This is a genomic window from Pannonibacter carbonis (assembly GCF_003012935.1).
Classification (GTDB): domain Bacteria; phylum Pseudomonadota; class Alphaproteobacteria; order Rhizobiales; family Stappiaceae; genus Pannonibacter; species Pannonibacter carbonis.
Genome location: NZ_PUDR01000022.1, coordinates 1 through 51,561, shown reverse-complemented (window position 1 = coordinate 51,561; position 51,561 = coordinate 1). Strand labels below are relative to the sequence as shown.

Annotated in this window: 50 protein-coding genes and 3 riboswitches; of the genes, 30 read left to right on the top strand and 20 right to left on the bottom strand. The window is 63.4% G+C overall.

All coding sequences use genetic code 11. From position 1 onward, the window contains the following. Positions 1-221: 221 nt before the first annotated feature. A complete protein-coding gene (locus tag C8348_RS20900; RefSeq protein ID WP_106755248.1) occupies positions 222-1,898 on the bottom strand; it encodes an electron transfer flavoprotein-ubiquinone oxidoreductase in 1,677 nt (558 codons plus the stop codon). Between the two features lie 448 nt (positions 1,899-2,346). Here C8348_RS20900 and C8348_RS20895 point away from each other — a divergent pair, with 448 nt between their 5' ends. From C8348_RS20895 to C8348_RS20880, 4 genes are all read left to right on the top strand, one after another. Further along, positions 2,347-3,255 (top strand): uracil-DNA glycosylase, encoded by a 909-nt coding sequence (locus tag C8348_RS20895; protein ID WP_106755247.1) that lies wholly within the window; start codon positions 2,347-2,349, stop codon positions 3,253-3,255. Between the two features lie 100 nt (positions 3,256-3,355). After that, positions 3,356-3,955: a PilZ domain-containing protein gene (locus tag C8348_RS20890; protein ID WP_106755246.1), complete on the top strand. Its 600-nt coding sequence runs from the start codon at positions 3,356-3,358 to the stop codon at positions 3,953-3,955. An 84-nt stretch (positions 3,956-4,039) separates the two neighbouring features. Further along, positions 4,040-4,891 carry a S49 family peptidase gene (locus tag C8348_RS20885; RefSeq protein WP_106755245.1) on the top strand — a complete coding sequence of 284 codons (852 nt, stop codon included), beginning with the start codon at positions 4,040-4,042 and terminating at the stop codon, positions 4,889-4,891. Between the two features lie 21 nt (positions 4,892-4,912). After that, the gene (locus C8348_RS20880; protein ID WP_106755244.1) at positions 4,913-5,098 is read left to right on the top strand and encodes a hypothetical protein; all 186 of its coding nucleotides are present in this window, start codon (positions 4,913-4,915) and stop codon (positions 5,096-5,098) included. Between the two features lie 108 nt (positions 5,099-5,206). Here C8348_RS20880 and thiE read toward each other — a convergent pair whose 3' ends face one another. From thiE to C8348_RS20865, 3 genes are all read right to left on the bottom strand, one after another. Then, complete coding sequence (thiE, locus tag C8348_RS20875; protein WP_106755243.1) at positions 5,207-5,848, bottom strand: thiamine phosphate synthase; 642 nt, start codon at positions 5,846-5,848, stop codon at positions 5,207-5,209. Beyond that, positions 5,835-6,638: a hydroxyethylthiazole kinase gene (thiM, locus tag C8348_RS20870; protein WP_106755242.1), complete on the bottom strand. Its 804-nt coding sequence runs from the start codon at positions 6,636-6,638 to the stop codon at positions 5,835-5,837. The genes thiE and thiM overlap by 14 nt, the downstream gene beginning before the upstream one ends. Before the next feature lie 173 nt (positions 6,639-6,811). Then, positions 6,812-6,907: riboswitch (TPP riboswitch) on the bottom strand. A 68-nt stretch (positions 6,908-6,975) separates the two neighbouring features. Further along, entirely contained in the window at positions 6,976-7,365 is a 390-nt protein-coding gene (locus C8348_RS20865) for a hypothetical protein (protein WP_106755241.1), read from the bottom strand. 299 nt (positions 7,366-7,664) lie between these two features. Here C8348_RS20865 and C8348_RS20860 point away from each other — a divergent pair, with 299 nt between their 5' ends. Then, a complete protein-coding gene (locus C8348_RS20860; protein ID WP_198647173.1) occupies positions 7,665-8,594 on the top strand; it encodes a glycine--tRNA ligase subunit alpha in 930 nt (309 codons plus the stop codon). Between the two features lie 136 nt (positions 8,595-8,730). Here C8348_RS20860 and moaB read toward each other — a convergent pair whose 3' ends face one another. Beyond that, positions 8,731-9,288, bottom strand: a complete 558-nt coding sequence (gene moaB, locus C8348_RS20855) for a molybdenum cofactor biosynthesis protein B (protein ID WP_106755239.1) — start codon at positions 9,286-9,288, stop codon at positions 8,731-8,733. A gap of 258 nt (positions 9,289-9,546) precedes the next feature. Between moaB and C8348_RS20850 the strand changes: the two genes are divergently transcribed. The 7 genes from C8348_RS20850 (at position 9,547) to C8348_RS20820 (ending at position 17,849) form a co-directional block, all read left to right on the top strand. Further along, positions 9,547-10,770: an aminotransferase-like domain-containing protein gene (locus tag C8348_RS20850; protein ID WP_106755238.1), complete on the top strand. Its 1,224-nt coding sequence runs from the start codon at positions 9,547-9,549 to the stop codon at positions 10,768-10,770. A 127-nt stretch (positions 10,771-10,897) separates the two neighbouring features. Next, positions 10,898-11,761 (top strand): hypothetical protein, encoded by an 864-nt coding sequence (locus C8348_RS20845; RefSeq protein ID WP_157950495.1) that lies wholly within the window; start codon positions 10,898-10,900, stop codon positions 11,759-11,761. 12 nt (positions 11,762-11,773) lie between these two features. After that, a complete protein-coding gene (locus C8348_RS20840; RefSeq protein ID WP_106755236.1) occupies positions 11,774-12,034 on the top strand; it encodes a hypothetical protein in 261 nt (86 codons plus the stop codon). Between the two features lie 180 nt (positions 12,035-12,214). Then, entirely contained in the window at positions 12,215-13,606 is a 1,392-nt protein-coding gene (locus C8348_RS20835) for a hypothetical protein (RefSeq protein ID WP_106755235.1), read from the top strand. Between the two features lie 63 nt (positions 13,607-13,669). Continuing rightward, positions 13,670-14,350 carry a ceramidase domain-containing protein gene (locus C8348_RS20830; RefSeq protein WP_106755234.1) on the top strand — a complete coding sequence of 227 codons (681 nt, stop codon included), beginning with the start codon at positions 13,670-13,672 and terminating at the stop codon, positions 14,348-14,350. A 143-nt stretch (positions 14,351-14,493) separates the two neighbouring features. Next, positions 14,494-16,797 (top strand): NADP-dependent malic enzyme, encoded by a 2,304-nt coding sequence (locus C8348_RS20825; protein ID WP_106755233.1) that lies wholly within the window; start codon positions 14,494-14,496, stop codon positions 16,795-16,797. Positions 16,798-17,195: 398 nt separating this feature from the next. Then, complete coding sequence (locus C8348_RS20820; protein WP_106755232.1) at positions 17,196-17,849, top strand: ribonuclease HII; 654 nt, start codon at positions 17,196-17,198, stop codon at positions 17,847-17,849. Positions 17,850-17,936: 87 nt separating this feature from the next. Here the strand turns inward: C8348_RS20820 and C8348_RS20815 are convergent, their stop codons facing one another. The 8 genes from C8348_RS20815 to C8348_RS20780 all read right to left on the bottom strand — a co-directional run bounded on the left by C8348_RS20815 (position 17,937) and on the right by C8348_RS20780 (position 25,665). Next, positions 17,937-18,416, bottom strand: coding sequence for a F0F1 ATP synthase subunit B family protein (locus tag C8348_RS20815; protein WP_106755252.1), 480 nt, complete (start codon positions 18,414-18,416; stop codon positions 17,937-17,939). Positions 18,417-18,432: 16 nt separating this feature from the next. After that, on the bottom strand, positions 18,433-18,990 hold the full coding sequence (locus C8348_RS20810; RefSeq protein WP_106755231.1) for a F0F1 ATP synthase subunit B: 558 nt from the start codon (positions 18,988-18,990) through the stop codon (positions 18,433-18,435). Between the two features lie 80 nt (positions 18,991-19,070). Then, positions 19,071-19,298 (bottom strand): F0F1 ATP synthase subunit C, encoded by a 228-nt coding sequence (locus C8348_RS20805; RefSeq protein WP_106755230.1) that lies wholly within the window; start codon positions 19,296-19,298, stop codon positions 19,071-19,073. 66 nt (positions 19,299-19,364) lie between these two features. Further along, the gene (locus C8348_RS20800) at positions 19,365-20,114 is read right to left on the bottom strand and encodes a F0F1 ATP synthase subunit A (RefSeq protein WP_106755229.1); all 750 of its coding nucleotides are present in this window, start codon (positions 20,112-20,114) and stop codon (positions 19,365-19,367) included. A gap of 77 nt (positions 20,115-20,191) precedes the next feature. Then, complete coding sequence (locus tag C8348_RS20795; protein WP_106755228.1) at positions 20,192-20,614, bottom strand: AtpZ/AtpI family protein; 423 nt, start codon at positions 20,612-20,614, stop codon at positions 20,192-20,194. Between the two features lie 205 nt (positions 20,615-20,819). Beyond that, positions 20,820-24,275 carry a chromosome segregation protein SMC gene (gene smc, locus C8348_RS20790; protein ID WP_106755227.1) on the bottom strand — a complete coding sequence of 1,152 codons (3,456 nt, stop codon included), beginning with the start codon at positions 24,273-24,275 and terminating at the stop codon, positions 20,820-20,822. A gap of 66 nt (positions 24,276-24,341) precedes the next feature. Next, a complete protein-coding gene (locus tag C8348_RS20785; RefSeq protein ID WP_106755226.1) occupies positions 24,342-24,983 on the bottom strand; it encodes a DsbA family protein in 642 nt (213 codons plus the stop codon). Positions 24,984-25,140: 157 nt separating this feature from the next. Continuing rightward, positions 25,141-25,665, bottom strand: coding sequence for a DUF721 domain-containing protein (locus C8348_RS20780; RefSeq protein ID WP_208983842.1), 525 nt, complete (start codon positions 25,663-25,665; stop codon positions 25,141-25,143). A 209-nt stretch (positions 25,666-25,874) separates the two neighbouring features. Here C8348_RS20780 and mutY point away from each other — a divergent pair, with 209 nt between their 5' ends. After that, a complete protein-coding gene (gene mutY / locus C8348_RS20775; protein ID WP_106755224.1) occupies positions 25,875-26,975 on the top strand; it encodes an A/G-specific adenine glycosylase in 1,101 nt (366 codons plus the stop codon). A gap of 12 nt (positions 26,976-26,987) precedes the next feature. On the opposite strand, the gene C8348_RS20770 is transcribed toward mutY, so the two are convergent. After that, entirely contained in the window at positions 26,988-27,419 is a 432-nt protein-coding gene (locus C8348_RS20770; protein WP_106755223.1) for an Lrp/AsnC family transcriptional regulator, read from the bottom strand. 135 nt (positions 27,420-27,554) lie between these two features. Between C8348_RS20770 and C8348_RS20765 the strand changes: the two genes are divergently transcribed. Both C8348_RS20765 and C8348_RS20760 read left to right on the top strand, forming a co-directional pair. Next, the gene (locus C8348_RS20765) at positions 27,555-28,448 is read left to right on the top strand and encodes a DMT family transporter (RefSeq protein ID WP_106755222.1); all 894 of its coding nucleotides are present in this window, start codon (positions 27,555-27,557) and stop codon (positions 28,446-28,448) included. A gap of 68 nt (positions 28,449-28,516) precedes the next feature. After that, positions 28,517-29,065 carry a prolyl hydroxylase family protein gene (locus C8348_RS20760; protein ID WP_106755251.1) on the top strand — a complete coding sequence of 183 codons (549 nt, stop codon included), beginning with the start codon at positions 28,517-28,519 and terminating at the stop codon, positions 29,063-29,065. Positions 29,066-29,350: 285 nt separating this feature from the next. On the opposite strand, the gene C8348_RS20755 is transcribed toward C8348_RS20760, so the two are convergent. Continuing rightward, positions 29,351-30,565, bottom strand: a complete 1,215-nt coding sequence (locus C8348_RS20755) for a TsoY family (seleno)protein (RefSeq protein WP_106755221.1) — start codon at positions 30,563-30,565, stop codon at positions 29,351-29,353. Positions 30,566-30,745: 180 nt separating this feature from the next. Between C8348_RS20755 and bfr the strand changes: the two genes are divergently transcribed. Next, entirely contained in the window at positions 30,746-31,234 is a 489-nt protein-coding gene (bfr, locus tag C8348_RS20750; protein ID WP_106755220.1) for a bacterioferritin, read from the top strand. A 687-nt stretch (positions 31,235-31,921) separates the two neighbouring features. Here bfr and C8348_RS20745 read toward each other — a convergent pair. After that, positions 31,922-33,349 carry an AMP nucleosidase gene (locus tag C8348_RS20745; protein WP_106755250.1) on the bottom strand — a complete coding sequence of 476 codons (1,428 nt, stop codon included), beginning with the start codon at positions 33,347-33,349 and terminating at the stop codon, positions 31,922-31,924. A gap of 443 nt (positions 33,350-33,792) precedes the next feature. Between C8348_RS20745 and C8348_RS20740 the strand changes: the two genes are divergently transcribed. From C8348_RS20740 to C8348_RS20730, 3 genes are all read left to right on the top strand, one after another. Continuing rightward, the gene (locus C8348_RS20740; RefSeq protein ID WP_106755219.1) at positions 33,793-34,983 is read left to right on the top strand and encodes a site-specific DNA-methyltransferase; all 1,191 of its coding nucleotides are present in this window, start codon (positions 33,793-33,795) and stop codon (positions 34,981-34,983) included. Positions 34,984-35,234: 251 nt separating this feature from the next. Then, the gene (locus C8348_RS20735) at positions 35,235-35,639 is read left to right on the top strand and encodes a VOC family protein (protein ID WP_106755218.1); all 405 of its coding nucleotides are present in this window, start codon (positions 35,235-35,237) and stop codon (positions 35,637-35,639) included. An 88-nt stretch (positions 35,640-35,727) separates the two neighbouring features. After that, complete coding sequence (locus C8348_RS20730) at positions 35,728-36,516, top strand: hypothetical protein (protein ID WP_106755217.1); 789 nt, start codon at positions 35,728-35,730, stop codon at positions 36,514-36,516. Between the two features lie 439 nt (positions 36,517-36,955). Here the strand turns inward: C8348_RS20730 and tyrS are convergent, their stop codons facing one another. From tyrS to C8348_RS20715, 3 genes are all read right to left on the bottom strand, one after another. Next, positions 36,956-38,233, bottom strand: coding sequence for a tyrosine--tRNA ligase (tyrS, locus tag C8348_RS20725; RefSeq protein WP_106755216.1), 1,278 nt, complete (start codon positions 38,231-38,233; stop codon positions 36,956-36,958). Positions 38,234-38,433: 200 nt separating this feature from the next. Then, entirely contained in the window at positions 38,434-39,102 is a 669-nt protein-coding gene (locus C8348_RS20720) for a cysteine hydrolase family protein (protein ID WP_157950494.1), read from the bottom strand. 60 nt (positions 39,103-39,162) lie between these two features. Continuing rightward, on the bottom strand, positions 39,163-39,558 hold the full coding sequence (locus C8348_RS20715) for a MarR family winged helix-turn-helix transcriptional regulator (protein WP_208983841.1): 396 nt from the start codon (positions 39,556-39,558) through the stop codon (positions 39,163-39,165). A gap of 261 nt (positions 39,559-39,819) precedes the next feature. Here C8348_RS20715 and C8348_RS20710 point away from each other — a divergent pair, with 261 nt between their 5' ends. From C8348_RS20710 to gcvPB, 7 genes are all read left to right on the top strand, one after another. Further along, positions 39,820-40,341 carry an anthrone oxygenase family protein gene (locus tag C8348_RS20710; protein WP_106755213.1) on the top strand — a complete coding sequence of 174 codons (522 nt, stop codon included), beginning with the start codon at positions 39,820-39,822 and terminating at the stop codon, positions 40,339-40,341. 113 nt (positions 40,342-40,454) lie between these two features. Continuing rightward, a complete protein-coding gene (locus tag C8348_RS20705) occupies positions 40,455-41,363 on the top strand; it encodes a glycoside hydrolase family 18 protein (RefSeq protein ID WP_106755212.1) in 909 nt (302 codons plus the stop codon). 197 nt (positions 41,364-41,560) lie between these two features. Then, positions 41,561-41,682: riboswitch (glycine riboswitch) on the top strand. Positions 41,683-41,685: 3 nt separating this feature from the next. Further along, positions 41,686-41,800, top strand: a riboswitch (glycine riboswitch). Between the two features lie 58 nt (positions 41,801-41,858). After that, positions 41,859-43,022: a glycine cleavage system aminomethyltransferase GcvT gene (gcvT, locus tag C8348_RS20700; protein WP_106755211.1), complete on the top strand. Its 1,164-nt coding sequence runs from the start codon at positions 41,859-41,861 to the stop codon at positions 43,020-43,022. 42 nt (positions 43,023-43,064) lie between these two features. Beyond that, entirely contained in the window at positions 43,065-43,436 is a 372-nt protein-coding gene (gene gcvH / locus C8348_RS20695; protein WP_106755210.1) for a glycine cleavage system protein GcvH, read from the top strand. Between the two features lie 4 nt (positions 43,437-43,440). Then, positions 43,441-43,926, top strand: coding sequence for an OsmC family protein (locus C8348_RS20690; RefSeq protein ID WP_106755209.1), 486 nt, complete (start codon positions 43,441-43,443; stop codon positions 43,924-43,926). Positions 43,927-43,981: 55 nt separating this feature from the next. Then, positions 43,982-45,328 carry an aminomethyl-transferring glycine dehydrogenase subunit GcvPA gene (gene gcvPA / locus C8348_RS20685; protein ID WP_106755208.1) on the top strand — a complete coding sequence of 449 codons (1,347 nt, stop codon included), beginning with the start codon at positions 43,982-43,984 and terminating at the stop codon, positions 45,326-45,328. Then, positions 45,325-46,917 (top strand): aminomethyl-transferring glycine dehydrogenase subunit GcvPB, encoded by a 1,593-nt coding sequence (gcvPB, locus tag C8348_RS20680; protein WP_106755207.1) that lies wholly within the window; start codon positions 45,325-45,327, stop codon positions 46,915-46,917. Before gcvPA ends, gcvPB begins: the two co-directional genes overlap by 4 nt. 87 nt (positions 46,918-47,004) lie before the next feature. Here gcvPB and C8348_RS20675 read toward each other — a convergent pair whose 3' ends face one another. Then, positions 47,005-47,637 (bottom strand): hypothetical protein, encoded by a 633-nt coding sequence (locus C8348_RS20675; RefSeq protein ID WP_106755206.1) that lies wholly within the window; start codon positions 47,635-47,637, stop codon positions 47,005-47,007. A 177-nt stretch (positions 47,638-47,814) separates the two neighbouring features. Between C8348_RS20675 and ispH the strand changes: the two genes are divergently transcribed. The 4 genes from ispH to C8348_RS20655 are packed head-to-tail and all read left to right on the top strand — an operon-like array spanning position 47,815 to position 51,208. Beyond that, positions 47,815-48,816 carry a 4-hydroxy-3-methylbut-2-enyl diphosphate reductase gene (ispH, locus tag C8348_RS20670; RefSeq protein ID WP_106755205.1) on the top strand — a complete coding sequence of 334 codons (1,002 nt, stop codon included), beginning with the start codon at positions 47,815-47,817 and terminating at the stop codon, positions 48,814-48,816. A gap of 6 nt (positions 48,817-48,822) precedes the next feature. Continuing rightward, positions 48,823-49,788: a homoserine kinase gene (locus tag C8348_RS20665; RefSeq protein WP_106755204.1), complete on the top strand. Its 966-nt coding sequence runs from the start codon at positions 48,823-48,825 to the stop codon at positions 49,786-49,788. Continuing rightward, positions 49,785-50,267: a ribonuclease HI gene (gene rnhA / locus C8348_RS20660; protein WP_106755203.1), complete on the top strand. Its 483-nt coding sequence runs from the start codon at positions 49,785-49,787 to the stop codon at positions 50,265-50,267. Before C8348_RS20665 ends, rnhA begins: the two co-directional genes overlap by 4 nt. Further along, entirely contained in the window at positions 50,264-51,208 is a 945-nt protein-coding gene (locus C8348_RS20655) for a diacylglycerol/lipid kinase family protein (protein WP_208983840.1), read from the top strand. Before rnhA ends, C8348_RS20655 begins: the two co-directional genes overlap by 4 nt. Positions 51,209-51,561: the final 353 nt, after the last annotated feature.

Here is a 51,561-nt window from a genome sequence, read left to right as displayed (position 1 = left end):
TACATCCTGCTGCGCATCGTCCATGCCACCCAGCGCGCAATCCCTCAGCCCCGCGCCTTTGCCCGCCTCCTGCGCCTCAACATCATGCACAAACGGCCAATCGACCACCTCAGCAAAGCCCCGCCAACCCCGCCAAATGACACAAGGCAGATGCAACTCCCAGGCCTACAAACTTAAACCGGACAGCAGTGCACGGGGGCGGGGATGACCGAGCGCAAGCCTCACATGTTCGGATAGTTCGGCCCGCCCGAGCCTTCCGGCACGGTCCAGGTGATGTTGCCGTTCGGGTCCTTGATGTCGCAGGTCTTGCAGTGGACGCAGTTCTGCGAATTGATCTGGAACCGCGGTGCGCCTTCGCCTTCCTCGATCCACTCGTACACGCCGGCCGGGCAGTACCTGTTGGACGGGCCGGCAAAGACGTCATGCTCCGACGCTTTCTGCAGCGCCAGGTCGCCCACCTTGAGGTGGATCGGCTGGTCTTCCTCGTGGTTGGTGTTCGACAGGAACACCGAGGACAGCTTGTCGAAGGAGATGACGCCATCCGGCTTCGGATAGTCGATCTTCTTGCAATCCTTGGCCGGCTTCAGGCTCTGCGCATCGGTCTTGCCGTGCTTCAGCGTGCCGAAGAAGGAGAAGCCGAACAGCTCGTTGGTCCACATGTCGAGCCCGCCGAGGCCGACGCCGAGGATGGTGCCGAAGCGCGACCACAGCGGCTTGACGTTGCGCACCTTCTTCAGGTCCGCGCCGATCTCGCTCTCGCGCCAGGCGGTGTCGAAATGCGTCAGCTCGCTGTTGGCCTCGCCACATCCGAGTGCAGCCATCACCTCCTCGGCGGCCAGCATGCCGGACAGCATGGCGTTGTGCGAGCCCTTGATGCGCGGCACGTTGACGAAACCGGCCGAGCAGCCGATCAGGAGGCCGCCGGGGAACGACAGCTTCGGCACCGACTGGTAGCCGCCTTCCGTGATGGCGCGGGCACCATAGGCGAGCCGCTTGCCGCCCTCGAAGGTCTCGCGGATCGCCGGATGCGTCTTGAAGCGCTGGAATTCCTCGAAGGGCGAGATGTAGGGGTTCTGGTAGTTGAGGTGCAGCACGAAGCCGACGGCCACCTGGTTGTCTTCCAGATGATACAGGAACGAGCCACCGCCGGTCTTCATGTCCAGCGGCCAGCCGAAGGAGTGCTGCACCAGGCCCAGCTTGTGCTTGGCCGGGTCGATCTGCCACAGTTCCTTGATGCCGATGCCGAATTTCGGCACGTCGCTGTCCCGGTCGAGGGCAAACTTCGAGATCAGCTGCTTGGCCAGCGAGCCGCGCACGCCTTCGCCGATCAGCACATATTTGCCGCGCAGCTCCATGCCGCGGGTGAAGTTGTGGTTCGGCTCGCCGTTGCGGCTGATGCCCATGTCGCCGGTGGCGACACCCACCACCTTGCCCTCGTCGTCATAGAGCACTTCGGCGGCGGCAAAGCCCGGGTAGATTTCCACGCCCAGCTCTTCCGCCTTGCCGGCGAGCCAGCGGCACACATTGCCCAGCGAGACAATGTAGTTGCCGTGGTTGTTCATCAGCTTCGGCATCAGGAAGTTCGGCAGGCGGATGCCGCCGGCAGGGCCGAGCAGGAGGAAATGGTCATCGGTGACGGCCGTCTTGATCGGCGTATCCTCGCTGCGCCAGTCCGGCAGCAGCTTGTCGAGCCCGATCGGGTCGATCACGGCGCCGGACAGGATATGCGCGCCGACTTCCGAGCCTTTTTCCAGCACGACAACGGACAGCTCTTCCCCCTTCTCTAGGGCGATCTGCTTCAGACGGATGGCGGCGGCAAGACCGGCGGGGCCGGCACCGACGATCACCACGTCGAAATCCATGCTTTCGCGCTCGGGCAGCTCCAGCATATCCGTCATTCGTGTTCTCCCTCCAGAGCAATTCCAGCAAAGGTGGCAACCGGCTTTGCGTCCGGAATTGCGATCAACAATCAGATTGGGCATTTCCGGCGGCTTCAACGTCGCCGGGAATGCCCTAGCGGTTGGCCCCTCGCGCAAGGGCCGCAGCGGACGGCGCCTCTTGTCCCGTCGTCCGCCGATATTCCACTCGTGTCTGACCTGTATTAGAGCAGGGGCTATCGCCTCGCAATTGCTCCTTTCAGGCAGCGTCGTGACCTAACGTTTACGTAAGCGTAAATCATATTTCCGGTTTGGTCGCAAGCATCGCATTGTCGCAGGCATCGGTCGAACGCAGCCATCCGCTGCCGAAAACCAGCCTGTCGGTGGACAATGGTGAAGACCGGGCTGGCCTGCGCGCAAACAGATCTCCAGCGGTTGTCTTTGGCTGGCGAGTGTCTAGATTGCCGGCATGATCGCATCCGACCCGACCGTCCTGACCGTACGCCACGTCGAAGCCTTGCTGGAGTTCCTGCAAGCCTCGGGCGTGGACGGCTTTGTGGATCTTGATCCGATCGATCGCTTTGCCCAGTCGGAACTGGAGGCCCGGCGGCCACCGGAGCCCCGGCCGCAGATGGCGACCATGTCCCCGGCTGTGCCGATGCAGCGCGGACCTGGGAATGCCCCGCCGTCGCCGCCGATGGTGCTTCCATCCTTGTCGAAGCCGCCGCAAACAGCTGCGCCAGTTCCAGCGGCAGCCGCTGTCATTCCGGGCGAGGATGCGGTGCGGGCGGCGCGGGAGACGGCGCGCGCCGCCGCGACCCTCGAGGATCTGCGGACAAGGCTTGCCGGTTTCCACGGCTGCAATCTGCATCTGACCGCCAAGACGCTGGTCTTTGCCGATGGCAATCCGGCGGCCCGCATCATGCTGGTCGGCGAGGCACCGGGCGCAGAGGAAGATGCGGCTGGCCTGCCCTTTGTCGGGCGCTCGGGCAAGTTGCTCGACCGCATGCTCGCAGCCATCGGACTGGACCGCTCGTCAGTTTATGTCACCAATGTCGTGCCCTGGCGCCCGCCTGGCAACCGGACACCAACGCCGCAGGAAATCGAGATTTGCCGTCCCTTCATCCTGCGACAGATCGAACTGGTGGATCCGGATGTGCTGGTATTGCTCGGCGGCGCTTCGGCCAAGGCTCTCACCGGGGCGAGTGAGCCAATCCGGAAGATGCGGGGCCGCTGGATGGACCATGACACGGGCCGCCGCAAGATCCGTGCGCTTACCACGTTTGATCCGGATTATCTTCTGCGCAGCCCCCTGGAAAAGCGCCTCGCCTGGCACGATTTCCTTGCTCTTCGTCAGGCGTTGACCGCCGGCACCTGATCCGGTTAAGCCGGTTGAGGCGTTGTGGCTTATCAACCTATACGGTTTGTTAAGCTAGGCTCTGGTACCCAAAGCACTGTCATTATTCAGGATTAGGCCGATGGGGTCGGGTGCTTTCTCGATTAATCGCAACGCTGCAACGTCAACTGCCGTGAAGCCGGCGGAACAGCCGGCGCCCGAAAAAGTCCTCGTCTTCGACGTCGACCGGCTGACCTGTATCGAGGCGGAGATGAGCAACGTCAGCCAGTGGGGCTGCCGCTTGACCTCTGCCAATATCACCCTGCTCGGCAAGTCGATTGGCATCCGGATTGGCAGTGATCCGCATTTGCGGGCGGCCACCGTGACATCAATCACCGGCCAGAATGCTGCCATTGTCTTCTCATTGCAGCAGGACACCGGCATCAGCCGCCGCGAGGAACCACGCCGCGCGGTCTCTCTGCCGATTGTCATCACCGATCGCGAAGGCAAGCTGCGCATCACGGGACGGATCATCGATGCCTCCAAGTCCGGTTGCCGCGTTTCGGCCGAAGGGCTGAACCGGCTGCCGGACGAGGTCATCATTCGCGTTCTGGGCATGCCGCGTGCCCTTGTCGGCCAGATCATGCGCCGCGAAGGCGATGAGGCCGGGGTGCGGCTGAACTGGGAAGCTGTCCGTGATCTTGCCATGCGCACCCAGAAGATGGCGCGCTCGGCCACCTGACGGGGATGACCGCCCGACCTTGTCTTGCGCTCCACAAGGCACCAGTTAGACACTCAGACAGACGTTTTTGTGGAGCCTTGCCTGATGTTTCAAATGCTTGCCGACAAGACCCGGGCGCTGCTCGGCCGCTCCGCGCCGGTCATCCCGGTTGTCCGCCTGCAAGGCGTCATCGACAATGGCGGGATTGCCCGGCCTGGCCTCAATCTGGCCAATGTCGCCCAGCCGCTCGAGCGGGCGTTCCGGATGAAGCAGGCCCCGGCGGTTGCGCTGGTGATCAACTCTCCGGGCGGTTCCCCGGTCCAGTCCCGTTTGATTGCAAAGCGCATCCGCGATCTGGCCGGGCTTCATGACAAGAAGGTCCTTGTCTTCGTCGAGGATGTGGCCGCATCCGGCGGCTACATGATCGCGGTGGCTGGCGACGAGATCATCGTCGATCCCTCGTCCATCGTCGGCTCGATTGGCGTGATCTTTGCGGGCTTCGGCATGACCGGTCTGATCGAGAAACTGGGCGTCGAGCGCCGCGTCTATACCGCTGGCAGCAACAAGTCGCAGCTCGATCCCTTCCGGCCGGAAAACGCAGAAGACATCGCCCATATCAAGACCCTGCAAGCCGAGATCCATGACGTGTTCATCGCTCTGGTGAAGGAGCGGCGTGGTGCCCGGCTCACGGATCATCCCGACCTGTTCACCGGTCAGTTCTGGACCGGCCGTTCGGCGGTCGCCCTGGGTCTTGCCGACCGGGAAGGAGACTTGCGCTCGGTACTGAAGGAAAAGTTCGGCGACAAGGCCGAGCCGCGCCTGATCAATCCGCCGCGCGGGTTCCTGGGGCGCCGCTCTGGTGGCGGCATTGCCGCTTCCCTCTTGCCGGCGACCTATGCCGATGATCTGATGGCCTCGGTCGAGGCGCGGGCCTTGTGGGCCCGTTACGGTCTGTGAGCCGGACAGGAGACAACTGACATGCCACCGCTGTGGGGATTGGCCCTCCTGGGCGCTGCCGGCTTTGCCGCGATGAAACTGGTGCGGCGCGAAATGAACCGCATCGAGGCGCGCCTGTCGGAAGCTGCCCTGCGATCAGAGGACGCGCCCGTCCGGCTCGAACGCGACCCCGCCACCGGCCGCTACCGCCCGCAAGGCGACGTGTAAACGGGCAGCGGAGCGAATTTGGCCGCTGATAAACCAGGATGCTCCGAGCCGTCCCGGCCTCGTGCCGTGACCTGATTCCAGAGCAAGCCCCCTTTTCCGGACCTTGATCTACTCGGCCGCCAGCACAGCCGTTTCGTCCCACGCGAGGCGCAACCGGCGTGCGGCCTCTTCCGGGTCGCCATCCGAAAGGATGGCGGACACCACAGCCATGCCGGATGCACCAGCCTTGCGCACGCCGGCCGCATCGCTGGCGGTCAACCCGCCAATCGCGACGGCGGGCAGTGGGATGGCGGCGCACAGCTGCGCCAGCCCCTCATATCCGATCGGGGCCGCGTGGTCCGGCTTCGTCCGGGTCGGATGCACGGGGCCGACGCCGACATAATCCACATCCGCCGGATCGAACCGGCCAAGGTGACCAGGCTCGGACACAGAGACGCCAATGATGGCGTTCGGTCCGAGCATCTGCCGCGCCTCGGCCGGGGTCATGTCGCGGGTGCCGATGTGCACGCCGGCCGCACCGATCATCCGGGCCACTTCCACCCGGTCATTCAGCAGCAACGGGACACGCAGCGGATCAAGCCGCGCCTTCAGCCTGCGGGCGAAGTCTGCCACCACCGCATGCGGGGCGGTCTTGTCGCGCAGCTGCACCAGGCTCACCCCGCCGTGCACGGCGGCGATCACATCGTCTTCCAGGCCAGGACGCCGGACTTCGTCGGTCACGAGATACAGGGACAGGTCAAAGCGGCGCATTGGCAAACTCCACATGAGCAAGGTCATCCAGCTGGGACGGCGTCAGCTCGTTGAGGGCATTCAGGAAACCGGTGGCGAAGCTTCCCGGCAGGGGATAGGCCTCGCCAGCCTTCTGCCCGGCGACTGCGTAATAGGCGAGGGCTGCGACTGTTGCGTGAAAGCGATCCTCGGCGGTTCCTGCAAAGGCCGCCACAACACCGGTGAGCGCACAGCCGAGTGCAGTGACCTGCGTCATCAGCGCTGTACCGTTGTTGACCCGGGCCAGCCGCCGCCCATCCGTCACCAGATCGACAGGTCCGGTCATGGCAACGATCCCCTTTGTCGCCCTCGCCAGTGCGATGGCTGCCGGCTCGGCGATGGCAACATCATCGCCGCTGTCCGGTCCCCGGGATGCGCTCTCCCGGCCTGCCAGCGCGAGGATTTCCGAGGCATTGCCCTTGATCAGAACGCCCGGCACCAGACGCGCGAGCCGTGTGTTGATCTCGCGGCGATAGGTGGTTGCACCGGCTGCCACCGGATCAAGCACAAGTGGAATGCCGCGCTGCCCGGCAACCAGCGCAGCGGCCTCCATGGCCGCCACCCAGTCGGGTTCTGGTGTGCCGGTGTTCAGTGTCAGGGCCTGCGCAAGGCCAGCAAACTCTGCGGCCTCTTCCCGGGCATGCACCATGGCTGGCACAGCCCCGGCCGCAAGCAACACATTGGCCATGGTCTGCATGGCCACAAAATTGGTGATGTTCTGCACCAGCGGACGCCGCGCCCGCATGGCGGCAAGGTGATAGCCGCACGTCATTCCTCGTCCTCACGGCAAGCGGGTCTCTTGACGGCGGAAAGGCGCGTGCAGCATGCCATGTGTCCCGACCTGACAGCGAACGCCAGTCCGCTCACCGAAAGAACACGGTCGGCACCCGTTCGGTCTGAACGTGTTCTGTGTGCCCGTGTACAGTTTGCACGTGTTCTGTTTGCAAGGTGCTGCAAACGACTTCCTCCGCCGGCATGACCCGGTTCAGGTTCAAAGGGTTCATCTCAGCCCCCGGTTGTGGGGCGCCCCTGTCGCAAGCAGAATTATAGGCGGGGATCAGCAGCAGCGCAAGGGGCTTGTCCTTGCGCTGCTGCTGGGGTCGTTCGATTCAGTGGATGAATTCCAGCGGGCGGAAACATTCCCGCTCGTTGACGATGAGGCCATTCGGCCACTGGATCCAGCGATCCTGGCAACGTTCGCTTTCGCGGATCGGGATCGGCTTGCGCGGTTTGCGGGGTTCGCGGTTCGGCACATGCGTCACCACGTGGGTGCGCGGGCCGGATGTCGCTGCCTGCCGGTCCATGCAGCTGCGCGACGCGCAGATGATCGGCGCGCTGTCCGGGTTGCCGCTGTCATTGGTGCCGGACGAACTCGATCCGGAAAACGATGACGTGTTGCCGTTCGGATTGTTGCTGCTTTGGCTTTGCGCGGCGGCGAGGCCGGCACTTGCGATCAGGGTGGCGGTTGCAATGACTGTCAAAATGGATGTGCGGATCATGGTCTTCTCCTCTGGGTGCGGGTTCCTCACCCGCCGGTCCGGCCAATTGAAAAGCGCCGGTAATGTGAGGGTGACGTAACGTCGCCTCATGCGATAGAGGGGGCAGGGCCTGAAGCCGACAAGGTGTGATCCGCACCACGTTTGTTCGGCCGTTTTCGTCAAAAAACGTGGCTCTCACCGCCGCCCTTGACCTCGCCAGCCGCCCGTGGCACCTGTCCGGCCAAATATCTGCGGCTTTGGCCGCCCCTCCTTTCGCAATCGGGAACCGCCCCATGTCGAACGAAGCCATCCCGGCCCACATGCGCCCTGAGAACTCCTTCCAGGGTCTGATCCTGACCCTGCAGCGTTACTGGGCGGATCAGGGCTGCGTCGTGCTGCAGCCCTATGACATGGAAGTCGGCGCCGGTACGTTCCATCCGGCCACCACGCTGCGCTCGCTCGGGCCCCGACCCTGGAAGGCGGCCTATGTCCAGCCTTCGCGCCGCCCCTCCGATGGCCGCTATGGCGAAAACCCGAACCGCCTGCAGCACTATTACCAGTTCCAGGTGATCCTGAAGCCGTCGCCGGAAAACCTGCAGCAGCTCTACCTCAACAGCCTCTATGCCATCGGTCTCGACCCGACGCTGCATGACGTGCGCTTCGTCGAGGACGACTGGGAAAGCCCGACCCTGGGTGCCTGGGGCCTTGGCTGGGAATGCTGGTGCGACGGCATGGAAGTGTCGCAGTTCACCTACTTCCAGCAGGTCGCCGGCTTCGAGTGCTCGCCGGTCTCGGGCGAACTTACCTATGGCCTCGAGCGTCTGGCCATGTACATCCAGGGCGTCGATAACGTCTACGACCTGAACTACAACGGCCGCGAAGGTGCCGAGAAGATCACCTATGGCGACGTCTTCCTGCAGGCCGAGCAGGAGTATTCCCGCCACAATTTCGAACACGCCGACACCGAGCTCCTGTTCCGCCACTTCCGCGACGCCGAGGAAGAGTGCCGCCGCCTTCTGGCTGCTGGTGCTGCGGCCCGCGATGCGATCGGCGCGGATGTGCACCAGATGGTGCTGCCGGCCTACGACCAGTGCATCAAGGCCAGCCACGCCTTCAACCTGCTGGACGCGCGCGGCGTGATTTCGGTCACCGAACGCCAGAGCTACATCCTGCGCGTCCGTGAACTGGCCAAAGCCTGCGGCGCCGCCTTCCTCGAAACCCGCGCCGGCGGCATCGGCTACGAAGGCTGATTTCTGGCGCTCGGGGCGGGGCCATGCTCTCCGTGGTCATCCCCGCCCTGTGCCACTGCCGGATGGATCCCCGCATGAAGCGGGGATGACCGAAGCGTAATGGGAATAACTGCGAGGCGAAGCCGTCAACAGCCGCTCACGCCTGGCGCAGTTTGCCGCGTTTCAGGTGTTCGTCGAGGCGGGGCATGATTTCCACGAAATTGCAGGGCATGTGGCGGTAATCGAGCTGCCACTTGAGGATGCCGTCCCAGGCGTCCTTGCAGGCACCGGGCGACCCCGGCAGCACGAAGATGTAGGTCGCACCCGCAACCCCGCCCGTGGCGCGGGACTGGATCGTCGAGGTGCCGATCTTGTCGTAGGAAATACGGTGGAACACCTCGGAGAAGCCGTCCATCCGCTTCTCGAACAAGGGCTCGATCGCCTCGGGGGTGACATCGCGGCCGGTAAAGCCCGTGCCGCCGGTCGAGATGATGACGTCGACGCCCTCTGCCGCAATCCACTCCCGGACGGCAGCCCTGATTTCCTCCACTTCGTCCCGGACAATGCGGCGGTCCGCCAGATGATGCCCGACGCCAGTCAGACGCTCGACCAGCGTCGTGCCCGAGCGGTCGCCTTCAAAGTCGCGCGTGTCGGACACGGTCAGCACCGCGATGTTGAGAGGGACAAAGGGACGGCTTTCATCAATGCGGTTCATGGGGGCACACTCCCGGCGGGTCATGATCCAGAGATAGGCCAGCCGGCGCAACAACGCCAGTGCGCCAAGCGGCGCAGTGCCATGTCAGGATCAAACCGGAAGGCGACCGAAAATTACCAACAGTCACTGCCCAGGGATTTTTTGCGTCTTTTAGGTCAGCAATATTGACGCATCCTTGCGCCTGTGGTTCTGTCTCACTGGCCGGCACCGACACCACACCAGGCGCCGCTGAAAACAATAAATGGACCGAGAACCCTCATGCTGAACTGGGAGCACATCTTCGCCACGCGCGCGACCCGTATGCGCGCATCCGAAATCCGCGAGCTCCTGAAGCTCCTCGACCGGCCGGAGATCATCTCCTTTGCTGGCGGCATCCCGGACCCGGCGCTGTTTCCCGCCCAGGTATTTGCAGACGCCTACACCAAGGTCCTGACGGGACCGTCCGCCGGAACGGCGCTGCAATATGCCGTCAGCGAGGGCAATCTGGCCCTGCGCACCTGGCTGGCCAGCTACATGGCCGGCCTTGGCGTGACCTGTGACGCCTCGAACATCATCATCACCTCCGGCTCGCAGCAGGCGCTGGACTATATCGGCAAGCTGTTCCTGTCGCCGGGCGACACCGCGCTGGTCAACTGGCCGACCTATCTTGGCGCGCTGCAGGCGTTCAACGCCTATGAGCCGCGCTACGACCGGCTGATCCCGCTGGGCAACCGCCCGGCCGAGGACTTCGCCACTGCGGCAAGGGACGCTGGCGGCGAAGTTAAATTCGCCTATGCCTCGGCTGACTTCGCCAACCCGACCGGCGAGACGCTGGACCGGGCAACGCGCGAGAAGATCCTCGACCTCGCCGACACGCTGGACATTGCCGTCATCGAGGACGCGGCCTACCAGTCGCTGCGCTATGACGGCGAGGCGATCCCGCCGATGCTGGCGCTGGATATCGCCCGCAAGGGACACATCAACGACACCCGCGTGCTGTACTGCGGCTCCTTCTCCAAGACCCTGTCGCCGGGCCTGCGCGTGGGCTGGATCTGCGCCGCCGCACCGGTGATCTCGAAGATCGTGCTGCTGAAACAGGCCGCTGACCTCAACACCTCCACCATCAACCAGATGGTGCTGGCCGATGTGGCCGAGACCTATTTCGACACCCAGGTGGCGACGATCAAGGCGGCCTATCGCGCCCGCCGCGATGCCATGCTGAAGGCCCTGGCCACCCACATGCCGGCGGGCTGCAGCTGGTCGAAGCCGGATGGCGGCATGTTTGTCTGGGTGACCGTGCCGGAAGGCCTCGATGGCGCGGCGCTGCTCGCCCGCTCGCTGGAAAGCGTGAAGGTCGCCTTCGTGCCCGGCCGCGCCTTCTTTGCCGATGGCTCGGGCGGCAACACCCTGCGCCTCAGCTTCTCCTGTGCCAACGAAGCGCAGATCGAGGAAGGCATCTCGCGCCTCGGCAAGCTGCTCAAGGAAGCCATCGCCGGGCTTTGAAAACGCCGGGAAGCTCTCGCGTCAAGAAATATGATTATTTTACTCATATTTCTTGACGCCACAGATAACTCGCGCAATGATGGCTGCGATCGGAGATCACAACCCCGCAATCAACCGGAGCGCCGCCGTGTCGAAGATTGAGCAGCGGACATTTCTGATTTTTCTGGCTCTGGCCATTTTCGTGGTGGCCTCGGCCGTGACAAGCCTTGGGCTAGGCGCTTTCTTCCGCTTCGGCTTCCCGATGATGGGCTATTTCGTCGACGGGATCCGCGAAAGCGGCGCACTCAATGTGCCGCGCATGGCGCATAGCGGAAAGGTCTATGAGTTCAAACTGCAAGGCGAAGTGTTCCGTGTGCCTGAGACCTACCTCGCGACGATCCTTCTGGAAAGTGATCTCGTCCCGGGGGAACTGTCGTCAGGCTTCACAATGATTGGAACTGCTCCGGAATTTTCACCCAAAACAGCCGAGAACATTTCTCTGTTTTCCGGTTCCGGACAAACAGTCGTCACTGTAAGTGTAGATCGCGCCTGTTACCCTAAGGGTATCGGAAACCCATCATGCGTACCCTCCCAAATTATTGAGGGACAACATCTATTGTACAGAACCCTTCGAAATAACCAACTCAAGAGAGTGGATTATAGCGGCTTCATACCGGATGGTTATGTCGTTTCGACTGCAGTTTATAGGCCTGCAACACCAATCAACCCAGACGACGACTACCTCGAAGTCCTCATGCAGTCAGGCATTACCGGAAATGACCCTCGCCTTCTGAGATGCACCTTTATAGGCAAACAGAAGCATGGTGCATGCACTGTAACTTTCTTGTTAAAGAATAAATACTTAATAGACGTCCAGTTTCCTTCCAAATTCATAGGTCTTATTTCCGTTATTCAGCAGAAAGCAATCGACAAAATTGTTTTCTTCACAGTAGAGCAAACCCAGCCACTGCCAGGTGCGGAGATCATTCGCTTTCCTCAAGTCAACAGGTAGTGGAGACCAATCATGGGAAATTTCAGCCGACAGGACCTCGACCAACTTGCAGACTATGCCCAGCAGGGCAACCTGACCGCATACTACACCTTGATCCAGTCAAAGGGCGATCCGTATGGCGGGCTGGCACTTGGCGTTGTCCAGAACAACACGTTTTCGGGAATTACCGCCCGAAATTACGCCGAAACGTTTCACAGGGATAAGACAGGAGGCACTTTGGATGACGCCACGTGGCATAGCATTTCGATTTCACTGATGAATCGCGACCTTTGAGCGCGACAGGCGCTATTCCAACATACAGGGAACGCTACGCTCGACTACGCAATTATACAGCAATATCATAACGATGTATTTACGGCAAATAATGTCGACGTCAACGCTTGGACTCCGAATATAGCATTGAACCGCAGCGCAAATCCGGGACACACTTGGCAAAACATTCTGAACCACGGAATGATGTCAATTGATAATTACTGGAATTTCATTCTTGAGCTGAACCATTATGCAGCCCAGGACTGGCAGTCGCAAGGCTACAACTTCCGTGGCCAGGATGCAGCCTGGATGTCTGCAAATATGTCAGCCACCTTCGAACTCAGCGTGTTGCTTTCCCCAGCGTTTCTTGCTGAAACCGCGCGCGAGTACGGGTTAGCAAACGCCAGTTCACCAAGCCTCGAACTGTTCGAGTTCATCGCGAGGAACAAGGATTACCTCGTTCCCCATATCCGGGACCTCGCCGACTTGTCCTTGCTTCAGTCTTTTGACAGCATTTCAAATGCAGTCGACAACTGGATGTCAATACATACGATAAATACACCTTGGACAACCCACGATGCAGGCGGAGGGCGAAGCCTTGCACCTGGTGTGTCCGAGCTCACGTTCCGCAATTATGTCGGAAAAGTACTCTTCATTGGCGATCAGTGTCATAACATTGTCTCCCGGCTGGACAGCGCTCAGAATCACTATGTTCAAAAGTCTAGCGACGGAGGATTTATCGTTACTTCATTCAAAAGTACGTCAAATAAAAACTCTGGCGGAACCACCGAGTTGCCCACACTAGTCATACAAGCCGGCGATGCAATTCTTGAGATATATGGAGAGTATTTTCTTGCAGTCTATGATCCATTGGTCATTGATCTTGCGGGGGACGGCATTGACACAATCAGCCTTTCTAAGAGCAATGCGTCATTTGATCTCTTCGCAGTACGTGGCCTTGAAGGTAAGCACGGATGGATCGGACCGAATGACGCGTTTCTTGCGCTCGACTTGAACAAAAATGGCACGATCGATCATGTAAATGAACTCTTCGGGAACTCGTCGACATTCGGATATCACGCGCTTGCTAGCTACGACGACAATAACGACAATTTAATCAACAGTGATGATTCAATATTTGATCAATTACTGATTTGGACTGATATCAACTCAGACGGGATTTCTCAAGCTGAAGAAATCTCCAATCTTACCTCATCTGCCATTTCTGCGTTAAGCTTAAACTACACACCCGGTGGATCAGTTAACAACGGCAACAGGATATTCGCCTCAAGTTCCGTATACATGAATGACGGCACATCGACATCTATGTACGACGTCGGTTTGCGAGTTGATATCAACAGCATCAAAACAAATGGACGTCCTGATAATTTCGACTTCTCCAGTCAATCCGGTCAATACATCATCGATTATTTTGAACCCACTCTGGATAAAATGGTTCTTTCCTCACAAAAAACCTATCTCTTATCAAGTGAAAAGCTCGGACAAACAAAAATTGTTTCCACCGACGGCTCTATAACTTTATCCATACTCAGTAACGAAACATTTACAATTGACGACGTTGTCTTTATTTGACCGTATCCGTGACACCTGAGAGTGATTTTTTGGAGCTAAGCCGGTGCCTATTGGCTATGACGGATGAACTGGACCGAGAGCCTTGATCAGTATTGCGAGCGGCTTGATGCCTCGTTCTGGGCCGAGCCGCTCAATGCCGTGACCAATGCGGCATTCCTTGTGGCGGCGGCGCTGGCGCTGCGGATCTGGCTGCAGCGGGCCCCAAGGGACTGGAGCGCGCTGGCGCTCATCGGCGTGGTGACGGCAACCGGGATCGGATCCTTCCTGTTCCACACCTATGCCAACCGCTGGTCACTGCTGGCGGATGTGATCCCCATCGCCATTTTCATCCACCTCTACCTGTTTCTCGCCCTGCGCCGCTTCGTCGGTGCCGGAGCGGTTGTCGCCGGTGGCACGACAGCGCTGTTTCTCGTCGCATCGCCCTTCATCGGCCGGCTGGCCGCGCCGCTGGTCGGATCATCGGCCGGGTATCTGCCGGCGCTGGCGGCGATTTTCGTAGTCGGAGCGCTGTGCCTTCGGCGCAGCCGGGACACGGCACTCGGCCTTCTAGCGACCGGCGCGCTGTTCACCCTGTCGCTGACCTTCCGCACGCTGGACGGCCCGGCCTGCAGTGCCCTGCCCTTCGGCACGCATTTTCTCTGGCACGTGTGCAACGCCGGCGTCCTGTTCCTGCTGATGTGGCTGTACATGCGGGCGGTGCCGGCAGAAGACGCAGGCAAGACGCATGGCGCTGCAACGGCTTAGGACAGACCGGTTCATGCCCTTTCCTGAGGTTCCGTTTGCGAAGAGGCTGGTCTAAGGTCTAAAGGATTGCTCCCGCGATGCCGTTACGCCATGGCTTGCGGGTGATGTTCAGGCAGGGCGAACCTGCCGCAGCGAGAGGCACCATGAGCGATACCAAGAAGGCCGGATCCGACCTCACCGAGGCCGCACTCTATTTCCACTCCCATCCGCGTCCGGGCAAGCTGGAGATCAAGCCGACCAAGCCGCTGGGCAACCAGCGCGACCTGGCGCTGGCCTATTCACCGGGTGTTGCTGCTCCCTGCCTTGAAATCGCCCGCGACCCCTCGACGGCTGCGCTCTACACCTCCCGCGCCAACCTTGTCGGCGTGATTTCCAACGGCACGGCGGTGCTGGGCCTTGGCGCCATCGGGCCGCTCGCCTCCAAACCGGTGATGGAAGGCAAGGCCGTCCTGTTCAAGAAATTCGCCGGCATCGACGTGTTCGACATTGAAGTGGACGAGCTGGACGTCGACCGCTTCGTGGACGCGGTTGCCGCGCTCGAGCCGACCTTCGGCGGCATCAACCTGGAAGACATCAAGGCGCCCGAGTGCTTCCAGATCGAAGCCAAGCTGCGCGAGCGGATGAACATTCCGGTGTTCCACGACGACCAGCACGGCACGGCGATCATCGTCGGTGCGGCGGTGAAGAATGCACTGGAGCTGGCCGGCAAGCCGATCGGCACCGTCAAGGTGGTGGCGTCCGGTGCGGGCGCGGCCGCGCTCGCCTGCCTCAACCTGCTGGTTTCGCTCGGCGTGAAGCGCGAGAATGTGTGGATCTCGGACATCGAGGGCGTGGTCTACGAGGGCCGCGAGGTCCTGATGGACCCGTGGAAGTCGATCTACGCCCAGAACACCGACAAGCGCACGCTTGGCGAGATCATCGAGGGCGCAGATGTGTTCCTCGGCCTGTCGGCCGCCGGCGTGCTGAAGCCGGAGATGGTGGCCAAGATGGCGCCGCGCCCGCTGATCCTGGCGCTTGCCAACCCCAATCCGGAAATCCTGCCCGAGGACGCACTCGGCGTCCGCGACGACGTGATGATGTGCACCGGGCGCTCGGATTATCCGAATCAGGTGAACAACGTTCTCTGCTTCCCCTACATCTTCCGCGGCGCGCTGGACGTTGGTGCGACGACGATCAACGAAGAAATGAAGCACGCCGCCGTGGCGGCCATCGCCGGCCTTGCCAAGGAAGAGCCCTCGGACGTGGCGGCGCGGGCCTATGGCGGGGCAAGCGAGAATTTCGGGCCGAAGTACCTGATCCCCTCGCCCTTCGACCAGCGTCTGATCCTGCGCATTGCGCCGGCGGTGGCCCGCGCGGCGATGGAAACCGGCGTTGCAACGCGGCCGATCGCGGATTTCGAAGCCTATCAGGACGTGCTGAACCGCTTCGTGTTCCGCTCTGGCCTCGTCATGAAGCCGATCATCCAGGCGGCCATGCGCGAGCCCAAGCGCATCATCTATGCCGAAGGCGAGGATGAGCGCGTGCTGCGGGCCGCGCAAGTGCTGATCGAGGACAAGGTGGCCGTGCCGATCCTCGTCGGGCGTCCGGACGTGCTGCAGGCGCGCTGCGAGCGCTTCGGCCTGAAGATCCGCCCCGGTGTCGACTTCGAATTCGTCAACCCGCAGGATGATCCGCGCTACCGCGACTATGTCGAGGAATATTTCGCCTGCGTTGGCCGCAAGGGCGTGCCGCATGATGCCGCGCGCACCATCGTGCGCACCAACTCTACCGTGATCGCGGCGCTGGCCGTGCGGCGCGGCGATGCGGATGCGGCCATCTGTGGCCTGGAAGGACGCTACATCCGGCATTTGCGCGACATCCGCCAGATCATCGGCGTGCGCGAGGGCGTGGCGGACCTGTCAGCCCTTTCCCTGCTGATCAATGACCGGGGCGCCCTGTTCCTGACCGACACCTTTGTCACCACAGATCCTTGCGCGAAAGAAATCGCCGAGATGGCGACGCTGGCAGCCGAGGAAATCCGCCGCTTCGGTATTGAGCCGAAAGTGGCGCTGCTGGCCGCGTCGAACTTCGGATCGCGGGAACTCGGATCGGGCGAAAAGATGCGCGCCGCGCTCGAGATCCTGTGGCAACGCTGCCCGGACCTCGAGGTGGACGGCGAGATGCATGGTGATTCGGCCCTGTCTGCGGCCCTGCGCCAGCGCGTGATGCCGAACAGCCGCCTGAAAGGCGAAGCGAACCTGCTGGTCTTCCCCGGACTGGATGCAGCCAACATTGCGCTCAACCTCCTCAAGGTGGCGACCGATGCGCTGCATGTCGGACCGATCCTGCTCGGCACCGCCAAGCCTGCGCATATTCTGACGCCGTCCGTGACCTCGCGCGGCGTGGTCAACATGTCGGCATTGGCCGTGGTGGAAGCGCAGAAGAAGACGCAGAACGAGGTCGAGTGACACAGGCCCTCAGTCCCCCTCCCCCTTGTGGGGCGGGCCGGGGTGGGGGGCTTCACGTTTCTACGACAGAGATGGGCGCGGGAGCTTTGGACATACGTCCAGCAGGGCGTTGTTGAGGACTTCAACAGGCCCGTGGCAGTCCACCGGATCGCAGCCCTCTCCCCCTTGAGGGGGAGAGGGCTGCGTCAGCAGAAAGAGGGGGGTGTAGCGGTTCGTTTCAACGCGGCCTCTCTGCTGAAAGGGTCAGGCTGTTTACCCCCCTCTGCCCCCTACCGGGGGCATCTCCCCCTCAAGGGGGGAGAGGGTTTGAGGCTTTGCCAATTGAACGTCTTGGCGGCAGCGCGCGATCAGACCGGGCCGCATCGCTGTAACCGCTGGTTAGTGCCGGATCCGACCGAATGAAAACCCGAGGCCTCTTTGACCTGCCCTTTGGTGACGCGCTGGATGCGAAGGCCGAAGCGCGGATGGCGGGGCGGCTGGACGGGTTGCTTGCCGGGGTGGACGAGGCCGGGCGCGGGCCGTGGGCAGGTCCCGTGGTGACGGCGGCGGTGATCCTCGACTATGCGCGGCTGCCGCACGGGTTGAACGATTCCAAGAAGCTTACCGAGGCGAAGCGTGAGGCGCTGTTCGAGGAGATTTGCGCCAGTGCCTGGGTGAGCTTTGCCAGCGCGTCTGCCGCAACCATCGACCGGATCAACATTCGGGCGGCGACACTCGGCGCAATGCGGCGGTCCGTGCAGGGCCTCGCCCTGCAGCCGCGGCATGTGGTGGTCGACGGGCGCGATGTGCCGCCGGGGCTCGGGATCGATGGCCAGGCCCTGATCAAGGGCGATGCCCGCTGTCTTGCCGTTTCGGCGGCCTCGATCGTGGCAAAGGTGGTCCGGGACAGGATGATGGTTGCCGCGGATGCGGAGTATCCGGGCTATGAATTTGCCGTGCACAAGGGCTATGGCGTGCCGGCGCATATGGCGGCCTTGCAACGTCTCGGGCCCTGCCCTTTGCACCGCATGTCGTTCAAGCCTATTGCTGCGCTGCTGCAGGACGAGCGCTGAGCGCAGGCAGATATTCGCCAGATACTCACCCGAAAAACAAAAAAGCGGCCACAAGGGCCGCTTTTTCAGACTGGGTAGCCAGTTGTCTCAGTTGAGACCCGACTTGACCTCTTCGATGCTCTTGGCAAGCAATGTGTCGGAAATCTTGTCCGATACTTTGGCCTTGAGCAGCGTCTCCGCAGCCGCTACGGCGAGATCAGCAGCCTTGGCCTTGACCTCGGCAATTGCCTGGACTTCGGCCTGGCCGATCTTGTCCTCGGCAATCTTGCTACGGCGAGCGATCATTTCCTCGAGCGCACGCGTGGTTTCAACGGTCAGTTGCTCGGCTTCGGCGCGGGCTTCGGCGACAATCGCCTCTGCTTCTGCTTCAGCTTCATGCCGGCGACGCTGATACTCGGACATCAGAGCCTGCGCTTCCTCGCGAAGCTTGCGGGCTTCCTCGAGTTCACGGCGGATGTCGTCCGCACGCTTGTCGAGAGCTCCGGCAATCTTGCCCGGAACGCCGACCTTGATGATCAGCACGAAGAAAAGAATGAGGCCAACGAGAGCCCAGAACGATGCATCCATCATAGACCGGGTTCCCTTAGTTCATCGCACCCTTGACCGCCTGATCCACTTCGGACTTCGACGGGGTGACACCGATGAGAGCCTCGACAAGCGCCGAGGAGGTTTCGCTGGCGATCTCGCCAACCTGGGCCAGGGCGCTGCTCTTGATCTGGCCGATGCGGGCTTCCGCGTCAGACAGCTTGGCGGCGATACCGGCTTCGGCGGTCTCACGCTTGGCGTCGGTTTCGGCCTTCAGCTTGTCGCGCGTATCCTGGGCGATGGAGCGGGCACGACCACGGGCTTCGGCCAGCGCCTGCTCATAGGCAGCGATGGCTTCATCGGTTTCCCGCTTCAGCCGGTCGGCTTCGGCAAGGTCACCGGCGATGCGGTCACGACGATCCTCAAGGATACCGGCGATGCGTGGCAGGGCCACGTTCTTCATTACCCAGTAAAGGATAACGAAGGTGATCGCCAGCCACACGAGCTGAGAGACAAAATGGGTCGGGTCGAACGGCGGGAAACCGGCCCCGTGTTCGGTTGCCGGGATGTCCATGAGCTGAACATGTCCAGCAGTCGCAGTGGTTTCGCCTGCCATTATCGCCTCCAAGTATCGAACAGCGGCGCAATTGCGCCGCCGTCGATCTTAACTGTACCAATACGTCGGGTTGCGACGGATCAGACGGCGAACAGCAGCAGCAGGGCGATCAGCAGCGAGAAGATGCCCAGAGCTTCGGTCACGGCGAAGCCGAACACCAGACGACCAAACTGGCCATCAGCGGCGGACGGGTTGCGCAGGGCGCCCGAGAGGTAGTTACCGAAAATGGTGCCGAGAGCGATAGCAGCACCACCCATGCCAAGGCAGGCGATACCAGCACCGATGAACTTTGCAGCTTCTGCTTCCATGACAAGTACTCCTAGTTGACTGTTGTCAGCTTGTTCAGGCGGCCAGGGGCCACGTGATGGGTGGGTTTAGTGGGACGGGTGAAGCGCGTCGTTGAGATACATGCAGGTCAGGACCGTGAAGACATAGGCCTGCAGGAACGCGACGAGGAACTCCAGGGCCGTCAGCGCCACCGTCATTCCAAGCGGAAGGACGGCCCCGAAGATGCCAACCGTTCCGGCGGCACTCAGGGTGACGACGAAACCGGCAAACACTTTCAGGGTGATGTGACCAGCCAGCATGTTCGCGAACAGACGAACGGAGAGGCTGATCGGGCGAGACAGGAAAGAGATGACTTCAATCGGCGCCACAATCGGAATGAGGGCAGCCGGGACGCCAGCCGGAACGAAGAGATGCAGGAAGTGCAACCCGTGCCGGGCGAAGCCATAGATGGTAACCGTCAGGATCACGACCATCGCAAGGGCGAAGGTGACGATGATCTGGCTGGTGACCGTGTAGAAGTAGGGGAACATGCCGAACAGGTTCGCCACAAGGACGAACATGAACAGCGAGAACACCAGCGGGAAAAAGCGCATGCCTTCCGTACCCGCCGAGCTTCGCAGAAGTCCGGCAACAAATTCGTAGCTGAGTTCTGCCAACGACTGCCAGCGGGTCGGAACCAGACCACGGCTGGAGGAGGAGAAGATCAGGAATGCCGAGGCCGCAAGGACCGTCAGCACCATGAACAGCGACGCATTGGTGAAAGACAGGTCAACACCACCGACTTCGATCGGCACGAGAGTCTTGATGTGGAACTGATGGATCGGATCGTTCGCCACCGGTCTACCTTCGCCGTTAATCGTTCATGAGCGCAGTCTGCGCGGGCTCTTAATCGTCGCGCCGTGAACGCGTCAAGTCACTTGTCGTTAGATTCCGGACCGGACCCACGGCTTTCGCCTTTTTTCTGCGCTGCGGCACGCTGGCCTGGCTGTCCCTGCTCTGCGACCAATCCGGCCGAGCGCATGACATTCAAGACACCAGCAACGAATCCCAGGAGAAGAAAGACGATCAACCCGAATGGCGACGTCCCGACCCAGTGATCCAGCAGCCACCCCATCATCGCACCGACCGCGATGCCTGCCACGAACTCCGAAGAGAGTTGCATGGCCTGGCCAATCCCGGCCCCTGTGCTGCCCGACTGCTTGGCCTCAGCGCGTTGTTCGCTGCGGCGGCGCTCGTCGAGCTTCTGGGTCAGCTTGTCCCGTCGCGCAGACAGGTCGGCTTCAGAAAGGTCCCGTCCGGTGCCGTTGTCTCCACCGGGCTCAGACGACTGGTTCATAAGTGCCCCACATCCAGCCCTGATTTCAACGGCTCCCGAGACCCCCTCAAGCCGCGCGCACAATAGTCGGCACCCGGCGGACTGTCAAGAACACGGAGATTTTATGTAAATATTTGAAATTCTGATGGATTTGGCGTTTGTGACACGCGCTGTGGCATCTGGTCCTGCGGCGATTGCCGAGGTGATTCCGGTCAATCCGACCCCACTACCCTGCATCGAGGAAACGTTCCGCCGTCTCCAGGTCGACGGAGACCAACTGCGACACGCCCCTCTCGGCCATCGTGACGCCGAACAGCCGGTTCATCCGGGCCATGGTGATCGGGTTGTGGGTGATGACGACGAAGCGCGTTTCGGTGCGCCGGGACATTTCATCCAGCAGGTCGCAGTAGCGCTCCACGTTGGCGTCATCCAGCGGCGCATCGACCTCATCCAGCACGCAGATCGGCGCCGGATTGGTCAGGAACACGGCAAAGATCAGCGCCATCGCCGTCAGGGCCTGCTCTCCGCCGGAGAGCAGCGTCATGGTCTGCGGCTTTTTGCCCGGGGGCCGCGCGACGATTTCCAGCCCGGCGTCGAGCGGATCATCGCTGTCAACCAGCTGAAGCTCGGCCGTGCCGCCGCCAAACAAATGCGTAAACAGGCGCTGGAAATGGCCGTTCACAACCTCGAAGGACGCAAGAAGACGCTCACGTGCCTCCCGATTGATGTTGGAAATGCCGGTGCGCAAGCGCCGGATTGCCTCGACCAGATCGTCCCGTTCGCCGGCGAGCGTCGAGCGCTGACCATCGATCTCGGTCAGTTCGTCCTCGGCGCGCAGATTGACGCCGCCAAGGCGCTCGCGTTCAGCCTTGAGCCGGTCGAGCTTGCGTTCCAGGCCATCGAGATCCGGCAGCGGCGCGCCTTCCGCCATTCCGGCCAGGCCGGGAAGCTGATCGAGCGGCACCCCGAGGGCCTCGTCAATACGCGCCACAATCTCTTGCACCCGCTGGCGCGCTGCCTCCAGCCGTTCTTCGGCGCGAATATGCGCCTCACGCGCTTTTGCCAATGCATCCTGCGCCTCGCGGGCCAGACGGTCGACGCCGGACTGGGCCGATTCGGCCCGGAGCAGTTCGTCATCGGCGGCGCGGCGCACCTCTTCGGCCTTGGACAGGGCCGTCAGGACGTCCCGCCGGCGCAGTTCGATGTCTTCCGGGGCCTCGATAAGCTCCTGCCGTTCCTCTTCGGCTTCCTCGCGGCGCTGGCGCAGGGTTTCGATCTGGCTGGCGGCATTGCGTGCGCGGGCCTTCCAGCTTTCCGTCTCGCGCACAATGGCCTCCAGACGGCGGTCGCGCAGCTGCTTCTCGCGCGCCAGCCCATCGGCCAGAAGCCGCGCCTCCGACAGGGCAGCGCGGGCCGTGGCGATCTCGCCTTGAAGGCTTTGGATCGTCTCGATGTGCGCGTCGGCATCGGGCAGCTGCTCCAGCCGCTCGACCGCCTCTGCATGGCGCTCGCGGGCCTCCTCGGCTTCCTCGGCAAGACGGCGGGCCAGATCCTCGGCCCCCTGCAGGCGCAGGGCGAGCTGGGAGACGGCACGCTCGGCGGCCAGCAGCGCTTCACGGGCTTCGGCGGCGGCGCGCTGCCGGTCTCGCAGGCGCTGGCGGGCCTCCTGCTCGGCCTCGCCGGCCTGTCGGACCAGCCGTCCGGCGTTTTCCAGCGTGCTGCGGGCAGCGGCTGTCTTGTCGCGGGCGACGCGAATGTCTTCGCTGAGCGCTGCAAGGCGGTTCTTCTGGGCGAGGCGCTGCGCGGCCGGTGTCGGCGCGTCGGCGGCAACCTCAAGCCCATCCCAGCGCCACAGATGCCCTTCGCGGGTCACCAGACGCTGGCCGGGTTTCAAGGCATGAGCCAGATCAGCGCCAGTACCGGCATCGACGAGGCCGATCTGAGCCAGCCGGCGCGCCAGCGCGGCAGGCGCCTCAACGTGGCGTGACAGGGCCACAGCCCCGGCCGGCAAGGACGGATCACCCGCGGCGATGGCCGCTCCCGTCCAGCGCACGGGGGCGGAAGCATCCAGCGAGGCTTCGAGGTCATCCCCGAGCCCGGCGCCCAGCGCGGTTTCGAGGCCCGGTTCCACGGTCATCGCATCGACAACCGGCGTGAAGGCACCGGCAAAGGTCGCCAGCACGCTTTCAAGGGTGCGGGCCTCGGTCTCGAGCCGCGACTGCAGCCGCTCGGCCTCGGCGAGCGGAGCGCGGGCATTCTGCTCGGCCTCGCGTGCGGATGCGGTGCGCAGCTCGGCAATCTCGGCGGCCTCTTCGGCGGCCATGACAGCGGCCTCGGCCTCCTCGAGCAGCTCGGTACACTCCGCCACCCCATCAGCGGCATCCATTTCAGCGCGCAGGGCGTCGCGGACGCGCGCGGCATCACCGGCCTGCGAGCCAAGGCGCTCGGCGCGCTGGCGGGTTTCTTCGGCGCTGCGCTGGAACTGCTGCCGCTGGGCGGCGAGTTCTGCAGCGGCGCGGGTGGCGACCGTCAGCCTGTCTTCCAGCGCCGCAACTGCTTCGCTTGCGGTGGCAACGCGCTCGCCGGCGAGTTCCGCGCGTTCCATCGCGGTCTCGTTTTCCTCGACCAGTTCGGCCCGTTCCTCGGCAAGGCGCTCCAGCACCTCGTCATTCTCGGCGACGAGCTGTTCCTCACGGGCGATGTCGCCAACGAGCTGACCAAGACGGCGGTCGAGGTCAACGAGCCTTTCGCGGACGCGGCGGTCCTCGGCGTCGAGTTCATTGCGGGCTATCACCAGTCGCTGCAGCGCGGCACCAGCGCGGGCTGCTGCGTCGCGGATCTCGGGCAGGCGATGTGCGGCAATGGCTTGCGTCATTGCTGCCTCCGTCTGGGCTTCGGCCGCCTTGACCACTTCGGCCCGGCCGGCGGCATAGTGCCGTTCGGCCTCTTCGAGACTCGCACGGGCTTCGGTCACGCGCAGGAACAGGATGCCAGCTTCTGCCGCACGGATTTCGGACGAAAGATTGCGGTAACGGGCGGCCTGACGCGACTGGCGGCGCAGGTTGTCGATCTGCGCGTCGATCTGGACCAGCACATCCTCGAGGCGTTCGAGGTTCTGCTCGGCCGCGCGCAAGCGGATTTCAGCTTCGTTGCGGCGGCTGTGCAAGCCGGAAATGCCGGCAGCTTCTTCCAGGATCTGGCGGCGCGAGGTCGGCTTGGCGGAAATCAGTTCGCCAATCTGGCCCTGGCGCACCATGGCCGGCGAGCGGGCGCCCGTGGACGCATCGGCGAAGAGCAGCTGGACATCACGGGCACGGACGTCCTTGGAGTTGATCCGGTAGACCGAGCCGGCCTCGCGCTCGATGCGGCGGCTGACTTCCAGCAGGTCGGCATCGTTGAAGCCTGTCGGCGCACGGCGTTCGCTGTTTTCGAGAAACAACGTGACTTCCGCCGTGTTGCGGGCCGGGCGGTTGAGCGAGCCGGAGAAGATGACGTCGTCCATGCCGGACGCGCGCATGTTCTTGTAGGAGTTCTCGCCCATGACCCAGCGCAGGGCCTCGACGAGATTGGACTTGCCGCAACCGTTGGGCCCGACCACGCCGGTGAGCCCGTCGCCGATGACAAATTCCATCGGCTCGACAAAGGACTTGAAACCGACAACGCGGAGCTTGGTGAATTTCACGGCCGCGCCTCCGGCTGAAGGCAGGCGAGAGCGGTCCGGCGGGCGCGGGCCCGCCGGTCAAGGCACTCAGAGGTACTTGTCGATGATCTTCGACATTTCCTCAAAACTGAGAGCTCCGGTTGCTTTTTCACCGTTGATGAAGAACGTCGGCGTGGAGTCCACCTTGAACTCGTTGCCGGCCTTGTCGCGCACTGCGTTGACTCCGTCCAGCAGGGACTGGTTTGTCAAGCAGGCTTCGAAGGACTCCTGTGTGAATCCGAGCTGCTTGGAGAAATTGAGCATCGCGTTGTAGGGATCATTTGTGAAGGCCCAGGCGCGCTGGTCGGCAAAAAGGGCGTCCATCACGTCGAAATATTTGTCTTCCGGGGCGCAGCGGGCGAGCATGAACCCGGCGGCGGCAACCGGATCCAGCGGGAACTCGCGGAAGATCATGCGAGCTTTGCCAGTATCAATGTACTGCTTCTTGATTTCCGGAAGGACGCCCTTGTGGAAATTGGCGCAGTGGCCACAGGTCAGCGAGGCGTATTCGATGATGGTCACCGGCGCATCTTCCTTACCGATGAACTTCTCTCCAAGCGGCGAGGCCTCCATCAGCTTGGCGACATCGACCGTCTGGGCCAGGGCGACAAGCGGGAAGGCAGTCGTCAGCGCGGTGCCAAGTCCGAGGGCCATGGTGCTGGCCAGAAGCTTTCTGCGGGTCAAATTCACGGGCGTGGTCCTGCCTTGCCAAGATGAAGATCTGTGATGCTGTGTGCCCGCTTGTGGCGAACCCGTCAACCGAACAGGGCAATTGTGGCGGCAGTAGGAAGGTGAATGTCGTGCGCGGTGAAAGCCAGCCGCTCCGGCGAGCGCAGAGCGCCATGCCTCAGTTGCTTGACGTCCGGTTGCGGGCGATCACCTGCGAGCCGAGTTTTTCCAAGGCTTTGCGCAGGCCCTCATGTTCGACACCCTCAAGGCGGGCATCAAGCTCGCGCTGCTCTGCTTCGGTCAGGTCGCGCACCTGAGGCCGGCGCTTGCGCACCGGAACGCTCACGGGCTTTTGAACAATGCGGATGCGGCCAACTGCCGCCCAGCCGAAGTAGCCATTGATGCGGGCGAGGATCTGCGGCATCTCGTGGGTCAGCAGGAGAGCCGTCGCGCCATCCGTGTTGACCACCAGCGTCGCCGGATCAGTTACGGTTTCACCGTCCCGATCGACCGGGCGCGGCCAGAGGAGGCGTTCGGGCCTGACCCGTTCGCCATAGCGTTCTCCGACAATATCCGGCCAGGAGGCAACCAGATCCGCCGTGGCAAAGCCACGCTTGCGGAAGGCTGGTTGCATCGCCTTGCCGATCAGGTCCGCGAGCGGTCTGGAACCACCGCGTGCGGGCCCCTTGCTGTCCCAACTCATCGTCACCATCCGCTGCCGCACTCACCCGCGGCGCCGGCCCCGGCATCCTGTCATGCCTGACCCAAGGGTCACGGGCCTTTAGGACAAAATCAAGACGGTATTGTGCGGCGCGCTGCATCCACAGGCTGAAGCGGGTTTATCCCCAGCCTGTCCAAGGGCAAGCGCGGGGATTGCTTGATTTCGGGAGGGACCGCGCCACCCTTGCCGGCATGACGCGAACCACCCCTGCCCGCCCGGCCGCTGCCGGGCAGCCTCCCGCACAGCTGACCGATGCCCTGCTGGCCTGGTACGACCGCCATGCCCGCGACCTGCCCTGGCGCGTGCCGCCGCATGAGCGCAAGGTCGGCGTGGTGCCTGACCCCTACCGGGTCTGGCTGTCGGAAATCATGCTGCAGCAGACGACCGTGGCCGCGGTGAAGGACTATTTCACCGCCTTTACGGCGAAGTGGCCGAAGGTGGAGAAGCTCGCGGCTGCCGAGGCGGACGATGTGATGCGGGCCTGGGCGGGGCTTGGCTATTACTCCCGCGCCCGCAACCTGAAGGCCTGCGCCGAGGCAGTGGCTCGGGACCACGGCGGCCGGTTTCCCGAGACGGAAGACGGGCTGAAGGCCTTGCCCGGCATCGGCCCCTACACTGCTGCGGCGATCGCCGCCATCGCCTTCGACCGGCCAGCGGCCGTGGTGGACGGCAATGTCGAACGGGTGATGAGCCGGTTGCGGCTGATCGAGACGCCGCTGCCTGCTGCCAAGCCCGAGATCAAGGCGGCAATGGGCGAATTGACGCCGCAGGAACGGCCCGGCGACTTTGCCCAGGCGGTGATGGACCTTGGCGCAACGATCTGCACGCCGAAGCGGCCGGCCTGCGCGCTGTGCCCGTGGATGGGGCCTTGTGCCGCGCGGGCCGCAGGCGTGGCCGAAACCCTGCCGAGGAAGGCCGCCAAGACCGCCAAGCCGACGAGGACGGGCGCAGCCTTTGTCCTGCGACGGGCCGACGATGGCGCCGTGGCGCTGCGCAAGCGGCCGCCGAAGGGCTTGCTGGGCGGCATGGCGGAAGTGCCGGGCAGTGAATGGGCCGTGGATTTCGACGTCGCCGCCGCACTGGCGCAAGCGCCTGTCGCCGCGAAATGGCACAAGCGCAGCGGCAGCGTCGGCCACACGTTCACGCATTTCCACCTGGAGGTGACGGTGTTCACGGCGGAACTCGGGGCTGGCGATCTTCCCGAGGGCTGGTGGTGGTCAACGCTGGACGCGCTTGAGGGCGAAGCCCTGCCGACCGTGATGCGCAAGGTCATCGCGCATGGGCTGGGCTGATCAAAGCGGCGCTCAGAATGCCGGTGGACGGCGGGAAATGACCTTTGCCTTGACCAGTGACGTGCTGGTGGAGGCCCGTTCCGCGATCCGGTCAAGAATGCCGTCGATGTCGTTCAAGGAGCGGACGAACAGGCGGGCAACGAAACAGTCATCGCCAGTGATCTTGTCGCATTCAACCACTTCCGGCGTCTCCTGGATCATCTGCTGAACCAGATGCAACTGGCCCGGCATGGGGCGGATGCGGACGACGGCTTCCAGACCATAGCCAAGCGCAGCGGGGTCAATGTCAATCGTGCTGCCGCGCAGGATGCCCCGTTGTTCCAGACGGCGAAGCCGGTCGGAGGTTGCCGGGCCGCTGAGACCGGCTGCTTCTGCCAGCTGTTTCAGCGGCATCCGGGCATCCTGCACCAATGCCTGTAGAATTTTCCGGTCAATCTCGTCCATTGCCACACCTCCAAAAGCTTTTTCTCATCTCAGCCTTCCATTTGAAGGCCATTCTGGCAAAACTCCTTTCTAGACACCAGTACCGATTTCACCAAAGAGATTAGACTGCATCCACATCGAGTCAGGAGCATGGACATGCAGGACCAGACACGCGGCACGATCCAGATGGTGGCAGCGATGGTGATTTCGGGAACGATCGGCTGGTTCGTCGTCATGGCCGGTGAGCCGGTATTGACGGTGGTGTTCTGGCGCTGCGTGTTTGGCGCCGGGGCCCTGATGATCCTGTGTGCCGCGCTGGGTTTGCTGCGGGTGCGCCTGAAGCGGAAACAGCTGCTGATGGCCGGGCTCAGCGGGGTTGCGCTGGTGCTCAACTGGTTGCTGCTGTTTGGCAGCTACAGCCGCGCCTCGGTTTCGGTGGCAACGGTCGTCTACAACACGCAGCCCTTCATGCTGCTGGGTTTTGGCGCGCTGTTCTTCGGCGAGAGGATCACGGTGGTAAAGCTCGGCTGGCTCGGCCTCGCCTTTGCCGGGGTTGTGGCCATCGTGCTGAACCGGCCGGATGCGAGCTACGTCTCCGATGACTATCTGCCGGGCATTGCCATGGCGCTGCTGGCCGCGCTCGGCTGGGCCATTGCCGCGATCACCACCAAGGCGCTGAAAGGCGTGCCGCCGCAGCTGATCGCACTCATCCACGTCAGCGTCGGCAGCGTCATGCTGGCCCCGTTCGTCCTGGCCAATGGCCTGCCGGCAACGCCCGAGACCTGGGCCGTGCTGGCCAGTATGGGGCTCATCCACACCGGGTTGATGTATGCCCTGCTCTACGCCGCCATCCAGAGCCTGCCGACCGCACAGCAGGGCGCGCTGGCCTTTGTCTATCCGGTCGTGACCATTCTGGTGGACGTCTTCGCCATGGGCACCCGCCTGCAGCCGGTGCAGGGGCTGGGCATGGCTGTCATCCTGCTGGCCGCAGCCGGCATGACGCTGGGCTGGGGCCAGCGCAGGACGCGCGCAGTCGAGGCATCGCGCTGAGACAACAAAGCAGTTGCCTTGGGCAGGGAAGCGGGCATATGGGCAGGCAACCAACAAAGGTGCTGCCCATGTTCACCCATACGATCCCTGCCCTTTTCACGCCGGACGAATGCGCCCGCATCATTGATCTTGCCGAAAGCGGCGAGATGCGCGAAGGCGGGCTCGTGGGTGGCGTGCAACACGCCTCAATCCGCCGGGCCCGGATCAACTGGCTCGACGATCAGGGCGACGCGCTGTTCGTCATGGAGCGCATCATGCGCGGTGTGGCTGAGGCCAACCGCGAGGCCTTCCGCTTCGACATCACCGATTTCCATGAACGGCTGCAGGTCGCAAGCTACGACGAAAGCGACGAGGGGCATTACGACTGGCATTCCGATATCGGTGACGGCGCCATCGCCCGCCAGCGCAAGCTGACCATCGTCGTGCAGCTGTCAGAGCCCGCGCTCTATGACGGCGGCGCATTGGACCTCAATCTTGGCAGCGCGGAATGGGCTGCGCCGCGTCCGATCGGCACCGCAACGCTGTTTGCCAGTTTCATGCTGCACCGGGTGGCCCCGGTGACACGTGGCCGCCGCTACTCGCTGACCTGCTGGTGCCATGGTCCGTCCTTCCGCTGAAGGACGGACCCATCCTAGCTTCCTTGGCCAGTCCTTCCGCTGAAGGACGGACCCATCCTAGCTTCCTTGGCCAGTCCTTCCGCTGAAGGACGGACCCACCCTAGATTCCTTGGCCAGTCCTTCCGCTGAAGGACGGACCCACTCTCGCTTCCTTGGCCAGTCCTTCCGCTGAAGGACGGACCCATCCTAGCTTCCTTGGCCAGTCCTTCCGCTGAAGGACGGACCCACTCTCGCTTCCTTGGCCAGTCCTTCCGCTGAAGGACGGGCACTCGGCGGTCTGGCCCACTACTCGGCTGGCGCAAGGGTTGCCTTGCTGGCCGGGCTGGAGAAGTGGCGGCTGTTGAGGTGGAAGACCAGCCAGATCGACAGGGCCTGCAACGCCAGGGCAAGCGCGGTGACGAGCCAGTAGGCGACCGAGAACTTGGCAACCAGACCGACCTCAACCAGACCCTTGTTGATGTAGAACTGCAGGAGCACCGAAAGGGCAACGGCGGGGCAAACCAGGGCATAGGAGCCGACCGACTTCGCCGGGCCGGTGATGAAGCGGCCGATGTAGCCTTGGCGGCGCAGCACCGTGAACCCGAGAAGACCGAACAGCACCTGCACCGCGAGCAGCCAGGTGAGCAGGGTGAAGCTGTCAGCGGCCCCGGCATGGACCTCAAACTGGCCATGCAGGCCATGCGCCTGCCGCATCAGGGCGATCCCTGCCACGGTGGCGAAAGGGATAACGACCAGGAGGCTGGGCGCGGCCTCGTCGTTGGCGCCGTTTTCCAGCATCGACCGGAAGCCAAGCACGATGCCGACCGCGCCGATCAGGGTGGCTGTCGCGAGGAAGAAGGTCGAGGCCATGTAGCTGGCAGCAACCGTCAGCGGTGTCGCACTCATCGATGCGGGCGCAGCCAGACCGACGGCAACCATGGCGAAGGTGAAGGCCGCCATCACCTGCGAGAAACTGTTGTTGCGGGCACAGTCAAATCCGCCTGCGGTCAGCACGCGGCCAAGGAATGCGCCGATCAGCGAAAGGGCGTAAACCCCGATCCCGGCGAAGGCGACGAGTGCCAGCGGGAACAGATATTCCACCACGGACCAAAGGCCGGGCACGAACAGCAGACCGGCAATGAAGCCGACGTTGACGGACATGGCCAGCGCCAGCGGAACGGTCATCAGCAGGGTCTCGCCGTTGCCCGACTTTAACTGGGCAAAGGCGGGCGTCCGACGCCAGGCGACAAACTGACGGACATTCCAGACCATGAGCCGGATGTGCAGCAGCGCGAAGAAAGCGACACCGGCATAGGCAAGCGCAATCATGCCGCGCAGGAGCCACGAGCCGCCCACATAGGCACGGGCAACATCCTCGAAGACGGGCACAGTCTGACCCGGATGCGGGATCCAGAACATGAGATAGAGAAAGAACGTCACCGCAATGCCGCCAGCCCCGAGCGCTGCAAGGAAATACTGCGGGGTGTAGCGGTTGCCCAGATCAGGAAGACGGAACGGCATGGAACCCTCCTTAGTTTCATTTTTTTGAATATATCAGATCGGACAGGATTTCGGCTAGCACGCAGAACTACGTGGACAGGGCCTCGACGCCATCCGCTAAAGTTGCAAGAGCGGCTGGACATTTTTTTAGAACCGTTCTAGATTCATTTAACGATTTCGAGCCAGGGAGTAGGCCGCATCATGAAGGGCAGTGCGAAAGTCATCGAGCGTCTGAACGAGGCGCTGTTTCTCGAGCTTGGCGCCATCAACCAGTACTGGCTGCACTACCGCCTGCTGGACGACTGGGGCTTCACGCGCCTGGCCAAAAAGGAGCGCGCTGAGTCCATCGAGGAGATGCAGCATGCGGACAAGATCACCACGCGCATCATCTTCCTCGAAGGCCATCCGAACATGCAGAAGCTGGCGCCCCTGCGCATCGGCCAGAGCGTGAAGGAAGTGCTGGAGTGCGACCTGGCCGGCGAATACGACGCCCGTGCGTCCTACGCCAAGTCGCGCGAGATCTGCCGCGAGGAAGGCGACTTCGTCTCCATGCAGATTTTTGAAGAGCTGCTGCGCGATGAGGAAGGTCACATCGACTTCCTCGAAACCCAGCTGGAACTGCTGTCGAAGATCGGCGAAGAGCGCTACGGCCTCCTGCAGGCCGAGCCGGCCAACGAAGTCGGCGACTGATCCTTTCGCACAAGCCCCATCAGACCAACGCGCGGCCCCTCCGGGCCGCGCTCAGCTTTATGACAAACCCTCTATGGTCATCCCGGACGCAGCGAAGCGGAGATCCGGGACCGGAGAGCCAAAGTCTCTTCGGGATGAACTCATTGAAACATTGAGGCCTCTACTCTCCGGTCCCGGCTCGGCGCTGCGCTTGGCCGGGATGACGACGCTGAGGTCGAGGTTTGTCAGTAGTCTGGCGCGGCCCCTTCGGGCCGCGCGTTTTTTGTGGTGGCCTCACGCTTGAAGTCACACGCCGTCATTCCGGACAAGGTGAGCGTTCAGCGAACCGCAGATCCGGAATCCAGCATGTCTGAGCGAGCGCAAGCGAGCCCGTTGCCAATTCAGCTTTCGACGCAGGACTGGACCTGATTTGTCGCGCTACGCGCGGCTGATTTCTGGCTCCCGGATCAGATCCGGGACAGGTCCCGGCTCGGCGCTTCGCTAACGCTCAGCTGGGCCGGGATGACGGGGCCTCAGGGCGACGGGGACTCGACTTCACGAAAAGGCTGACCGGGCCTCATGCCGAGACCCGGTCAAGGCCATCCTGGATCAAGGCGCTGGGATGCTGACGCATCACGCCTTGAAAATGCTCAGTCGCCGCACGGGCTTGACCAACTCTCGGTGAGTCAAGCTCACAGCGAGTTGGTCTTACTGGAACGCGGTTTCCGCGAAGCTGCGCAGCTTGCGGGAGTGCAGGCGTTCATGCGGCATGGCGCGGAGCTTCTCCATGGCGCGGATGCCGATCTCCAGATGCTGGGCGACCTGCCGCTTGTAGAAGTCCGTTGCCATGCCCGGCAGCTTCAGCTCCCCATGCAGCGGCTTGTCGGAGACGCAGAGCAGCGTGCCGTAGGGAACGCGGAAGCGGAAGCCGTTGGCGGCGATGGTAGCGCTTTCCATGTCGAGGGCGATGGCGCGGGACTGCGAGAAGCGCTGCACCAGGCCGCGCTGGTCCCAGAGTTCCCAGTTGCGGTTGTCGATGGAGGCGACGGTGCCGGTGCGCATGACCTTCTTCAGTTCATAGCCGGTGTAGCCGGTGACTTCCGCCACCGCGTCTTCCAGCGCCACCTGCACCTCGGCCAGAGGCGGGATTGGCACCCAGACCGGCAGATCCTGGTTCAGCACGTTGTCATCGCGGACATAGCCATGGGCGAGGACGTAGTCGCCCAGGGTCTGGCTGTTGCGCAGACCGGCGCAGTGACCGAGCATCAACCAGGCATGCGGGCGCAGCACGGCAATGTGGTCGGTGATGGTCTTGGCGTTGGACGGGCCGACGCCGATGTTGACCATGGTGATGCCGGAGTTGTCAGCGCGCTTGAGATGATAGGCCGGCATCTGGGGCAGCTTGGCCGGGGTCGCGCCGGAACTTGGCTCGGTGGCGCCATGCAGTGTCACCAGATTGCCAGGCGAGACAAAGGCTTCGTAGCCGCTGTCCGGATTGGCCATCGCGTCCTCAGCCATGCGGCAGAACTCGTCGATGTAGAACTGGTAGTTGGTGAAAAGCACGTAGTTCTGGAAATGCTCGGCGGCCGTTGCGGTGTAGTGCTGCAGCCGGTGCAGGGAATAGTCGACGCGCGGCGCAGTGAAGGGCGCCAGCGGCATCACCCCATCCAGCGGCTCATAGGTGCCGTTGGCGATGGAGTCGTCCATCAGGGTCAGGTCGGGCAGGTCGAACGTGTCGGCCAGCGGCCTTTCGAGCTTTGCGGAGGCGGCGCCTTCCACGTGGGTGCCGTCATAGAAGGCAAAATGCAGCGGGATCGGAGTCTCGCTGTCGCCAACCAGAATCGGCACATCGTGGTTGCGGATCAACTGCGTGATCTGGTGCGTCAGATACTGGCGGAACAGGTCCGGTCGGGTGATCGTCGTGCCATGGAGGCCCGGTCCGGAGACAAAGCCATAGGCAAGGCGGCTATCGAGGCGGGAATGGCTGTCGGTGACCAGGCGGATCTGCGGATAGAACGCCCGAATACGGCCATCCGGCACGTTGCCTTGCAGCAAGTCATTGAAAGCATTTCGGATAAACGCCGTATTGCGTTCGAAAAGCTCGATCAGGCGGGCAACGGCTTCATCGGCCTTCATAAAGGGCTGGAGCGGGGCTTCGGGTGCGAGGACCAGATTGCGCGGCTGCAACAGCGGGTTCCTGTAGGAACGGTTCGTCAATTCAATTCTCCTTCTTGTTCTTATCCCGGCAGGATCCGCCTCGTATTCCGCGCCGTCAAGCTGTGCGGCAGAGGTTTTTGAAAATTTTTTCGCAGCCCGGAGAAATCTTCAGTGACACATATTTTTGCACAAGCCGGTGTCAAAGCGTTAACGCGCTGGCGCTGCCGGGCACTGGAGCGTGGCCACAAAACGTTGCATTCCCCTGTTTCTTCCATGGTGGCTTTCGCAAAATGCCAGCAGGGGCCTTTACCTCTGTAAACAAACTCTTGAAATCAAAAAGAAAATGAACTCCGGCGCTTAACTTCGGATTTACCAAGACCGGTAACCATGAACCTCGAAATTGCGTGAGGTTTTGCGTCGCAATGACTGTTCTGCGTACTGGGGTGTCCTCGCGGACACCCCTTAAAACCCGATCCTCTGCCTCCCTGACCTCCGTGCGGCCGACAAGCCCTCTGGAGACACCGGAGACGGCTGGCCAGCCTTCCTGGCTCAACACCATTCTCAAGGGCGACTGTGTCGCTGCCCTGGAGAAGCTGCCGGCCAAGTCGGTTGACCTGGTCTTTGCCGACCCGCCCTACAACCTGCAGCTTGGCGGCGACCTGCACCGGCCGGACCAGTCGAAGGTGGATGCCTGCGACGACCACTGGGACCAGTTCGCCAGCTTCGAGGCCTACGACGCCTTCACCCGCGCCTGGCTGATGGCGGTCAAGCGTGTCCTGAAGAAGGATGGTTCGATCTGGGTGATCGGCTCGTATCACAACATCTTCCGCGTCGGTGCGATCCTTCAGGATCTGGGCTTCTGGATCCTGAACGACATCGTCTGGCTGAAGTCGAACCCGATGCCGAACTTCCGCGGCAAACGCTTCACCAATGCGCATGAGACGATGATCTGGGCCGCGCCGTCGCGCGAGGCCAAGTACACCTTCAATTACGATGCGCTGAAGACCTTCAACGACGATTTGCAGATGCGCTCCGACTGGCAGCTGCCGCTGTGCACCGGATCGGAACGGCTGAAGGACGAAGACGGTCAGAAAGTGCATCCAACGCAGAAGCCGGAATCCCTGCTCTACCGGGTGCTGACGGCCTCGTCCAAGCCCGGGGATGTGGTGCTCGACCCGTTCTTCGGCACGGGCACGACCGGTGCGGTGGCCAAGCGCCTTGGCCGGAACTTCGTCGGCGTGGAGCGCGAGGAGGCCTATATCGAGGCTGCCCGCAAGCGCATTGACGCCATCGAGGCCGGCAGCGGCGCGAGCCTCGACATGCAGAAGGGCAAGCGCGCCGAACCGCGCATTCCCTTCGGCTCATTGCTGGAAACCGGATTGCTGGCTCCGGGAACGGAACTGACCTGCCCGAAAGGCAAACATCAGGCCGTTGTGCGGGCGGATGGCTCGCTCATCAGCGGCAGTCATTCCGGCTCGATCCACAAGGTCGGGGCGCTGGTCCAGGGTGCCGAGGCCTGCAACGGCTGGACCTTCTGGCACATCAACGACAATGGCGCGCGCAATCCGGTCGATGACCTGCGCAAGCTGCTGAGATCCCGTCTGGCGGAATGACATCAGGCCGATGCGGCGCCTGATGTGACGGGGGAGGATTGGCCACAATTCTCGCCTGTCCGTCACTCCTCCGGACGCGGACATTCGCGTCCCCGCGAATTGCCAAGGATACCCCCGGTCCCGAAAGCGGCCGGGGGTATTTTTCTCCGCGCGGCGTTTTACCTTGGAACTGGTGAGCGGGCCGGAAACAGCATTCCCAGCCATCTGGTCCGCTATACTGCCGGCACCCAAGTCGCAGGAGCACAGCCGCCATGCCCCAGAACCTTGCTCATGTTGCCCTTGTCGTTCAGGACTATGACGAGGCGATCAGCTTTTTCACCGGCAGGCTGGGGTTCGAACTGGTGGAAGACAACTACCAGCCCGAACAGGACAAGCGCTGGGTCGTGGTGAAGCCGAAGGGAAACGCTTCCGCCTCGATCCTGCTGGCGCGCGCCTCCAACGAGCACCAGGCCAAATATGTTGGCGACCAGGCCGGCGGGCGCGTGTTTCTCTTCCTGCAGACCGACGACTTCTGGCGCGACTACAACGACTACAAAGCCAAAGGCGTCGAGTTTGTCCGGGAACCGAAGGTGGCCGATTACGGAACGGTTGCCGTCTTCAAGGATCTCTACGGCAATCTCTGGGACCTGGTCGAGTTTACCGACGGGCGTCCCTAAGAAAAGCAGATCTTTCGCCCGTCACGATGCGTGCGGCCGCGCGTCCTTCCGATCAACCCGCCCCGTGCGGCCGATCAAGGAGTGAGCCATGCCGACCCAGACCCCCGTATCGCTGATCAAACCCCTCAACCGCCTGTTCGGCAGTATCGACATCACGATCGCGCCGAATAATGCGAGCATGTCGTTTAGTGCACAGCAGTTGCCCAGCACCTACTACATGGACGACACCAATGCGTTCCTGCGGCTGCGTCCGCTGCACCGGTCGGGGTTCGGCATGTTCGAACGTGCGACACGCGTGGTCGGGCTCTATGTCGGCAACTGGGATGGCAACGCCAGCTACCAGGTCAATTCGCAGAATGCAGCGGAGGTTATTTTCCGCAATCTCGGCAGCACCGCGAATGACATCCGGACCGCGATCCAGAACCTTGTCAACGGACAGACCCTGACCACGGCGCAGCTGATCACCCAGAATACCGCCGTCGTTGCTCCCCCAATCGTCAACCAGGTTGTCTACATCAATGATGGCGCGATGCAGGGCACGATCTGGGGGGGCAATGCAGCGGTCACTGGGAGCCGGTATCAGCCGATGTGTGTCGTTGACGCAACCACGATCAACGACCGGGCCCACACCGGGCATGCCTTCGCGACCCGGCCTCTGGTGGAACAGTTCTATACGGTCTACTACCCTGGCCTGCTCGACCAGATGATGCGGCTCGGCTATTCCGCGCAGTCGCTGGCAATCGCCATTGGTGCGAACGGCCTCCCCGTGACCGAACAAGTCACCACGGACCGCGAGTATTTTCCCCGCTCTGCGTTCGGCGACAACCGCCAGCGCCAGCTCGAATTCATGTGCCGGTTCTTCGGCAGCTTCGTCTGAGGCAGCCTTGTTTGAGCTTGGGAGCCAGAGGCCTCGTTGCCCTGAGGTCGAGCATCACAGCTGGCGGCAGGCGACTTTTTGCGCCCCGCGTCCCCCTTACCTCCAAGGGGCAGCGGTACCGCATATGAAGTCTGACAAGCGTTCGATGTGACGACCTGGGCCCAAGGAGTTTAACCCTGTGGGAGCCTCTCCGCTCCCCTCCCCCTCGTGGGGAGGGGTTTGGGGGTGGGGGAAGCGGACCCAAATCCAGGCCACCAACATTCTTGACCAGGCTTGCTTCAGACGCCTGGTGAGCTGTTGGCCGCCGGAGCCCCCCACCCCTTACCCCTCCCCACGAGGGGGAGGGGGGCTTCGACGCCTCGACAGCCGTCTGGCCACATACGCGTTGGCCCTGCCTCTTGGAGCGGAGAGGCATCCCGTTCAGCAAACGCCCCTTCCCTCACCCGAAGGCCACGAGGGCCTTGCGGCGGCGGCCGATGGCCAGCGTCAGGCGGTCGTTGGCGGCAAGGTCCCCCGGCGAGATGCGGCGGCGCGGGTCATCAACGGTTGAGCCGTTGAGGCGGACGCCGCCGGCCTCGACAAGGCGCCGGGCTTCGCCATTCGACTGGGCGAAGCCGGTCGCGACGATGAGTTCGAGCAGCCCGAGACCAGAGGCAAGGCTTGCCAGCGGCAGGGTATGGGTCGCCTCGGCACCGTCCTCGTCATCGGAGAACAGCGCCTCGCCCTGCTCCAGCGCGCCTCTTGCGGCAGCTGCGCCATGCACCAGGGCTGTGACCTGCGTTGCCAGGATCTTCTTCGCCTCGTTCAGCTCCGCCCCCTTGAGGGCCGACAGCCGCGCGACCTCGTTCAGCGGCAGCTCGGTGAAGAGCCGCAGGTACTGCGCCACATCCGCATCGGCGGTGTTGCGCCAGAACTGCCAGAAACCGGCCGGCGACAGCTTGTCCGGATGCAGCCAGACGGCGCCGGCGGCAGTCTTGCCCATCTTCTGGCCGTTGGCGGCGGTGACCAGCGGCACGGTGAGGCCGAAAAGCTGGCGGCCATCGCGGCGGCCGAGGTCCACGCCATTGACGATGTTGCCCCACTGGTCGGAACCGCCGATCTGGAGCGTGCAGCCGTGCCGGCGGGCAAGCTCCAGGAAATCAACTGCCTGCAGCATCATGTAGCAGAACTCCAGCACGGTCAGCGGCTGTTGCGCTTCCAGACGGGTGCGGACACTGTCGAAGCTCATCATGCGGTTGACGGTGAACTGGGTGCCGTAATCGCGCAGGAACTCGAGGAAGCGGAACTCGGTCAGCCACTCGGCGTTGTTGACGAGCAATGCCCCGTCGGTCCCCTCCAGATCGAGGATGCCCTCGATGGAGCGGCGGATGCCGGCCATGTTCTCGCGGATCTGTGCCTCGGTCAGCAAAGGGCGGCTGTCATTGCGGAAGCTGGGATCGCCGACCAGCGTGGTGCCACCGCCAAGCACGGCGATGGGCTGATGGCCAAGCTTCTGCAGCCAGCGCATGGTGACGAGCGGAACCAGATGACCGACATGCAGGCTGGCGGCGGTGGCATCGAAACCGGCGTAGAACGTTACCGGTCCGGCGTGGAAAGCGGCATCGAGCCCCTCGAGATCGGTCGCCTGATTGACGAGGCCGCGGTCCAGAAGGACGCGAAGGGCTTCGGACTTCAGACGCGTGGCGCGACCGGTGGCTTCATCAACATGCTGGGTCATTCTGGTCTCCTGGCCGCGCCAGGGACCTTGAACCATGCAAGCCGCCTGACGCGGCGGCTATGTGGTTCATCTCATGCTGTTTGATAATCGAGCAGGATCGAACACGGCCGCCTAGAAGGGCGCCGTAAAATAATAAACCGATGCAAAGGTGGTCAGGTTTCTGCTCATGGCGCTTTTGATGCCTGCTCCGTGCCCCGCTGTCAAGCCGCTGGGGTTGGCGAAATCCGGATGCCCTCCGCGATGAGCTTTGGCTGCAACGCCTGCCAGTCCGCCGGCACCGAAGCGAGAACGGCCTCATCGAGGATCTCGACCTTGTAGCCCCGTGCGGCGGCGCCCCGCGCGGTCAACTGCACGCAATGGCAGGCATCAAGGCCTGCTAGCCGCAGCGATCCGACCTTCAGGCGCTCGAGATGCGCGGAGAGTTCTGGTGCGGAAAAACCGTCGCCGACGTGCTTGACGATATCAATCACTTCACCTGGCTGGATGTCCGGATCGAGCGCAAGTCCCGTGCGGCCGGGGTTGCCCGCACCGCCGAGCGCCAGGCGAGCGGCAAGGCGTGCCGGCCAGCCCTGCCAGACATGACGCAGAACGATCACCGGTTCTCCCAGCCGTCGGGCTTCAGCTGCAAGCGCGTTGACATGTGCGATTGCCCGGGCCCGCTCCGCCCGGGAATAAGCGCCTTTGCCGTCGCGGCGGGTGAAGTCCGATTGCAGATCGATCAGCACCAGCGCTCTGCCCGGGCGCGTTGACGGATCGATTGCGGGCCCCGACGTCGGCTGGCTGATGGCAGACAACCGCCTGACAACATACCAGATCAGGCCGGTGAGGCCGGCACCAGCACCGACTGCGACGATGATCCATGGTTCCATGCGCATGCTCCCTCTGCTCGTGCGGTCGAGGCGATCCGGACGTGGTCGCCTCAGGGACTTTCAGGCCAGCGGCTGCGGGGCATCAGGATCGTCCTCGTAGGCGCCGAAGCCATCGACAAGGGCCGTCATGACGCGCAAGGCAGCCGAAAGGTCTGCATCTTCCAGCTGGGCCGCGATATCGCCGAGGCGGTTCAACTCGCGGGCATGCAGGCTAGCGTAAGCGGCCCGGCCCTGATCCGTCAGCGCGAACAGGGGCGAACGGCGATGGGCCGGGTTTGGGCGCTTCTGCACGTGCCCCTGCTGGTCGAGCGTATCCATGACCAGCTGCACCTGCTGCCGTGCAAGGAACAGCTGCCGCGCGGCCGCAGCCACACTGAGTGGCCCCGTCTCGGCCAGAAGCTCCAGCACCGCACGCCCCCCGAGCGAGAGACCAGTGCCGTCCAAATGGACGCTCACCGATCGCGCCAGCCGCCGATGGGCGGGACGTATCAGGCGGATGAGGTCATAGAGGCGGGCAGCCGCCTTATCAGGGTTCGGTTTGGTCATGGATCGCAATAGACATCAAAAATGTCAGTTTGACAATATAATTGTCATTATTTCGCGACAACCAGTTACCCGATGCGACAAGTTGCGACGAACCGGTTCAGCCGTCGCTGCTAGGGTGCCGATGGGCAGACGGACATGGCTGGGGGCAGCCATGCGAGGGAGTTGAACCGCATGAAACGCATCTGTCTGGCCGCCGCCGGCCTGTCGCTTGTCCTTTCCGGGGCGATCTTTGGTTTCTTCTATGCCTGGGTCTGTTCGACCATGTGGGGACTGGATGCCGCCGATCCGCGCATCGCCATCGCCGCGATGCAGGCGATGAACGGCTCCGTCCGCAACGCCGTCTTCGCGCCGGCATTCTTTGCAACACCCGTGGTGCTGGCCCTGACCGGGCTGCTGGCCTTGCGGCTGAAGGCGCGCGGAGCCGGTGCTGCCTTCCTGGGAGGGGGGCTCCTGTACTTTCTGGGTGGCCTGGTTCTGACGATGCGCTTCAACGTGCCGATGAACGAGGCCCTGGCCCTGGTGCGCGTGCCGGATAACGTCGAGGAGGCCCGCGCGATCTGGCAGGCCTATTCCCCCAACTGGCAGGCCTTCAACCAGACCCGCACCATGGTCAGCGGCCTGACCTTGCTCGCTACCGGTTACGGGATCTGGCGTCTGGGGCGCGACCTGCCTTTTACGCCAACGGGCCGGTAACCGTAATCCGTGCAAACCGGTGCGTCAGATCACACTTGTTGCCGTCAGGCGTTCCTGTCAGTGCAGCCCGCGCTGCGAGCGAAGGTCATCCCGACCGTGCAAGGAGCCTGACAATGACGGATACCACCCCGCGCAACATCATCTATGCCCTGCGCCAGAACACGCCGATTACCGGGATCGTCGGCAGCGACTTCACCCATGTGATTCTTTGCTTTCTCCTGCCCCAGACGGATGGCAGCGTCGCCCCGAGTTGGGAACTGCAGCAGTTCCTCGCCAATCCCTCCCTCGTCGATCAGTTGCAGGAGGGCGGGAAGCGCAAGGTGATGGTATCCATTGGCGGCGAGAGTGTGCCGGCGGGCGGTTGGGCTGCGATGGCGCGGAACCTGCCCGCGGCGGCGGCCTCGGTTCTGGGCTTTCTCACCGCGCATGGCCTCGATGGTGTGGACATCGACTATGAAGACACCGCCGCGATCACGTCCCCCGCTACGGCAGGCTATGATCCGGCAGCATTCCTCGCCGGCCTGTCCAATCTGCTGAAGGCCGAGCCCGGCTTTGCCGGCCGGCTGATCAGCCACGCGCCGCAGCCGCCGTATCTCTATCCCGGTGCCTATCCATCCTACCCGCAAGGGCCCTATCAGGCGGTGATGGCCGAGGGGGGCGCCTCGATCGACTGGCTCAACATCCAGTATTACAACAATCCCTGGTATGTCGGAGCGTCAGCAGCCGAGCAGGCGCAGAAGGTCGCCGGGATCAGCGGTGGCGGCTTCCCGTCCAGCATCCTGGACCTGTCCAAGACCATTGCCCCGGCCAAGCTTGTTCTTGGCCGCGTCACCTCCGCAGACAATGGCGGCTCTGGATATCTTGATGCGGCCGACACGGCCAGCGCGCTGGTCACTCCCCTCGTGCAGGCGCTCGGCTCCAGCTTCGGCGGTGTAATGGGCTGGGAATTCTCGCAGTCCCCCTCCATAAGCGGCAACTCGGTCGCCTGGGGCGCGGCCATGGCAGAAGCCCTGCAGGCCTGAGCCACGCCGGCTTCCGCGAGGCAGCACCTGGATAATCAACACGGTACCCCACCGGGTTTCGCGTCGGCCAGTCTCGGGCCGGACCGGCGCGGAAACCAAGCCGTAAGGCGCGTATTGACAATGGCAGGGCGGAATCAGACAATCCGCGCGCCGGTTCGGGTCGTGACGAGTCGGTGAGGGGCAGGTCTTGCCCTTGAAAAAGCGACAGCGGGAGAGGCTGGACGAGGGGGCATTGCCAGGCATGGCAAGGCTCGCGGGCGCCAGCGCCGAAGGAGCAACCGCCCCGGAAACTCTCAGGCAAAAGGACCGCTTCGCTTCGACGCTCTGGAAAGCAGCGCGCAGGCTTATGCCCGCGTGCTCACCGAAGGAGTAACCGGTGCTGCGCAGGAACTAGACCTGCGCGATTGCCGGGAAATCTCTCAGGTACTCGGACAGAGGGGGTGGTGGATGGGTCGCTTGCGGTCCGTTCCGGCACCCTTGCGACGAGGACCTTTGATGGGCACGACCGATTCTCACGCCGCCGACGCGGCGGATCTCAAGCGCACTCCCCTTTACGATTTGCACGTCGAGCTTGGCGCCCGCATGGTGCCCTTCGCCGGCTACGACATGCCCGTGCAGTACCCCACCGGCATCATGACCGAGCACCAGCACACCCGTGCCGCGGCCGGTCTGTTTGACGTGTCGCACATGGGTCAGGCCTGGCTCATTGGCCCCGATCACGAAACGACCGCCCGCGCGCTGGAAGCCCTGGTGCCGTCGAACATGGTCGAACTCGGCCGCGGCAAGCAGCGCTACACGGTTCTCCTCAACGCCGAAGGCGGCATCGTCGATGACCTGATGGTCACACGCCCGGTTGCTGAAGCGCAGGACGGCCGCCTGTTCCTCGTCGTCAATGCCTCGCGCAAGGACGTGGACTACCCGCTGATCCGTGCCGCTCTGCCGGCCAATGTCCGTCTTGAGCTGATCGAGGACCGTGCGCTGATCGCGGTGCAGGGTCCGCAGGCGGTTGCAGCCGTCGCAGCCCATGCGCCGAAGGCCGCCGAGCTTGCCTTCATGAGCGCTGACTGGATGGAATTCGACGGCATCACCTGCCACGTCTCCCGCTCCGGCTACACCGGCGAGGACGGCGTTGAAATGTCCGTTCCGGCCGACAAGGCCGAGGCGATCACCCGGGCGCTTCTGGCGGACGAGCGCGTCAAGCCGATTGGCCTTGGCGCCCGCGACAGCCTGCGCCTTGAGGCTGGCCTGTGCCTTTACGGCCATGACCTCGACGAGACCACCTCGCCGGTCGAAGGCGACATCACCTTCATCCTGCAGAAGCGCCGTCGCGAGGAAGGCGGCTTCCCTGGTGCTGCCCGCATCCAGCGCGAATTCGCCGAAGGCCCGGCCCGCAAGCGCGTCGGCCTGAAGCTCGATGGCCGCGCCCCGGCCCGCGAAGGCGCCGAGATCAAGGTTCCGGGCGGCGACACCGTTGGCATCGTCACCTCCGGCGGCTTCGGCCCGACGGCTGGCGTGCCCATTGCCATGGGCTATGTCGCGGCGGCCCATGCGGCCCCCGGCACGAAGCTCGCGCTTGTCGTGCGTGGCAAGGACCTCGAGGCGACTGTCGTCGAGATGCCCATCGTCCCGCACCGCTATTACCGCGCCCCCAAGGCGTGACCTCATCCGATCCGAACAGCATCACTTCCGGAGACTGACCACATGACCACCTACTACTCCAAGGACCATGAATGGATCGCCGTTGATGGCGACACCGCCACCGTCGGCATCACCGACTACGCCCAGAGCCAGCTCGGCGATGTCGTCTATGTCGAGCTGCCGGACACCGGCAAGGCCCTGAAGAAGGGCGACGAGGCCGCCGTGGTGGAATCGGTCAAGGCCGCCAGCGAAGTCTATGCCCCGATCGACGGTGAAGTCGTCGCCACCAACGCAGCGCTGGTGGACAGCCCGGCCAATGTGAACGAGGATCCGGAAGGCGGAGCCTGGTTCGTGAAGCTGAAGATCGCCGACAAGGGCCAGTTGGCGGATCTGATGGACGAGGCGTCCTACAAGGCCTACGTGGAGACGCTGTAATCCCATGGCTGGACACATCTACAAAGCTGGCGTCTTCTGGCGCATGGAAGGTGACTTCAAGCCGGGCAAGTACTCGCGCGGTCACCTCTGGCGCTTCGACGGCGGCGTGGATGTGCCGGCCTCGTCCTCACCCCATGTCGTGCCGCTGCCCTATTCGGTGACAGCGGCGGTCGACCCGGAGGAGGCGCTCATCGCGGCCCTGTCCTCGTGTCACATGCTGACCTTCCTCGACCTTGCCCGTCGCGGAGGCCTCATGATCGATGCCTACGAGGATCAGGCCGAAGGGCTGATGGAGCGGATCGCTCCCGGCCGCATGGCCATCACCAAGGTGACCCTGCGCCCGTTGCTCACCCTTCGCGCGGCCGAGCTGCCGGACCCCACCTGGCTGACCGACCTGCACGACAAGGCGCATGAGGTCTGCTTCATCGCAAATTCGGTGAAGTGCGAAATCAGCGTGGCGCCCGAACCCGTGCGCCTCGTGGCTCCCTGAGCCGATACCGAGCCAGTTAAACGCCCTGCAACGCCAGACAAGGACGCACCAGACGATGCGTTATCTGCCGCTTTCCGACACCGACCGCGCCGATATGCTCGCGCGCGTCGGCGTGTCATCCATCGATGAGCTGTTCGCCGATATTCCCGAAGCCGCCCGCCTCAAGGGCCTCGTCAACTTGCCGACCCGCAAGTCCGAGATCGAGGTCGAACGTCACCTCAACCGCATGGCGGGCAAGAACGTGGCGGCCGGCTCGGTGCCCTTCTTCGTGGGCGCCGGCGCCTACCGTCACCACGTGCCGGCAACCGTCGATCACCTGATCCAGCGCTCGGAGTTCCTGACCTCCTACACGCCGTATCAGCCGGAAATCACGCAAGGCACGCTGCAGTACCTGTTCGAGTTCCAGACCCAGGTTGCCCGCCTCACCGGCATGGAAGTCGCCAACGCCTCCATGTATGACGGCTCCACCGGCACCGGCGAAGCCGTGCTGATGGCCCACCGCGTCACCCGCCGCAACAAGGCGGTGATCTCCGGTGGCCTGCATCCGCAGTACCGCGCCGTGGTCGAGGGCCTGTCGAACCTCTCCGGTGACAAGGTCGTGTCCCTGCCGGCCGACCCGATGGGTACCGAGGACATCCTCGCCGCCATCGATGGCGAGACCTCCTGCGTTGTCGTGCAGTCGCCGTCCTTCTACGGCCAGATCATCGACCTGAAGCCGATTGCCGAAAAGGCGCAGGCCCATGGCGCGCTGCTCATCGCCGTCTTCACTGAAGTCGTCTCGCTCGGCCTGATCGAGTCGCCGGGTGCGCAGGGCGCGGACATCGTCGTCGGCGAAGGCCAGTCCATCGGCAACGGCCTCACCTTCGGCGGTCCCTACGTCGGCCTCTTCGCCACCAAGCAGAAGTACATGCGGCAGATGCCGGGGCGTCTGTGCGGCGAGACCGTGGATGCGGAGGGCAAGCGCGGCTTCGTGCTCACCCTCTCCACCCGCGAGCAGCACATCCGCCGCGAAAAGGCGACGTCGAACATCTGCACCAACTCCGGCCTCTGCGCGCTGGCCTTCACGATCCACATGACGCTGCTCGGCGAAGCCGGCCTGACGCGTCTGGCCCGGATCAACCACGCCAATGCGGTGAAGCTGAAGAAGCAGCTTTCGGCCATTGCCGGCGTCGAAGTCCTCAACAAGGCCTATTTCAACGAGTTCACCGTCAGGCTGCCGAAGCCGGCGCATGACGTCGTTGAGGCACTTGCGGCCCGTGGCATCATCGCCGGCCTGCCGGTGTCGCGCCTGGAGCCGGGCAAGGCTGACCTTGCCAACCTTCTCGTGGTCGCCTCGACCGAAATCAACACCGACGAAGACCGTGCTGCCTTTGCAGCCGCCCTCAAGGAGGTGCTGGCATGAGCATGAACACCCAGGGCCGTCCGACGGCCGCCGGCGATGCCGGTTCTGCATTCCGTCCCAAGACCTTCACCGGCAACCGCGCGCTCGACATGGAAGAGCCGCTGCTGTTCGAGATCGGCCGCCTGGATGTGACCGGCGTCGATCTGGACGAGCCGGAAGCCTTCGAGGCCGAGCTTGGCGCCCATGCGCGCAAGTCGGGCATCGGCCTGCCGGGCCTGTCCGAGCCGGAAACGATGCGTCACTACGTGCGCCTGTCGCGCAACAACTACGCCATCGACGCCGGCCTCTACCCGCTCGGCTCCTGCACCATGAAGCACAACCCACGCCTCAACGAGAAGATGGCGCGCGTGCCGGGCTTCGGTGACATCCACCCGCTGCAGCCGCTGTCCACCGTCAAGGGCGCCGTCGAGCTGATCTCGGAGCTGGGCGACTGGCTGATGGAACTGACCGGCACCTCCGCCGTCGCCATGAGCCCGAAGGCCGGCGCGCATGGCGAACAGTGCGGCATGATGGCGATCAAGGCCGCGCATATCGCCGCCGGCCGTGATCCGAAGATCGTGCTGGTTCCCGAAAGCGCCCATGGCACCAACCCGGCCACGGCCGCGCTGCTCGGCTTCAAGGTCGTCACCATCGACGCCAAGGAAGACGGCACCGTCGATCTTGCCTCGGTGAAGAAGGCCATTGCCGACAACGCCGGCAACATCGCCGCGATCATGCTGACCAACCCGAACACCTGCGGGCTGTTCGAGCGCGACATCATGGAAATCGCCGCCGCGATCCACGAGGCCAATGCCTATTTCTACTGCGACGGCGCCAACTTCAACGCCATCGTCGGCAAGGCCCGTCCGGGTGATCTCGGCATCGACGCGATGCACATCAACCTGCACAAGACCTTCTCCACCCCGCATGGCGGCGGTGGCCCGGGCTCCGGTCCGGTGGTCCTGTCGGACCGTCTCGCCCCGTTCGCCCCGCTGCCCTTCGTGCGCAAGTCGGCCTCGGGTCTGGAAATGGTCGAGACGGAAGCCGGTCTCAAGGACGGCGAGAAGCCGTTTGGCCGCATGACCGCCTTCCACGGCCAGATGGGCATGTTCGTGCGTGCGCTGGCCTACATGCTGAGCCACGGCTCGGACGGCCTGCGCCAGGCGTCGGAAGATGCGGTGCTGAACGCGAACTATGTCCGCGTTGGCCTGCAGGACCTGATGACCCTGCCGTTCGGCGTGCGCCCCTGCATGCACGAAGTGCTGTTCGACGACAGCTTCCTGAAGGACACCGGCGTCACCACGCTCGACTTCGCCAAGGCGATGATCGACGAGGGCTATCACCCGATGACCATGTACTTCCCGCTGGTGGTGCATGGCGCGATGCTGATCGAGCCGACCGAGTCCGAAAGCCGTGCGGCCCTCGACCTGTTCGTTGCCACGCTGCGTGACCTCGTCATGTCAGCCAAGCGCGGCGAGACGGAGCGCTTCACCGGCGCGCCCTACCTTGCCCCGCGCCGTCGCCTCGACGAGACCCGCGCCGCCCGCGCGCCGATCCTGACCTATCAGGACCCGGTCCCGGCCATGGTCACCCCGGCCGCCGCCGAGTAAGTTCAGGCCAAGCCCAAGACAAGAAAGCCCCGAAGCGTCACCGCTTCGGGGCTTTTTGTTTCGATGTGAGTTCTGAGCCAACAGGGCTCAGCGGCGCTTGGCCGGCTTCTGCGGGCCTTCGTCGAAGCCGAAGACCAGACGCTGGCCGGCTTGCGAGCCAACAGTGAAGGACTCATCGACCAGCGTCCAGATTTCGGCCGGAGCGCCGGAGCCGACGGTGACTGGGATGGAGAAGACCTGCGACTGAAGCGGCGCGTCTTCGGCGCTGCCGGAAATGAGAGACACGCGCAGCGGCAACACAACCTCTCCGCCCGGCCACACCGGCCCCGGCGTGACACGGCCGGACAGGCCGATCTTGACCTGGACCCGGTCACCGACGCGGAAACACTCGCGGGCCCAGTTCTCGATGCTGGCCTGGTAGAGCAGATGGCGCGGATCGTCCTGCTTGCCCCTCTCGTATTTCATGATCAGGAACGTCTCGGACCGAAGTTCGAGACGCGGGCAGTTGGGCTGCTGCTCGAAGGTGCGCGGATCGACCTGGATCGGCCCCTGACCCGTGGTGACGATGCTGGTGACGACACTGCCCGTTCCCGAGGACGGCGTGGACGAGCTCGTGTCGTCCCCTGTCAGACCGCACCCGGCCACCAATCCGGCCAGAACGAGGGCAAGCGCCGTACGGGAAAAGGACTTACGGACGGCGGGGCACTTGGCGTTCAGCATGCGATTGTCCACTCGTTCACGAAGAAATCGACCCGTGTCTATATCAGGTCACCTGATGCTTGGCGAGGCCGGGAGCCGCATCAACGGCCTTTGGCGTTGATCAGGAAAGGCATTTCACTTGACAGGCACGGGGGGCAACCCTCTATTGCGCCCATGAGCCATGCTCAAGGATCCGACATGACCGAGCCAGCGGGAGCCCTTCCGGCTCTGGCAATCAAATTGTGTGCGCCGCGCGGCTTTTGCGCAGGTGTTGATCGCGCCATCCAGATCGTCGAACTGGCCCTTGCCCGGTTCGGACGTCCGGTCTATGTGCGCCACGAGATCGTGCACAACCGTTTTGTCGTTGACGGGCTGAAGGCCAAGGGCGCCGTTTTCGTCGAGGAACTGGACGAGATCCCGGTTGAGGATCGCGAACGGCCGGTCATTTTCTCCGCCCATGGCGTGCCCAAGTCCGTGCCGGAAGACGCGCGCGGGCGCAACATGTTCTACCTTGATGCCACCTGCCCGCTTGTTTCCAAGGTGCACAAGGAAGCCGAGATCCATTTCCGCCGCGACCGCGAGATCCTGCTAATCGGCCACGCCGGCCATCCGGAAGTGATCGGCACCATGGGCCAGCTTCCTGCAGGAACCGTGTCGCTGATCGAGACCGAAGACGACGCGCGCAACTATCAGCCGCGCACCGGTCTGCAGCTTGCGTTCATCACCCAGACCACCCTGTCGGTTGACGACACCAAGGGCATTGTCGAGGCGCTGAAAGAGCGCTTCCCCGATATCGTCGCCCCGCACAAGGAAGACATCTGCTACGCCACCACCAACCGCCAGGATGCGGTGAAGGTGGTTGCGCCGCAGGTGGAGGCCATGATCGTCGTTGGTGCCCCCAACTCGTCCAACTCGCAGCGGCTGCGGGAAGTGGCCGAGCGGGCCGGCTGCGCCACCGCGGTGCTGGTGCAGCGCGCCTCGGAGCTGAACTGGGACGACTTTGCCGGCATCACCAGCCTCGGTCTGACCGCAGGTGCATCCGCGCCGGAAACCCTGGTCGAGGAAATCATCGCCGCCTTTGCCGAGCGCTTCACCGTTTCGGTGGAAGAGGTCCGGACCGCGGAAGAAACCATCGCCTTCAACCTGCCGCGCGAGCTTCGCCCCATGGCGGACGCCCCCAGCGCCAGCGCCGCCGAGTAGCTCGACATGGCCGTCTATACCGAAGTTGCCGACGAAGACCTTGCCGCCTTTGTCGCCCGATACGGCATTGGCCGTCTCCTCTCGTTCAAGGGCATTGCCGAGGGCGTGGAGAATTCCAATTTCCTCGTTCACACCGAGGCCGGGCACTTCATCCTGACGCTCTATGAGAAGCGCGTGAATCCGGATGATCTGCCGTTCTTCATCGGCCTCATGCAGCATCTGGCGATGAAGGACATCAACTGCCCGCAGCCGCTGGAAACCGAGGACGGCGCCATGCTCGGCACGCTGGCCGGGCGCCCGGCCGCCATGGTGACCTTCCTTGATGGCATGTGGGTGCGCCGGCCACGGCTGGAACATTGCGCAGCGCTCGGCGAGGCTCTGGCGCAGCTGCATCTTGCCGGCAGCGACTTTGCCATGACGCGCAAGAACGCGCTGGACGTGACCGGCTGGCGGCCGCTTTACGAGGGCTGCGAAGCCCAGGCTGACACGGTGTCGCCCGGCCTTGCACAGGAACTTGCCGAGGAACTGGCGTTCCTGGAGGGCAACTGGCCAAAGGGGCTTCCGTCTGGCGTCATTCACGCCGACCTGTTCCCCGACAATGTGTTCTTCCTCGGCAACGAGCTGTCGGGCCTGATCGACTTCTATTTCGCCTGCACCGACGCCTTTGCCTATGACGTGGTCATCTGCATGAACGCCTGGTGCTTCGAGGCCGACGGCTCGTTCAACGTGACCAAGGCGCGGGCGCTGCTCAATGCCTATCGCAAGGTCCGGCCTTTCACGGAAGCCGAGTTTGCAGCGCTTCCGGTGCTCGCGCGCGGCGCGGCGCTACGCTTCCTGCTGACCCGCCTTTACGACTGGCTGCGCGTGCCTCCAGGCGCGCTGGTGACGCCCAAGGATCCGATGGAATATCTCAAGAAGCTCCGCTTCCACCGCAGCGCCCGGTCCGGCCGCGACTATGGTCTGAGCGCATGAGCGAGAGCGATGGCGAGCGCGTGGTGATCTATACGGACGGTGCCTGTTCGGGTAATCCCGGACCGGGTGGATGGGGCGCGATCCTGCGCTTCGGCCCGCATGAGCGCGAGCTGAATGGCGGGGCCGCCGACACCACCAACAACCGCATGGAGCTGATGGCCGCGATCGAGGCGCTGAATGCCTTGAAACGCGCCTGCACGGTGGATCTCTACACCGACAGCGTCTATGTGCGCGATGGCATCACCAAGTGGCTGTTCAACTGGAAGCGCAACAACTGGCGCACAGCGGACAAGAAGCCGGTGAAGAACGCCGAGCTGTGGCAGGCGCTGGATGAGGCGCAGCGCCGGCACCAGATTTCCTGGCACTGGGTCAAGGGCCACGCCGGCCACCCGGAAAACGAGCGCGCCGATGAACTCGCCCGGCTCGGCATGAAGCCGTACCAGCGGGGCCGTGGAGGCGCGGCGGAGACCGGCGCATGATGGCCCTGCGCAAAGCCGATCCGGAGCCGGACACGGTCAGCGTCTCACAGACGGACATGACGGCGGATGCGGCCCGGACGGTGCTGATCCTCGCCAATCCGACCTCCGGCAGCTATCGCCCTGCCCGTCTCGAGGCGATCTGCATGGGGCTGACCGACAGCGGCTATGCGGTCACGCTGCACCTGACCAAGCGCGCCGGCGAAATCGGCGAGATCGCCGCCAACCCCGGCCTTGCCACCGGCATTCTTGCGGTCGCAGGCGGCGACGGTTCGGTCAATGAGGCGATCACCGGTTTTCAGCACAACGCCAATCCCCCTGCCCTGGCCGTGATCCCGTCCGGGACGGCGAATGTGCTGGCCGCCGAGCTTGGCCTGCCGCGCAAGGCGGATGCTATTGCGGCCATGATCGCCCGCCGCCGGACCAAACCGCTGTATTATGGCCTCGCCAACGGCCGCCCCTTCGTGCTGATGGCCTCGGCCGGTTTCGATGCGGAAGTGGTGCATGCCGTGCCGCTGTCGCTGAAGCGGCGGCTGGGCAAGCTCGCCTACGGCATGATCGGGGCGGAAGTCGCGTTGTCGCGCAAGGGTGAGGATCTCATCGTCGAGGCGGACGGGGAACTCATGACCTGCCGGCTCGCCATTGCCACCAAGAGCCGCTGCTATGGCGGCCCCTTCGTCGTGTGCCGTGAGGCGTCGGTGACCGAGCCCGGGCTGCATCTGGTGACGCTTGCGGAGGACAACGCGCTCTCGGCGCTGCGCTACGGGCTGGCGCTGATGATGGGACGGCTCGACAGGGCTCGGGGCGTCAAGGTCGTCAGTGCGGAGCGCATCAGCATCACCGCAGCCCGGCGCGTGCCGGCACAGGTGGACGGCGACCCGTTCGGCGTCACGCCGCTGACCATCGAACCGGCCCCGCTGCCGGTGTCCATCATCGTTCCCTGAGCCCGGCGGCAAGCCAGTTGGCCTGGCATCGCGCTAGCGGTGCAGATAGCGCGAAACCTCAACCACGGAGGTCATCCCCGCCATGTGCGGGGATCCAAAAAGCCTATGCCCCTAAGGTAGGGCGCCTGGAGAGCAAGGCGCCAAATGGATCCCCGCACAAGGCACTGCTGTCCGGTTTAAGTTTGTAGGCCTGGGAGTTGCATCTGCCTTGTGTCATTTGGCGGGGTTGGCGGGGCTTTGCTGAGGTGGTCGATTGGCCGTTTGTGCATGATGTTGAGGCGCAGGAGGCGGGCAAAGGCGCGGGGCTGAGGGATTGCGCGCTGGGTGGCATGGACGATGCGCAGCAGGATGTA

Bases quoted from the DNA above. Each gene is read 5' to 3' on its own strand.
- C8348_RS20740 (WP_106755219.1), top strand. From the start codon at position 33,793: ATGACTGTTCTGCGTACTGGGGTGTCCTCGCGGACACCCCTTAAAACC.
- C8348_RS20705 (WP_106755212.1), top strand. From the start codon at position 40,455: ATGACGGATACCACCCCGCGCAACATCATCTATGCCCTGCGCCAGAAC.
- C8348_RS20810 (WP_106755231.1), bottom strand. From the start codon at position 18,990: ATGGCAGGCGAAACCACTGCGACTGCTGGACATGTTCAGCTCATGGAC.
- tyrS (WP_106755216.1), bottom strand. From the start codon at position 38,233: ATGACCCAGCATGTTGATGAAGCCACCGGTCGCGCCACGCGTCTGAAG.
- C8348_RS20890 (WP_106755246.1), top strand. From the start codon at position 3,356: ATGGGGTCGGGTGCTTTCTCGATTAATCGCAACGCTGCAACGTCAACT.
- C8348_RS20690 (WP_106755209.1), top strand. From the start codon at position 43,441: ATGGCTGGACACATCTACAAAGCTGGCGTCTTCTGGCGCATGGAAGGT.
- C8348_RS20900 (WP_106755248.1), bottom strand. From the start codon at position 1,898: ATGACGGATATGCTGGAGCTGCCCGAGCGCGAAAGCATGGATTTCGAC.
- C8348_RS20710 (WP_106755213.1), top strand. From the start codon at position 39,820: ATGAAACGCATCTGTCTGGCCGCCGCCGGCCTGTCGCTTGTCCTTTCC.
- C8348_RS20835 (WP_106755235.1), top strand. From the start codon at position 12,215: ATGATGTCAATTGATAATTACTGGAATTTCATTCTTGAGCTGAACCAT.
- moaB (WP_106755239.1), bottom strand. From the start codon at position 9,288: ATGAACCGCATTGATGAAAGCCGTCCCTTTGTCCCTCTCAACATCGCG.
- C8348_RS20745 (WP_106755250.1), bottom strand. From the start codon at position 33,349: ATGAAGGCCGATGAAGCCGTTGCCCGCCTGATCGAGCTTTTCGAACGC.
- C8348_RS20655 (WP_208983840.1), top strand. From the start codon at position 50,264: ATGATGGCCCTGCGCAAAGCCGATCCGGAGCCGGACACGGTCAGCGTC.
- C8348_RS20730 (WP_106755217.1), top strand. From the start codon at position 35,728: ATGCCGACCCAGACCCCCGTATCGCTGATCAAACCCCTCAACCGCCTG.
- C8348_RS20830 (WP_106755234.1), top strand. From the start codon at position 13,670: ATGAACTGGACCGAGAGCCTTGATCAGTATTGCGAGCGGCTTGATGCC.
- gcvPB (WP_106755207.1), top strand. From the start codon at position 45,325: ATGAGCATGAACACCCAGGGCCGTCCGACGGCCGCCGGCGATGCCGGT.
- C8348_RS20850 (WP_106755238.1), top strand. From the start codon at position 9,547: ATGCTGAACTGGGAGCACATCTTCGCCACGCGCGCGACCCGTATGCGC.
- C8348_RS20665 (WP_106755204.1), top strand. From the start codon at position 48,823: ATGGCCGTCTATACCGAAGTTGCCGACGAAGACCTTGCCGCCTTTGTC.
- C8348_RS20840 (WP_106755236.1), top strand. From the start codon at position 11,774: ATGGGAAATTTCAGCCGACAGGACCTCGACCAACTTGCAGACTATGCC.
- gcvH (WP_106755210.1), top strand. From the start codon at position 43,065: ATGACCACCTACTACTCCAAGGACCATGAATGGATCGCCGTTGATGGC.
- C8348_RS20795 (WP_106755228.1), bottom strand. From the start codon at position 20,614: ATGAACCAGTCGTCTGAGCCCGGTGGAGACAACGGCACCGGACGGGAC.
- thiM (WP_106755242.1), bottom strand. From the start codon at position 6,638: ATGACGTGCGGCTATCACCTTGCCGCCATGCGGGCGCGGCGTCCGCTG.
- C8348_RS20860 (WP_198647173.1), top strand. From the start codon at position 7,665: ATGCGCCCTGAGAACTCCTTCCAGGGTCTGATCCTGACCCTGCAGCGT.
- C8348_RS20880 (WP_106755244.1), top strand. From the start codon at position 4,913: ATGCCACCGCTGTGGGGATTGGCCCTCCTGGGCGCTGCCGGCTTTGCC.
- C8348_RS20770 (WP_106755223.1), bottom strand. From the start codon at position 27,419: ATGGACGAGATTGACCGGAAAATTCTACAGGCATTGGTGCAGGATGCC.
- C8348_RS20865 (WP_106755241.1), bottom strand. From the start codon at position 7,365: ATGATCCGCACATCCATTTTGACAGTCATTGCAACCGCCACCCTGATC.
- C8348_RS20765 (WP_106755222.1), top strand. From the start codon at position 27,555: ATGCAGGACCAGACACGCGGCACGATCCAGATGGTGGCAGCGATGGTG.
- C8348_RS20885 (WP_106755245.1), top strand. From the start codon at position 4,040: ATGTTTCAAATGCTTGCCGACAAGACCCGGGCGCTGCTCGGCCGCTCC.
- ispH (WP_106755205.1), top strand. From the start codon at position 47,815: ATGACCGAGCCAGCGGGAGCCCTTCCGGCTCTGGCAATCAAATTGTGT.
- C8348_RS20760 (WP_106755251.1), top strand. From the start codon at position 28,517: ATGTTCACCCATACGATCCCTGCCCTTTTCACGCCGGACGAATGCGCC.
- C8348_RS20820 (WP_106755232.1), top strand. From the start codon at position 17,196: ATGAAAACCCGAGGCCTCTTTGACCTGCCCTTTGGTGACGCGCTGGAT.
- C8348_RS20780 (WP_208983842.1), bottom strand. From the start codon at position 25,665: ATGAGTTGGGACAGCAAGGGGCCCGCACGCGGTGGTTCCAGACCGCTC.
- C8348_RS20815 (WP_106755252.1), bottom strand. From the start codon at position 18,416: ATGGATGCATCGTTCTGGGCTCTCGTTGGCCTCATTCTTTTCTTCGTG.
- C8348_RS20675 (WP_106755206.1), bottom strand. From the start codon at position 47,637: ATGCTGAACGCCAAGTGCCCCGCCGTCCGTAAGTCCTTTTCCCGTACG.
- rnhA (WP_106755203.1), top strand. From the start codon at position 49,785: ATGAGCGAGAGCGATGGCGAGCGCGTGGTGATCTATACGGACGGTGCC.
- thiE (WP_106755243.1), bottom strand. From the start codon at position 5,848: ATGCGCCGCTTTGACCTGTCCCTGTATCTCGTGACCGACGAAGTCCGG.
- C8348_RS20825 (WP_106755233.1), top strand. From the start codon at position 14,494: ATGAGCGATACCAAGAAGGCCGGATCCGACCTCACCGAGGCCGCACTC.
- mutY (WP_106755224.1), top strand. From the start codon at position 25,875: ATGACGCGAACCACCCCTGCCCGCCCGGCCGCTGCCGGGCAGCCTCCC.
- C8348_RS20895 (WP_106755247.1), top strand. From the start codon at position 2,347: ATGATCGCATCCGACCCGACCGTCCTGACCGTACGCCACGTCGAAGCC.
- gcvPA (WP_106755208.1), top strand. From the start codon at position 43,982: ATGCGTTATCTGCCGCTTTCCGACACCGACCGCGCCGATATGCTCGCG.
- C8348_RS20720 (WP_157950494.1), bottom strand. From the start codon at position 39,102: ATGGAACCATGGATCATCGTCGCAGTCGGTGCTGGTGCCGGCCTCACC.
- C8348_RS20805 (WP_106755230.1), bottom strand. From the start codon at position 19,298: ATGGAAGCAGAAGCTGCAAAGTTCATCGGTGCTGGTATCGCCTGCCTT.
- C8348_RS20755 (WP_106755221.1), bottom strand. From the start codon at position 30,565: ATGCCGTTCCGTCTTCCTGATCTGGGCAACCGCTACACCCCGCAGTAT.
- bfr (WP_106755220.1), top strand. From the start codon at position 30,746: ATGAAGGGCAGTGCGAAAGTCATCGAGCGTCTGAACGAGGCGCTGTTT.
- gcvT (WP_106755211.1), top strand. From the start codon at position 41,859: ATGGGCACGACCGATTCTCACGCCGCCGACGCGGCGGATCTCAAGCGC.
- C8348_RS20735 (WP_106755218.1), top strand. From the start codon at position 35,235: ATGCCCCAGAACCTTGCTCATGTTGCCCTTGTCGTTCAGGACTATGAC.